The organism is Kitasatospora sp. NPDC050463, assembly GCF_040655255.1.
Classification (GTDB): Bacteria; Actinomycetota; Actinomycetes; order Streptomycetales; family Streptomycetaceae; genus Kitasatospora.
The window spans coordinates 57672-113583 of sequence record NZ_JBFAJO010000023.1 but is presented as its reverse complement, the minus strand read 5'-3'; the positions used below and the strand labels follow the sequence as shown (position 1 = coordinate 113583).

55 protein-coding genes (2 of these 55 only partly in view) are annotated in these 55912 nt (G+C 72.1%); 20 read left to right on the top strand and 35 right to left on the bottom strand.

Annotated features, from left to right (window positions below; genetic code table 11):
* The 4 genes from AB0J08_RS17260 to AB0J08_RS17245 all read right to left on the bottom strand — a co-directional run.
* Positions 1–232: the 5' end (the start) of a phosphonatase-like hydrolase gene (locus AB0J08_RS17260; RefSeq protein ID WP_360633910.1), read on the bottom strand. 449 nt of this gene lie to the left of the window's left edge; the window shows 232 of its 681 coding nt (coding positions 1–232); the start codon lies at positions 230–232; its stop codon lies beyond the left edge, outside the window.
* 11 nt (positions 233–243) lie between these two features.
* Positions 244–1365: a TIGR03364 family FAD-dependent oxidoreductase gene (locus tag AB0J08_RS17255; RefSeq protein ID WP_360633907.1), complete on the bottom strand. Its 1122-nt coding sequence runs from the start codon at positions 1363–1365 to the stop codon at positions 244–246.
* A gap of 343 nt (positions 1366–1708) precedes the next feature.
* Positions 1709–2380: a phosphatase PAP2 family protein gene (locus AB0J08_RS17250; protein ID WP_360633904.1), complete on the bottom strand. Its 672-nt coding sequence runs from the start codon at positions 2378–2380 to the stop codon at positions 1709–1711.
* The gene (locus AB0J08_RS17245; protein ID WP_360633964.1) at positions 2377–3009 is read right to left on the bottom strand and encodes a DedA family protein; all 633 of its coding nucleotides are present in this window, start codon (positions 3007–3009) and stop codon (positions 2377–2379) included. Before AB0J08_RS17245 ends, AB0J08_RS17250 begins: the two co-directional genes overlap by 4 nt.
* A gap of 659 nt (positions 3010–3668) precedes the next feature.
* Here AB0J08_RS17245 and AB0J08_RS17240 point away from each other — a divergent pair.
* Positions 3669–5168: a GAF domain-containing protein gene (locus AB0J08_RS17240; protein WP_360633901.1), complete on the top strand. Its 1500-nt coding sequence runs from the start codon at positions 3669–3671 to the stop codon at positions 5166–5168.
* Here the strand turns inward: AB0J08_RS17240 and AB0J08_RS17235 are convergent.
* Positions 5120–5620 (bottom strand): SsgA family sporulation/cell division regulator, encoded by a 501-nt coding sequence (locus AB0J08_RS17235; protein ID WP_360633898.1) that lies wholly within the window; start codon positions 5618–5620, stop codon positions 5120–5122. The genes AB0J08_RS17240 and AB0J08_RS17235 overlap by 49 nt on opposite strands.
* 391 nt (positions 5621–6011) lie before the next feature.
* Here AB0J08_RS17235 and AB0J08_RS17230 point away from each other — a divergent pair, with 391 nt between their 5' ends.
* The 3 genes from AB0J08_RS17230 (at position 6012) to AB0J08_RS17220 (ending at position 9289) form a co-directional block, all read left to right on the top strand.
* On the top strand, positions 6012–7337 hold the full coding sequence (locus AB0J08_RS17230) for a hypothetical protein (protein WP_360633895.1): 1326 nt from the start codon (positions 6012–6014) through the stop codon (positions 7335–7337).
* A 150-nt stretch (positions 7338–7487) separates the two neighbouring features.
* Entirely contained in the window at positions 7488–8720 is a 1233-nt protein-coding gene (locus tag AB0J08_RS17225; protein ID WP_360633961.1) for a TerD family protein, read from the top strand.
* An 80-nt stretch (positions 8721–8800) separates the two neighbouring features.
* Positions 8801–9289, top strand: a complete 489-nt coding sequence (locus AB0J08_RS17220; RefSeq protein WP_360633892.1) for a GNAT family N-acetyltransferase — start codon at positions 8801–8803, stop codon at positions 9287–9289.
* Positions 9290–9312: 23 nt separating this feature from the next.
* Here the strand turns inward: AB0J08_RS17220 and AB0J08_RS17215 are convergent, their stop codons facing one another.
* From AB0J08_RS17215 to pruA, 3 genes are all read right to left on the bottom strand, one after another.
* Entirely contained in the window at positions 9313–10005 is a 693-nt protein-coding gene (locus tag AB0J08_RS17215) for an RraA family protein (protein ID WP_360633958.1), read from the bottom strand.
* Between the two features lie 253 nt (positions 10006–10258).
* Positions 10259–11188 carry a proline dehydrogenase family protein gene (locus tag AB0J08_RS17210; RefSeq protein WP_360633888.1) on the bottom strand — a complete coding sequence of 310 codons (930 nt, stop codon included), beginning with the start codon at positions 11186–11188 and terminating at the stop codon, positions 10259–10261.
* Positions 11189–11308: 120 nt separating this feature from the next.
* Positions 11309–12937: an L-glutamate gamma-semialdehyde dehydrogenase gene (gene pruA / locus AB0J08_RS17205; protein WP_360633885.1), complete on the bottom strand. Its 1629-nt coding sequence runs from the start codon at positions 12935–12937 to the stop codon at positions 11309–11311.
* Between the two features lie 296 nt (positions 12938–13233).
* Here pruA and AB0J08_RS17200 point away from each other — a divergent pair, with 296 nt between their 5' ends.
* A complete protein-coding gene (locus AB0J08_RS17200) occupies positions 13234–14835 on the top strand; it encodes a helix-turn-helix domain-containing protein (RefSeq protein ID WP_360633882.1) in 1602 nt (533 codons plus the stop codon).
* A 72-nt stretch (positions 14836–14907) separates the two neighbouring features.
* Here the strand turns inward: AB0J08_RS17200 and AB0J08_RS17195 are convergent, their stop codons facing one another.
* Both AB0J08_RS17195 and AB0J08_RS17190 read right to left on the bottom strand, forming a co-directional pair.
* Positions 14908–16389, bottom strand: a complete 1482-nt coding sequence (locus AB0J08_RS17195; RefSeq protein WP_360633879.1) for an alkaline phosphatase PhoX — start codon at positions 16387–16389, stop codon at positions 14908–14910.
* A 262-nt stretch (positions 16390–16651) separates the two neighbouring features.
* Positions 16652–17920: a hypothetical protein gene (locus AB0J08_RS17190; protein WP_360633876.1), complete on the bottom strand. Its 1269-nt coding sequence runs from the start codon at positions 17918–17920 to the stop codon at positions 16652–16654.
* Between the two features lie 90 nt (positions 17921–18010).
* On the opposite strand from AB0J08_RS17190, the gene AB0J08_RS17185 reads away from it, so the two are divergent.
* Positions 18011–18454: a VOC family protein gene (locus AB0J08_RS17185; protein ID WP_360633873.1), complete on the top strand. Its 444-nt coding sequence runs from the start codon at positions 18011–18013 to the stop codon at positions 18452–18454.
* 43 nt (positions 18455–18497) lie between these two features.
* On the opposite strand, the gene AB0J08_RS17180 is transcribed toward AB0J08_RS17185, so the two are convergent.
* Positions 18498–20153, bottom strand: a complete 1656-nt coding sequence (locus tag AB0J08_RS17180) for a hypothetical protein (protein ID WP_360633870.1) — start codon at positions 20151–20153, stop codon at positions 18498–18500.
* Positions 20154–20518: 365 nt separating this feature from the next.
* Between AB0J08_RS17180 and AB0J08_RS17175 the strand changes: the two genes are divergently transcribed.
* Complete coding sequence (locus tag AB0J08_RS17175) at positions 20519–21850, top strand: MFS transporter (RefSeq protein WP_360633867.1); 1332 nt, start codon at positions 20519–20521, stop codon at positions 21848–21850.
* Positions 21851–22062: 212 nt separating this feature from the next.
* Here AB0J08_RS17175 and AB0J08_RS17170 read toward each other — a convergent pair whose 3' ends face one another.
* From AB0J08_RS17170 to AB0J08_RS17135, 8 genes are read right to left on the bottom strand one after another with little or no spacing between them, the layout of a single operon-like run.
* The gene (locus AB0J08_RS17170; RefSeq protein WP_360633864.1) at positions 22063–22449 is read right to left on the bottom strand and encodes a metal-sulfur cluster assembly factor; all 387 of its coding nucleotides are present in this window, start codon (positions 22447–22449) and stop codon (positions 22063–22065) included.
* Positions 22450–22470: 21 nt separating this feature from the next.
* Complete coding sequence (gene sufU / locus AB0J08_RS17165) at positions 22471–22932, bottom strand: Fe-S cluster assembly sulfur transfer protein SufU (protein ID WP_360633861.1); 462 nt, start codon at positions 22930–22932, stop codon at positions 22471–22473.
* A gap of 15 nt (positions 22933–22947) precedes the next feature.
* Positions 22948–24195, bottom strand: a complete 1248-nt coding sequence (locus AB0J08_RS17160) for a cysteine desulfurase (RefSeq protein ID WP_360633955.1) — start codon at positions 24193–24195, stop codon at positions 22948–22950.
* Between the two features lie 35 nt (positions 24196–24230).
* Positions 24231–24995: a Fe-S cluster assembly ATPase SufC gene (sufC, locus tag AB0J08_RS17155; RefSeq protein WP_360633858.1), complete on the bottom strand. Its 765-nt coding sequence runs from the start codon at positions 24993–24995 to the stop codon at positions 24231–24233.
* 6 nt (positions 24996–25001) lie between these two features.
* Positions 25002–25319 carry a bifunctional 3-phenylpropionate/cinnamic acid dioxygenase ferredoxin subunit gene (locus tag AB0J08_RS17150; protein ID WP_352288157.1) on the bottom strand — a complete coding sequence of 106 codons (318 nt, stop codon included), beginning with the start codon at positions 25317–25319 and terminating at the stop codon, positions 25002–25004.
* A gap of 5 nt (positions 25320–25324) precedes the next feature.
* Positions 25325–26557, bottom strand: a complete 1233-nt coding sequence (sufD, locus tag AB0J08_RS17145; protein WP_360633855.1) for a Fe-S cluster assembly protein SufD — start codon at positions 26555–26557, stop codon at positions 25325–25327.
* A 56-nt stretch (positions 26558–26613) separates the two neighbouring features.
* On the bottom strand, positions 26614–28029 hold the full coding sequence (gene sufB / locus AB0J08_RS17140) for a Fe-S cluster assembly protein SufB (protein WP_360633853.1): 1416 nt from the start codon (positions 28027–28029) through the stop codon (positions 26614–26616).
* A 9-nt stretch (positions 28030–28038) separates the two neighbouring features.
* Positions 28039–28881, bottom strand: a complete 843-nt coding sequence (locus tag AB0J08_RS17135; protein WP_360633850.1) for an ArsR family transcriptional regulator — start codon at positions 28879–28881, stop codon at positions 28039–28041.
* Between the two features lie 276 nt (positions 28882–29157).
* Here AB0J08_RS17135 and AB0J08_RS17130 point away from each other — a divergent pair, with 276 nt between their 5' ends.
* Positions 29158–30084 (top strand): ABC transporter ATP-binding protein, encoded by a 927-nt coding sequence (locus tag AB0J08_RS17130; protein ID WP_360633847.1) that lies wholly within the window; start codon positions 29158–29160, stop codon positions 30082–30084.
* Positions 30081–30851, top strand: coding sequence for an ABC transporter permease (locus AB0J08_RS17125; RefSeq protein WP_360633844.1), 771 nt, complete (start codon positions 30081–30083; stop codon positions 30849–30851). Before AB0J08_RS17130 ends, AB0J08_RS17125 begins: the two co-directional genes overlap by 4 nt.
* Before the next feature lie 330 nt (positions 30852–31181).
* Here AB0J08_RS17125 and AB0J08_RS17120 read toward each other — a convergent pair whose 3' ends face one another.
* Genes AB0J08_RS17120 through AB0J08_RS17110 form a run of 3 tightly spaced genes read right to left on the bottom strand, consistent with a single transcriptional unit; the run spans position 31182 to position 32028 of the window.
* Entirely contained in the window at positions 31182–31421 is a 240-nt protein-coding gene (locus tag AB0J08_RS17120) for a hypothetical protein (RefSeq protein ID WP_360633841.1), read from the bottom strand.
* Complete coding sequence (locus AB0J08_RS17115; RefSeq protein WP_360633838.1) at positions 31409–31660, bottom strand: hypothetical protein; 252 nt, start codon at positions 31658–31660, stop codon at positions 31409–31411. Before AB0J08_RS17115 ends, AB0J08_RS17120 begins: the two co-directional genes overlap by 13 nt.
* A complete protein-coding gene (locus AB0J08_RS17110) occupies positions 31657–32028 on the bottom strand; it encodes an ATP-binding protein (protein ID WP_360633835.1) in 372 nt (123 codons plus the stop codon). Before AB0J08_RS17110 ends, AB0J08_RS17115 begins: the two co-directional genes overlap by 4 nt.
* Positions 32029–32341: 313 nt before the next feature.
* On the opposite strand from AB0J08_RS17110, the gene AB0J08_RS17105 reads away from it, so the two are divergent.
* The 4 genes from AB0J08_RS17105 to AB0J08_RS17090 all read left to right on the top strand — a co-directional run bounded on the left by AB0J08_RS17105 (position 32342) and on the right by AB0J08_RS17090 (position 34886).
* Positions 32342–33205 (top strand): helix-turn-helix transcriptional regulator, encoded by an 864-nt coding sequence (locus tag AB0J08_RS17105; RefSeq protein ID WP_360633832.1) that lies wholly within the window; start codon positions 32342–32344, stop codon positions 33203–33205.
* Positions 33198–33407, top strand: coding sequence for a DUF397 domain-containing protein (locus AB0J08_RS17100; protein WP_360633829.1), 210 nt, complete (start codon positions 33198–33200; stop codon positions 33405–33407). Before AB0J08_RS17105 ends, AB0J08_RS17100 begins: the two co-directional genes overlap by 8 nt.
* 54 nt (positions 33408–33461) lie before the next feature.
* Positions 33462–34040, top strand: a complete 579-nt coding sequence (locus tag AB0J08_RS17095) for a 1,4-alpha-glucan branching protein (RefSeq protein WP_360633826.1) — start codon at positions 33462–33464, stop codon at positions 34038–34040.
* 300 nt (positions 34041–34340) lie between these two features.
* The gene (locus tag AB0J08_RS17090) at positions 34341–34886 is read left to right on the top strand and encodes a GNAT family N-acetyltransferase (RefSeq protein ID WP_360633952.1); all 546 of its coding nucleotides are present in this window, start codon (positions 34341–34343) and stop codon (positions 34884–34886) included.
* Between the two features lie 74 nt (positions 34887–34960).
* On the opposite strand, the gene AB0J08_RS17085 is transcribed toward AB0J08_RS17090, so the two are convergent.
* From AB0J08_RS17085 to AB0J08_RS17075, 3 genes are all read right to left on the bottom strand, one after another.
* Complete coding sequence (locus AB0J08_RS17085) at positions 34961–35407, bottom strand: DUF4231 domain-containing protein (RefSeq protein WP_360633823.1); 447 nt, start codon at positions 35405–35407, stop codon at positions 34961–34963.
* A 237-nt stretch (positions 35408–35644) separates the two neighbouring features.
* Complete coding sequence (locus AB0J08_RS17080; RefSeq protein WP_360633820.1) at positions 35645–36370, bottom strand: LAETG motif-containing sortase-dependent surface protein; 726 nt, start codon at positions 36368–36370, stop codon at positions 35645–35647.
* Between the two features lie 299 nt (positions 36371–36669).
* Entirely contained in the window at positions 36670–38004 is a 1335-nt protein-coding gene (locus tag AB0J08_RS17075; protein ID WP_360633817.1) for a choice-of-anchor A family protein, read from the bottom strand.
* Between the two features lie 345 nt (positions 38005–38349).
* Between AB0J08_RS17075 and AB0J08_RS17070 the strand changes: the two genes are divergently transcribed.
* Positions 38350–39300: a COX15/CtaA family protein gene (locus AB0J08_RS17070; RefSeq protein ID WP_360633949.1), complete on the top strand. Its 951-nt coding sequence runs from the start codon at positions 38350–38352 to the stop codon at positions 39298–39300.
* Positions 39301–39370: 70 nt separating this feature from the next.
* On the opposite strand, the gene AB0J08_RS17065 is transcribed toward AB0J08_RS17070, so the two are convergent.
* Positions 39371–39709 (bottom strand): hypothetical protein, encoded by a 339-nt coding sequence (locus AB0J08_RS17065; protein ID WP_360633814.1) that lies wholly within the window; start codon positions 39707–39709, stop codon positions 39371–39373.
* Between the two features lie 72 nt (positions 39710–39781).
* Between AB0J08_RS17065 and AB0J08_RS17060 the strand changes: the two genes are divergently transcribed.
* Positions 39782–40423, top strand: coding sequence for a DUF2461 domain-containing protein (locus AB0J08_RS17060; RefSeq protein ID WP_360633811.1), 642 nt, complete (start codon positions 39782–39784; stop codon positions 40421–40423).
* A 53-nt stretch (positions 40424–40476) separates the two neighbouring features.
* Here the strand turns inward: AB0J08_RS17060 and AB0J08_RS17055 are convergent, their stop codons facing one another.
* Positions 40477–41418, bottom strand: coding sequence for a heme o synthase (locus tag AB0J08_RS17055; protein WP_360633808.1), 942 nt, complete (start codon positions 41416–41418; stop codon positions 40477–40479).
* Between the two features lie 466 nt (positions 41419–41884).
* Between AB0J08_RS17055 and tkt the strand changes: the two genes are divergently transcribed.
* The 5 genes from tkt to pgl all read left to right on the top strand — a co-directional run bounded on the left by tkt (position 41885) and on the right by pgl (position 48730).
* Entirely contained in the window at positions 41885–43984 is a 2100-nt protein-coding gene (gene tkt / locus AB0J08_RS17050) for a transketolase (RefSeq protein ID WP_360633805.1), read from the top strand.
* A 94-nt stretch (positions 43985–44078) separates the two neighbouring features.
* Positions 44079–45218, top strand: a complete 1140-nt coding sequence (gene tal / locus AB0J08_RS17045; protein ID WP_360633802.1) for a transaldolase — start codon at positions 44079–44081, stop codon at positions 45216–45218.
* 61 nt (positions 45219–45279) lie between these two features.
* A complete protein-coding gene (gene zwf, locus AB0J08_RS17040; protein WP_360633946.1) occupies positions 45280–46836 on the top strand; it encodes a glucose-6-phosphate dehydrogenase in 1557 nt (518 codons plus the stop codon).
* Positions 46833–47945, top strand: a complete 1113-nt coding sequence (gene opcA / locus AB0J08_RS17035; protein ID WP_360633799.1) for a glucose-6-phosphate dehydrogenase assembly protein OpcA — start codon at positions 46833–46835, stop codon at positions 47943–47945. The genes zwf and opcA overlap by 4 nt, the downstream gene beginning before the upstream one ends.
* Positions 47942–48730: a 6-phosphogluconolactonase gene (gene pgl / locus AB0J08_RS17030; RefSeq protein WP_360633796.1), complete on the top strand. Its 789-nt coding sequence runs from the start codon at positions 47942–47944 to the stop codon at positions 48728–48730. The genes opcA and pgl overlap by 4 nt, the downstream gene beginning before the upstream one ends.
* Positions 48731–48790: 60 nt before the next feature.
* On the opposite strand, the gene AB0J08_RS17025 is transcribed toward pgl, so the two are convergent.
* The 8 genes from AB0J08_RS17025 to rapZ all read right to left on the bottom strand — a co-directional run.
* Entirely contained in the window at positions 48791–49126 is a 336-nt protein-coding gene (locus AB0J08_RS17025) for an RNA polymerase-binding protein RbpA (RefSeq protein ID WP_035841977.1), read from the bottom strand.
* A 157-nt stretch (positions 49127–49283) separates the two neighbouring features.
* Complete coding sequence (gene secG / locus AB0J08_RS17020; protein WP_360633793.1) at positions 49284–49520, bottom strand: preprotein translocase subunit SecG; 237 nt, start codon at positions 49518–49520, stop codon at positions 49284–49286.
* Positions 49521–49608: 88 nt separating this feature from the next.
* The gene (tpiA, locus tag AB0J08_RS17015; RefSeq protein WP_360633790.1) at positions 49609–50394 is read right to left on the bottom strand and encodes a triose-phosphate isomerase; all 786 of its coding nucleotides are present in this window, start codon (positions 50392–50394) and stop codon (positions 49609–49611) included.
* A gap of 4 nt (positions 50395–50398) precedes the next feature.
* Entirely contained in the window at positions 50399–51604 is a 1206-nt protein-coding gene (locus AB0J08_RS17010; RefSeq protein WP_360633787.1) for a phosphoglycerate kinase, read from the bottom strand.
* A 154-nt stretch (positions 51605–51758) separates the two neighbouring features.
* On the bottom strand, positions 51759–52763 hold the full coding sequence (gene gap / locus AB0J08_RS17005) for a type I glyceraldehyde-3-phosphate dehydrogenase (RefSeq protein WP_360633784.1): 1005 nt from the start codon (positions 52761–52763) through the stop codon (positions 51759–51761).
* Between the two features lie 298 nt (positions 52764–53061).
* The gene (whiA, locus tag AB0J08_RS17000) at positions 53062–54042 is read right to left on the bottom strand and encodes a DNA-binding protein WhiA (RefSeq protein ID WP_329490008.1); all 981 of its coding nucleotides are present in this window, start codon (positions 54040–54042) and stop codon (positions 53062–53064) included.
* Positions 54033–55004: a uridine diphosphate-N-acetylglucosamine-binding protein YvcK gene (gene yvcK / locus AB0J08_RS16995; RefSeq protein WP_360633943.1), complete on the bottom strand. Its 972-nt coding sequence runs from the start codon at positions 55002–55004 to the stop codon at positions 54033–54035. The genes whiA and yvcK overlap by 10 nt, the downstream gene beginning before the upstream one ends.
* A 223-nt stretch (positions 55005–55227) precedes the next feature.
* Positions 55228–55912, bottom strand: the 3' portion of a protein-coding gene (rapZ, locus tag AB0J08_RS16990) for an RNase adapter RapZ (RefSeq protein ID WP_360633781.1). The gene runs 221 nt beyond the window's last position; only the last 685 of its 906 coding nucleotides appear in the window; its start codon lies beyond the right edge, outside the window — the gene reads right to left on this strand; the stop codon is at positions 55228–55230.

The window sequence follows — 55912 nt, the reverse complement described above, 5'->3', positions numbered from 1 at the left end:
CGGCGTTGGCGGTCTGCGCCTTCTCCTCCGCGCCGAACAGGTGGCGGAAGACGGAGATCTTGGACTCACCCATGGTGGCCCGGACGTGCTCCAGCATGCGCGCGTGCTCGGTGCTGCCGGCCTCGACGCCGAGCGAGCCGGCGGCGGCCTGGAAGGCCCGTTCGACCAGGCCGTCGTCGGCCACCGTGGTGCCGGCCATGTCGAGCACGACGAGACGGATATCAATCGACATGTCAACTACCCCTAGAGATTGGTGAGTTCGGCGGTGGTTTCGGCGATGGCCGGAGAGCAGGTCATCCCGCGGCCGCCGGGGCCGGTGACCAGCCAGACGGCGTCCCGGACCCGCTCCCGGTGGACGACCCGGGTGGTGTCCACGCACTGCGCGTACACCCCGGCCCAGCGGCGGCGCACCCGGGGCAGCGGTCGGCCGAGCAGTTCCCCGGCCACCCCGACCAGGTGGTCGTACGGGTCCTCGACGACGTCGAAGCCGAACGGCTGGTCGTACTCGTGGGTGTCGCCGATGGTGAGGCCGCCGTCCTTGCGCTGGACCATCAGCAGCTGCATCTTGTGCTCGGCGGCCACCGGCGGCTGCGGCTGCGCGGCCTTCAGCCGGTCCAGCGCGCCGCCGGCGAAGGCGGGGTAGTAGCGGAAGCTGTCGCCGTCGGCGACCGAGGTGGTGAGCTCCTCGCCGAGCGGGTCGGTCTGCATCATCTGCAGCCGCACCCTGCGGACCGGCAGCTCGGGCGCCAGCTCGCGCACCAGGCCGCCCAGCCAGGCGCCGGTGCAGAGGATGACCAGGTCACCGGTGTGGACGTCGCCGTGGTCGTCACGGACGGCGTTCTCGCCGATCACCTCGCGGACCTCGCGCCCGGGGAGGAAGGTGTACCGGCCGCCGGCGAGCAGCGCGGCGCGCAGCGCGGGCTGGGCGGTGCGCGGCTCGACGGCGGCGTCCCGCTCGCACCACAGCGCGCCGAGCAGCTTGCCGCGCAGTGCCGGGTTGGCGGCCCGCGTCTCGGCCGCGTCGAGCAGCCGGTAGCCTCGCGCGGCCGCGTCGGGCAGGGTCAGCGCCTGCTCGGCGACGGCGAGCTCGGCCTCGGTGCGGATCGCGGTGAGCGAGCCGTTGGCCCGGAAGCCGAGGTCGGGGACCTTCGCGCCGATCCGCTCCCACAGTTCGCGGGCCCGGAGCGCGGTGTCCAGCTCCTCGCCCGCGGCCCGGCCACTGACCCAGACGAGACCGAAGTTGCGCACGGAGGCGCCGCGCGCCTCCGCCTCGCGCTCCAGGTGGACGACCTCGTGACCGCGTTCCACGGCCTGCCAGGCGTGCATGGTGCCGAGCACGCCTGCTCCTACGACGATGACTCTCATGCGGCCAGGCTGGTGCGGCGAGGTGGCCGAGGGGAGTCCGAACAGCGGCGCACAGGTGAACCGACCGAAAAGTTGTACAGCCAACCTGGTCCGCCCGGCCCACCCGAGCCGGCCGGGGCGCCGAAGACCGGTGGCGGCACGAAGACGGTGGTGACACGGAGACGGCGGCGCCGCTGCCCGGGCCTGATCGGCGAGGTGACGGCCGTGCCGGGTCGCGCGCTCACGACCGAGCCGGGCGGGGGCCCGTCCGAAGGGCCCCACGCCCGGCTCACATGCTCTCCCTACCACTGCCACTGCCACCCCGGCCGGCCGAGCCGCGCAAGGTCCGGGCAGATCACGGAACTCAGCGCCGCTGCGCCTCCAGCGACGGCCGGCCACCGGCCGCCGGCGCGACGGCTCCCGCGCCCAGCAGCGGCCGCAGCGCACCGTCGCGCGCCCGGTCCACGAGCGGTGCGGCCCGTCCGGCGGCCAGCGCGAGCGGGACCGCCACCAGGACACCGACCAGCGCGCCGACCAGCACGTCGTGCGGGTAGTGCACGCCGACCCAGACCCGGGAGGCGCCCATCAGCACGGCGGCCACCACGGCGACCGCGCCCAGTCGCCGGTCGGCGAACCAGAGCGCCGTCGCGGCGGCGAAGGCGATCACCGTGTGGTTGCTCGGAAAGGACCAGTCGCCGGCGCCCGGGCAGGCCTCCAGCGTGCCGCGCATCCCCAGCTGGACGCACGGCCGGACCTCCTCCACCACGCTCTTGAACCCGGAGTTGACGGCGTAGGCGACGATCACGACCAGCGGCGAGGCCAGCACTCGGGCCATCGCGGTCGAGCCCGCACCGCGCGCCCGCCACCAGGCCCAGAGCATGAGGACGGCGAACAGGCCGAGCCCCAGCGCGGACCAGACCTTGATCACCTGGTCGAGCCAGTGCGGCGCGGCGTCCGCCCACCCGACCACCCGGGCGTAGAGGCCGCCGTCGATACCGCTGCCGTCGTAGACGGCCAGCGCGCGGGAGGGCGTCACCGGGCGTCACCACCGTGACGCCGGGCCCTCCGGGCTCGGAACAATTCAAGAACAATCGGAATCACGGAGACAAGTACTACCAGACCGATGATGGGAAGCAGGTACCGGTCGATATCAGGTACCGACGAGCCGAGCGCGTATCCGGCCATCACCACCCCCACGGTCCAGACCACGCCGCCCACCACCTGCCAGAGGGTGAAGGTGCGGACCGGCACCTCCAGCACGCCGCAGAGTGGGTTGAGCACCGTCCGGACCACCGGGATGAACCGCCCGAGCACGATCGCCTTGCCGTACCCGTACCTGGCGAGCAGTTCCTCGGCCCGCTGGACACCGTGCCGCAGGCTCTTGCTCTCGGACCGCTGCAACAGCGCGCGACCGCCGCGCCGGCCGATCAGGAAACCTACCTGGGCACCGATCAGCGCACCGGCCAGGGCGGCCGGCAGCACCTGGTAGAGCTCCAGCTGCGGCCCCTCGGTCGCGCCGGGGACGCAGAGCAGGCCGGCGGTGAACAGCAGCGAGTCGCCGGGCAGGAAGAACCCGACGAGCAGCCCGGTCTCGGCGAAGAGCACCACGGCGACGCCGAGCGCTCCGAAGGCCGCGAGCAGCGACGAGGCGTCCAGCAGGTTCACGGCGACCGCGTGAACGGCGGGGGCGGCGTGAACGGTGGCGACCGCGTGAACGGCGGGGGCGGCGGACGACTGGAGCAAGGCTGGCGGACCTCCCGTACGTCGGGGGGCGACTTCTGCACAGCACGCCCTCGACCGCCTGCGGTGACGTAGACGGTCTACACGACTGTAGACGGGCGTGGGCACGGACCCGAGGAGCACTCGGACCGGGCGCCCCGCGATCCCCGCCCCGGGCCCAGCGGCGCCCGGCCGAAACCGCGCACCGGTGACCAGCATGCGGACATGCGCCCCCCGTGCGCCTCCATGCGCCGAGTGCGCACCCAGGGCGCCCGGCGGTCCAGCCCTTCGCGCGCCCTCGCGCACCCCCTCCACGCCGTCCACGCCCTCCACGCCGTCCACCGCCGCGCCCACACCCTGCCGCGCCCCGCCGGACCGCCTGCCGCGACCACCGCCCGCCCTGGGCGTCGCCCGGGCCGACGGCCCGGGCGACGCCCGGCCGATTCCCGGCGTCAGGACACCCATAGCTTGTTGGCATGTCCACTCTGATACTGCTCATCGGCCCCAGTTGGCAGACCCCATCCCCAGGACCGGGCAGCCCCCGTACTCTTTCGTCAGCGCGTCGGCCCCGACGCGCCCTCGATCGGCGGCGAGGAGCAAACCGAGTGCGGCAGACCGGACGGCAGACCCGACGGCCCGAGCGCCGAACTCCGACCGCGGCGGAGCTGGCCAGGATCCACGACCGCGCCCTGACCGAACCGGTCACCCGCGGCCCGACCAGGGAGGCCGACCCGACCGACCCCGAGCAGCCGGCGTCCGGGCCCCGCCCCGAGATCGGCGACTCCTGGGCCCGCCTGCGCCGCCTCGGCCTGGACCCGGACACCGGCGCCGCCACCGTCCACCTCGGCCCCGCCGAGATCGAGCACCGCCGCCGCGCCAGCGGCCTGGACGTCCTGCTGCCGGTGCTGCGCGACACCCTGCTGGAGCCGGCCGACCACGTCCCGCTGATCCTCGCCATCGCCGACGCCGATGGCCACATCCTCTGGCAGGAGGGCGAGCGCGCCCTGCGCCGCAGCGCCGACCGGATCGGCTTCCTCACCGGCGCCCGCTGGGTCGAGGAGAGCGTCGGCACCAACGGCATCGCCGCCGCCCTGCGCGCCCAGCGACCGATGCAGGTCCACTCCGCCGAGCACTACCTGCGCAGCCACCACTCCTGGACCTGCGTCGCCGCGCCCGTGCACGACCCGGGCACCGGCCGGCTGGTCGGCGCCATCAACCTCAGCGGCCCGGCCGGCAACGTCCGGCCGTACCTGCTGCAACTGACCGCCACCGCCGCCCGGCTCGCCGAGGCCGAGCTGCGGGCCCGCCGCCTGGAGTCGCTGCACCACCTGCGCACCCTGGCCGCCCCGCTGCTGGCCCGGGTGAACGGCCCGGCCCTGGTGGTCGACGCCGCCGGCTGGATCGCCTGCGCGGCCGGCCTGCCGCCGCCCGCCCGGCTGCGGCTGCCCGCCGAGGGCTGGAGCTCGGCCGCCGTGCACTGGCTGCCCAGCCTCGGCGAGTGCGTCATCGAGCCGCTCGCCGACGGTTGGCTGGTCCGGCCGGTCCGACCGCCGGACGGCGAGCGGGCCGGGGAGGGCGCCACCGCGGTGACCGCCGAGCAGGCCGAGGGGGCCCGGCTCCGGCTCGACCTGCGCCGTCCGGAGCGCCCCGAGCTGTCGGTGCGCGGCGCCGCCGGCAGTTGGTCGCACGCGCTCAGCCCGCGCCACGCCGAACTGCTGCTGCTGCTCGCCACCGAGCGATCCGGGCACAGCGCGGCGCAGCTCGCCGACGCGCTCTTCGGCGACCCGGCGCGGACGGTGACCGTGCGGGCCGAACTGTCCCGGCTGCGCCGCTACCTGGGGGGTCTGCTGGCCCACCGGCCGTACCGGTTCGCCGAGTCGGTGCTGGTCACCGTCGACGGTCCGGACGACCCGTACGACCTGCTGCCGGTCTCCTCCGCGCCGGCCGTGCGCCGGCTGCGGGCGGGCCTGGCCAGCGGCGCCGTCCGGCTGCCGGGCGACTCCCCGCTGCCGGGGCCGCGCACCCCGGGCGACGACGTCACCGCGGCACCCTCGCGTCAGCCGCCGGTCAGCAAGGCGGACAGGTGGGCGTCGGTCGGGCCGTAGGCGTGCTCGGCCTCCTCGGAGACCAGCGCGTACGTCCGGTCCAGCCACGCCTGCACCCTGGGCTTGGAGACCTCCAGCAGTGCACTGCCGTGGGGGGATTCGAGCGCCAGGTGCAACGTCGAGCCGTGGCACGGACAGTAGGCCGGCCACAGCTTGACGTCGCCCTGGCCGCTCAGCGAGCGCAGGCCGTCGCGCAGCAGATCACGCGAGAACACCCAATCGGCCTCGTCCGGCCGGCCCAGATGGAACGTCAGCAGCACCTCGTACGGACGCTCGGCGTCGAACCGGAACCGCGTCCGCACCTCACCGACCACTTCCTCGCCCAGTGAGATCCGCAGCGTCAGCACCTCCTCCACCGCCGCCGGAGCGGCGGTGGAGCCTGCCTCTTCGCCGCCCGTGGGGGTGGCGGCGAGAGGGGCACTGGAGGGTGCTGACAGCGGGTCGGACGGCATGACGGGCTCTCCGGGACGGCGTGGGATGCCCCCACCCTGCGGCACCACCGGCCGGACCGGCAAGGGTTGCAAGGAGGTTGCAATAATCCCCGTGCCCACCGGTGGGTCCTTACCCGTCTTATCAGACGGACCGTCAACTTCCGTTCAGGGAAAGGCCGTCCACGGAGTTGATCGATCCCGCCCGAGGGCTGGCCAGGGCCTGGGCGCCCACTGGTACGCTCGTCCCCCTGCCGGCGCGGGCCCGCGCGCGTCCACCGGCGGACCCGCACGAGCGGCCCCGGACGAACCCGGGCGATTCGGCGGCAGTCCGCCCGTGACGGCGGTTCGGGCCCGTCAGCGGCGCATGGGAGAATGCGCGAATTCGGCGGCGACTTCGGGGAGGGAAGGTCGGGTGGCTCTGCGCGAGAGGATCGGGCAGGACGCGCAGCACGAGCGGCACGGCCGGCACGGCCGTCCCAAGCCGTTCGGCGGCCGGCTCCGGCTGCCGACCCTGCGGTTCTCCGGCGCCGCGATGGCGATGTCCACCGTGGTCGGCATCAGCATCGCCACCACCTGGCTGCTCCACGAGCAGCAGGGCGTCGGACGCCGGGCCGGGGTGGCCCGGGTCGGGTCGAGCCCGCCGCCCACCCCGGGCACCGAACGGGCCGACGCCGCCTCCGCCCCCGACGCCCCGCACGCCCCGACGGCGCCACTGCCCTCCGGGCGCCCCTCGGGCGCGGCCTCCCCCGGCCCCCACGCCTCGTACCCGCCGGCCTCCGCCCTCCCGGCACCCCGCTCACCCTCCACGGGCACGACCGTGCCGCTCGCCGAGGGCCGGACCGGCAGCCGGGGGCCGTCCGACGGCCCGTCGACGCACGCCGTCGGCCCCGCCCAGCAGCAGGACGGGCCGGCGACCACCGCCGCGCGGCCTTCCGCGGACCGACCGCCCTACCCGCAGCCCGAGGCCCTGGAGTCCGCGGCCCAGCCGCTCCCGACCCAGTCGACCTCGCCGCAACGGCCGTTCGCCCCCGCACCGACCCCGGTCGCGCCGGGGGTCAGGCCGCCCGGGGAGTTCGGGGAGCTCGCCGACGGCTGGACCGGCGTGGCGCCCGAGGCCCCGACGGTCCCGAAGGAGCAGGGCGGCGAGGCCGACCCGGAGCCGCACGGGACGGTCGACCTCGCGCTCACCGGGGCGGCCCTGGTCCAGCAGCTCGGCCACGACGGCACCCGCCACGTGCTCGCCCTGACCGTCGCCGAGCCGCTCACCGCGCTCCAGGCCGAACTCCGCCTCACCCCCGACGAACCGGCCCCCGGCGAACCGGCCCCCGGCATCGCGGGCGCATCCGGGACCGCCGGGACCGCCTGGACCGCCTGGACCGACCTCGCCGGCGCCGTGGTCACCACCCACCACGAACGCGGCACCCTGGTCTACCGCTTCACCACCCCGGCCGGTGTCGACGTGGCGCCCGGCCGCTACACCTTCGGCGTCCGCAGCGCCCTCCCGGCCACCGCGCCCACCACCGGCGCACCCACGCCGGGCCGGCCCACGCCCGCACTCGCTGCACCGACGTCCGCCGCACCGACGTCCGCTGGGTCCGCTGGGCCCAGCCCCGGGGAGGCGGCTCCCGGCGGACCCCGCAAGGCCGCCCCGGTCGAGAGCTGGAGCGCCTCCGCGTTCGGCATCCAACGCCCACGGGCCGTCGCCGCGCTGGGCACCTTCGCGGCTCCGCCGAGCTGACCGGCCGTCCGACAACCCGACAGGTCACCGCCTTGATCGGGCTCGTCTCGACAACCCCGTTCGTTACTGTGGGTACCACTCGGCACGGCGCCCCGACTCGGGTCCGCACGCCGTGCCACCGCATCCGAGGAGGAGTTCGTGTCCACGGTCCTGACCCAAGGCGGCAACGCCCCGCTGACCGCCGCGCGGGTGACCGTCGAGGTCACCGCACCCAAGGCGCTGGACGTCTCCGGCCTGCTCCTGACCGATGCCGGAAAGGTCCGCTCGGACGCCGACTTCGTGTTCTTCAACGCCCCGCACGGCCCCGGCGTCACCCACCGCCCGGCCTCCGGCGGCACCCCGGACGCGATCACCATCGACACCTCCGCCGTCCCGGCCGGCATCACCAAGATCGTCGTCACGGCGAGCCCCGACGAGGCCGGCGCCACCTTCGCGGGCATCGAGCCGACCGCGACCGTCCGGGACGCCGACTCCGGCCAGGTCCTGGTCACCTTCACCCCGCCCCAACTGGGCCGCGAGACCGCGCTGATCGTGGTCGAGGTCTACCAGCGGGGCGGTGCGTGGAAGGTCCGGGCGGTCGGCCAGGGCTACGCCGACGGCCTGGCCGGCATCGCCACCGACTTCGGCGTCAGTGTGGAGGACGAGCCCGCCCCGGCGGCCGCCACCGCGGCCCCGGTCACCGCTCCGGCCGCACCGCCGGTCACCGCACCGCCGGTCGCCGCACCGGTCGCCCCGCCGCTGCCGCAGAGCACTCCCCCGATGCCGCCGGCCCCGCCCGCAGCGCCCGCCGCCGCGCCGAGCCTGACCAAGGTCACCCTGGACAAGGGCCGGGTGAGCCTCACCAAGGGCGGCTCGGTCTCGCTGGAGAAGAACGGCAAGCCCTTCCTCTCCTCCGTCCGGATGGGCCTCGGCTGGGAGCCCGCCGGCCGCGGCCGCAACATCGACCTGGACGCCTCCTGCATCGCCTTCGACGCCAAGCGCGAGAAGCTGGACACCGCCTGGTTCATGAAGCTGGGGATCTTCAACGGCGCCGTCGTCCACTCCGGCGACAACCTCACCGGCGAGGGCGGCGGTGACGACGAGTCGATCACCGTCCACCTCGACGGCCTGCCGCCCGAGGTCTGCGGCCTGGTCTTCGTGGTCAACTCCTTCTCCGGCCAGAAGTTCACCGAGGTCAAGAACGCCTACTGCCGCCTGCTGGACGCGGGCTCCAACCAGGAGCTGGTCCGGTTCGACCTCACCCAGTCCGAGTCGCACACCGGTGTGGTGATGTGCAAGCTGGTCCGCCAGTACTCCGGCGAGTGGGTGATGACGGCGATCGGCGAGTACGTGGACGCCAAGACCGCCCGCGCCATGGTCAAGCCCGCCGCCTCGATGCTCTGACCCCCTCGGGTGCCCGGGCCCACCGCCCGGGCACCCGAAAACCGCTGGCCGGCGCGGCCGCTCGCTGCCATCCTGTCCGGATGCTGATCAGAGAAGCCACCCCCGAGGACTGGCCGTCCGTCTGGCCGTTCTTCCACGCCATCGCCGCCGCGGGCGAGACGTTCACCTACCCGCTCGACCTGACCTTCGAGCAGGGCCGTGAGTGGTGGCTCCTCTCCGCCCCGAACCGCACCGTGGTGGCGGTCGACGAGGGCGGCACGGTCCTCGGCAGCGCCAAGATGAACCGCAATCACCTGGGCAACGGCTCGCACATCGCGAGCGCCAGCTACATGGTCGACCCGGCGCACTCCGGCCGGGGCGTCGGGCGCGCGCTCACCGAGTACACCCTGGACTGGGCACGCGCGGCGGGCTACCGCGCCATGCAGTTCAACGCCGTGGTGGCCTCCAACGAGCGCGCGGTGAAGCTGTACCGGTCGCTCGGCTTCGAGATCCTGGGCACCCTCCCCGAGGGCTTCCGCCACCCCGTCCACGGCTACGTCGGCCTGCACATCATGCACCGCGCGCTCTGATCCCGGGCGCGTCCACCACTCCTCTACTCCTCGATCGCACCGCCGACCCGCCGCAGGTGCCGCCGGAAGCTGTACGACGGGTCGTCGGCCCGGCGTGCCAGGTAGTCGTCGAACGCGGTCTGCCGGCGCAGCGTGTCGCCCGAGCGGATCCGCTCCGCCTGCGCGCGTTCGGTCCGCGCGATCCCGACGGCCGTCTCCAGCACCTCGTCCACCCGCGCGGCCGGCACGAACAGCAGGCCGTCGGCGTCCCCGAACACCACGTCCTCGGCGCTCACCAGGTGCGCCCCGAATCGGGCGGTGACCAGCGCCTCCGGCTCCCGCGCGTCGAGCCGCACCGGACCGAGCGGCAACGCGCCGTAGCTGAACAGCGGCAGCCCGATCTCCACCAGCTCCGACGTGTCCCGGTGCAGGCCCCACACCGCCAACCCGGCCACCCCGGCGGACCGTGCCTCCAGCACCGCGAGGTCCCCGACGCAGGCCTCGTCGACCCGCCCGCCGTTGTCGACGACCAGCACGTCCCCGGGCTCGGCCGCACCGTAGGCCTCCAGGAAGACGTCCACGCTCCCGTAGTGCCGCACCGGCAGCACCCGCCCCGCGACCCGGTGCCCCGCCACCACCGGCCCGACCCCGGCCGGCGCCGCCCGCAGCTCCACCCCCAGCCGCACGCACGCATCCGCCACCAACGGCGTCGACAACTCCGCGAAGGCCTTCAGCACCACAGCCACCTGCCCAACTCGACCTGATCCGACCACAGTTCACCAGCACCGCGATCCTAGGCCGACCGACACGCTCACACCGTCGAGTGAAACAGGACCGTGCACTGCCCACCTCGCCGCTCGCGCTGCCCGTGCCCTTCGATTTCGAGCTCGACACCAAGCCCTTCCGGTAGACCCGCCCACGACGAACGGCCCGCACCCCCCTTCCACAAGGGGTGCGGGCCGTTCGCGACACAGGGTGGACCAGCGGGCCTCAGCCCCGCGTCGCCATGGCGCGCAGGAAGAAGGTCAGGTTGGCCGGGCGCTCGGCCAGACGGCGCATGAAGTAGCCGTACCACTCCTCGCCGTAGGGCAGGTACACCCGCATGGTGTTGCCCTCGCCGGCCAGGCGCAGCTGCTCCTCGGGGCGGATGCCGAACAGCATCTGGTACTCGAAGGAGTCGCGCTTGCGGCCGTTCCACTGGGCGAGCTGGCCGGCGATCTTGATCATGTTGGGGTCGTGCGAGGCGATCATCGGGTAGCCCTCGCCGGCCATCAGGATCTTCAGCGCGCGGACATAGGCGAGGTCCACCTCGTGCTTGCCCTGGTAGGCGACCGACTCGGGCTCCTTGTAGGCGCCCTTGCAGAGGCGCACGCGGGAGCCGGGGCCGGCGAACTCGCGGCAGTCGGCCTCGGTGCGGCGCAGGTAGGCCTGGAGCACGACACCCAGCCACGGGAAGTCGGCCCGCAGCTCCCGCGCGATGGCGAGGGTGGAGTCGGTGGTGGTGTGGTCCTCCATGTCGAGGGTCACCGTGGTGCCCGCGTCGGCGGCGGCCTCGCAGATCCGGCGGGCGTTCTCCAGCGCGATCTTCTCGCCGTCCACCGGCAGGAACTGGCCGACGGCCGACAGCTTCACCGAGACCTCGGCGCCGGCCGCCAGGCCGGTGTCCTTGAGCGCGGCGAGCAGGTGCTCGTACGCCTCGGCGGTCCCGGCGGCCTGGGCGGCGTCCTTGGTGTCCTCACCGAGGTGGTCCAGGGTGACCTTGCGGCCGGTGGCGACCAGGTCGTCGCAGGCGGTGACGGCGTCGTCGAGGGCCTCGCCGGCGACGAACCGCTCGACTATCGCGTGGGTCGGCGGGAACTTCTCGACGACGGTGCGGACCTGCGGGGAGCGGGAGGCCGCGAGAAGGGCGGAACGGAGCATCGTGACTCCTGGAGCTGGTGCTTCTAAGGGTGGCAGAAGGTGGGACCGGGGCGGCGGTGCGGGTCGCCGCCGCCCCGGCGGGGACGCCCGGCTGCGGGGCCGGGCGTCCGGGGCGGGTACTCAGCCCATGTGCGGGTAGCGGTAGTCCGTCGGCGGGACGAAGGTCTCCTTGACCGAACGGGTCGAGCTCCAGCGCGCCAGGTTCTGCTTGGCGCCGGCCTTGTCGTTGGTCCCGGACGCCCGGCCGCCGCCGAAGGGCTGCTGGCCGACGACCGCGCCGGTCGGCTTGTCGTTGATGTAGAAGTTGCCGGCCGCGAACCGCAGCTTGTGCATCGCGTCCTGGGCGGCCGCACGGTCCTGGGAGATGATCGAACCGGTCAGGCCGTAGGGCGACACCGACTCCATCTGGGCCAGCATCTCCTCGTACTTCTCGTCCTCGTAGACGTACACGGCGAGGATCGGGCCGAAGTACTCGTCCTTGAAGTACTCGCTCGCCGGGTCCTGGCAGACCAGCACGGTCGGGCGGACGAAGTAGCCGACCGAGTCGTCGTACGTGCCGCCGGCCAGCACCTCGACCGACGGGTCCGCCTGGGCCCGGTCGATCGCGGCCTTGTTCTTGGCGAAGGAGCGCTCGTCGATGACGGCCGACATGAAGTTCGACAGGTCGCTGACGTCGCCCATGGTGAGGCCGTCGACCTCGTCGCGGAAGGCGTCCTTGAGGCCGGCCCAGATCGAGGCCGGGACGTACGCCCGGGAGAGCGCCGAACACTTCTGGCCCTGGAACTCGAAGGCGCCGCGGGTCATCGCGGTCTTCAGCACGGCCGGGTCGGCGGACGGGTGGGCGACCAGGAAGTCCTTGCCGCCGGTCTCGCCGACGATCCGCGGGTAGGTGCGGTAGCCGGAGATGTTGTTGCCGACCTCGCGCCACAGGTGCTGGAAGGTCGCGGTGGAGCCGGTGAAGTGGATGCCCGCCAGCGCCGGGTGCTTCAGCGCGACGGCGGAGACGTCCAGGCCGTCGCCGGTCACCATGTTGATGACGCCCTTGGGCAGCCCGGCCTCCTCCAGCAGCTGCATCAGCAGGTGCGCGGAGAACTGCTGGGTGGGGGACGGCTTCCACAGCACCACGTTGCCCATCAGCGCCGGCGCGGTCGGCAGGTTGCCGGCGATGGCGGTGAAGTTGAACGGGGTGATCGCGTAGACGAAGCCCTCCAGCGGGCGGTGGTCGCTGCGGTTCCAGACACCGTCCGAGGAGATCGGCTGCTCGGCCAGGATCTGGCGGGCGAAGTGCACGTTGAAGCGCAGGAAGTCGACCAGCTCGCACGGGGTGTCGATCTCGGCCTGCTGGGCGGTCTTGGACTGGCCGAGCATGGTGGCGGCGGCCAGCGTCTCGCGCCAGGGGCCGGCCAGCAGGTCGGCGGCCCGGAGGAAGATCGCGGCGCGCGAGTCGAAGGAGAGCGCCTGCCAGGCCGGGGCAGCGGCCAGGGCAGCGTCGATGGCGTCCTGCGCGTCGGCCTGGGTGGCGTTGCGCAGCGTTCCGAGCCTCGCCGCGTGGTTGTGCGGCTGGACGACGTGGATCTCGGTGCCGCCGCCGAGGCGGCGCTCACCGTTGATCGTCATGGTCAGCTGGACCGGCTCCTGGCCGCCCAGCTCCTTCAGCTTGGCCTCCAGGCGAGCCCGTTCCGGGCTGCCGGGGGCGTAGCTGTGGACCGGCTCGTTCACCGGCGCGGGGACCTGGGTCACAGCATCCATGAGCGCACGCTCTCCTTCGGTTCATGCGGGGATGCCGACGCGGGTCGCACGTCGGCCACAGGACGAACGCTATTCCTGCACCGGGCCCCACTTGATTGGCCGGGCGGCTAAAGTCCCCCGTACGGCGTTGTCCGTGCCGACGAAGGTGTCACGGGGCGGTCACGGTGGCCGCCGCGCGAGCGGCGGTGCCGCGGATCGCTCCGCCGGCCCCGGTCCGGGCGCTCACGGCCCCGAGCCCTGTCCGCCCGGCTAAAATCGGCGGTACGCCGTTGTCCGTTCGCATGAAGGAGCCTCCGGTGTCACAGCCCGCCGGCCTCCCGCTCCGTCAACTGCTGATGTCCCTCGGCGAACCGCTGGTCGAGCTCCAGGCCGCCCCCCAGGGCCTGGACGTGCCCGTGCGCGATGTCGTGATCCTCGACCCGGAGGACCCTCCCACCGCCGCTCCCGGCGAACTCGTGCTCGCCATCGGCGCCCGGGGCCGGGCCGCACTGCCCGCGCTGCGCGCGGCCGGCCGGGCCGGCGCCGCCGCCGTCGCGGTCAAGCTGGACGGCCCCGGCCAGGCCGACGCGCTGCGGGAGGCGGCCACCGAGGCGGGCGTCGCCCTGCTCTCGGTCCGCCGGGAGACCCGTTGGGAGCACCTGGACTCGCTCGCCCGCGCGATCATCGCCGGGCCGGACACCCCGGACGTCGCGGGCGCCCCCGAGCACAACGCGGGCGACCTCTTCTCGCTCGCCCAGACCGTCGCCGTGCTCACCCACGGCATCGTCTCGATCGAGGACACCTCCAGCCGGGTGCTGGCCTACTCCCGGTCCTCCGACTCCGACGAGGTGGACGACCTGCGCCGGCTGTCCATCCTCGGCTGGCAGGGCCCCGAGCCCTACCTCTCGAAGCTCCGCGAGTGGGGCATCTTCCAGCACCTGCGCAGCTCGGACACACCGATCGCGGTCGATCCGCACCCGGAGCTCGGCCTGCGCCGGCGCCTGGCGATCGGCATCCGGACGGGGGCGCAGCCGCTCGGGACGATCTGGGTGCAGGAGGGCGCCCAGCCGCTGGCACCGCTCGCCGAGCAGGCGCTGGTCGGCGCGGCCCGGGTGGCGGCGGCGCAGCTGGTCCGGCGGCGGCGGGAGCTGTCGGCGGACGTCCGACTGACCCGCACCCTGCTGACCGGCCTGCTGGAGGGGTCGACCGGCCCGCAGTCGCTCGCCACCCACCTGGGGCTGGACCTGCGCCGCCCGGCCACCGTGCTGGCCTACGGCGCACCCACCACCGAGGCGCTCACCCGTGCCGAGGTGACCGGCCTGATCTCGGTGCACACCGCCGCCCGTCACCGCAGCGCGCTGCTCGCCCCGATCGAGTCCCGGGTCTACGTCCTGCTGCCCGAACTGCCGGCCGGCCTGCCGATGACGACGGTCCGCGACTGGGCGCGGGAGGTGGTGGAGGCGGCCCGGGACCACCTCGGCGTCCCGCTGCGGGCGGCGATCGGCTCGACCGTGGACGGCCTGGCCCAGGTGCCCGACTCCCGGGCGCAGGCGGACCGGATCCTGGACGCCATGGGCCGCGGCGGGGTGGACCTGGAGGTCGCGGCACTGATCGACGTCCAGGCGGAGGTCCTGGTCAGCGAGATGCTGGCGCTGCTGCAGGAGCGTTCGGGCCTGCGCGACCCGCGGCTGACCGCGCTGGCCGCGTACGACCGCCGGCACGGCACCCGGCTCGCGGAGTCGGTGCTGGCCTGGCTGGACGCGCTCGGCGAGGTCCGGGTCGCGGCGGACGCCCTGCACATCCACCCCAACACCCTGCGCTACCGGGTGCGCCGGGCCGAACAGCTCACCGGCGTCGACCTCGCGCAGCCGCAGCAACGGCTGCTGGCCATGCTCCAGCTGCGGCTGCCGCGGGAGTGAGCCGCGGGCCGGCGACGGAACGCCGGGAGGGGCCCGCCGGAGCGAGCCCCTCCCCCCGTCCGTGGTGGCGGATCAGGCGCCGTAGCCCTGACCGCGCTTGTGCTCGTTCAGGCGGTGCCAGGGGCCGGTGATGGCCAGCTGGATGCCCGGGGTCTGGATGTTGGCGAACAGCGTCTTGCCGTCGTCCGAGAAGGTCACACCGGTGAACTCGCTGAACTCCGGCTTCTCGGCGGTGCCGATGTTCAGCTCGTTGCGGGCGATCGGGTAGGTCAGCCCGTCCTCGGTGGCACCGAACAGGTGCGAGACGCCCTCGCCGTCCTCGGCGATCACGATGCCGCCGTAGGGCGAGACGGTGATGTTGTCCGGGCCGTCGAAGTTGTCGTGGTCGCCCCAGACGTCGCTGTTGACGCCGAGCAGCACCTTCAGGGTGATGGTGCGGCGGGCCGGGTTGAAGAACCAGACCTGGCCGTCGTGCTGGAGCGGGCTCTCCGAGCGGGCGAAGCTGGAGACGAAGTAGAAGCCGCCGTCACCCCACCACATGCCCTCCAGCTTGCGGGCGCGGGTGACCTCGCCGTCCTTGAACTGCTTGCGGATCGAGACGGTCGTGGCGTCGCGGTCCTCGACCTTGACCCAGTCCACGCCGTAGGTGGTGCCGACCTTGGTGGCGCGCGACAGGTCGTCGACGAGCTTGCCCTGCGCGTCGAAGACCTTGAAGGCCTCCAGCGTGCCGGCGTCGGCGGCCAGCTTGCGCAGCTGGTAGCGGCCGTGCTTGAAGCCGGCCGGCGGGGTCCAGCGGAACAGCAGTCCGTTCGGGTTCGAGGCGTCCTCGGTCAGGTAGACGTGGCCGCGCTTCGGGTCCACCACGACGGCCTCGTGCGCGAACCGGCCGAAGGCCTTCACCGGCTGCGGGTCGCGGTTGTAGTCGTCGTCGAACGGGTCGACCTCGAAGATGTAGCCGTGGTCCTTGGTGAAGCCGTTCTTGCCGGCCTTGTCCTCGGTCTCCTCACCGGACAGCCAGGTGCCCCAGGGGCTCACGCCACCGGCGCAGTTGGTGGAGGTACCGGCGATGCCGACCCACTGCTCGACCGTGCCGTTGCGCTTGGCGTGCACGATCGTGCAGCCGCCGGCCGCGCCCGGGTCGTAGACGTGGCCCTCGGTCAGCGGCACCGGGTACGGCCACTTGGAGCGGGCGCCGCTCAGCTCGTGGTTGACGACCAGCAGGTTGCCGCCGCGCTCGTCCTCGAAGGCGGAGGTGCCGTCGTGGTTGCTGGGGGTGAACTCGCCGGTGCGCAGCTTGGTGACGCCGGCCCGGTTCACCACCTTGTAGCTGAAGCCCTTGGGCAGGGCGAGCAGCTTCTCGGGGTCGTCGGCCAGCGGGCCGTAGCCGACGGCGGCGCGCTCGGCGTCGGCGGTGGCCGCGTCCTGCACCTCGCCACCGACCGGGGCGGCGATCGCGCCCGGCGCGCTGGCCAGGGCCTCGGCGCTACCGGCGATCAGGACGCCGGCCCCGACGAGGGTGGAACGGTTGACGAAGTCCCGGCGGGACAGCGACATGTGGGTCACTCCTGAAAGGTGAGCCGCCGACCGGGGTGGAGCCCGGTGCGTGGCGTGCGAGGTGTCGAGGCAGGTCGTCGACGCCAGCAGACTCCGCCGGTGCGATGAACGCCCGGTGAAGCGGACACCTCGTCAGGGTGTTCATTTGCCGACCGTATTCGAATCCATGACCCACCCTTTGCCGTGTGCACCACAGGTCAGGGCACTGCGACACCGCGGGAGGCCCCGCAGGACGACCCCGCGCGGCACCCGGCGCCGCCGCTCACCGCCCCACGCGCGCCGCCCGCCACTGCTCCCAGGCCGCGAGCCAGAGCTGCTCGCCGAGCTGCTGTTCCTCCCAGCCGCCCGCCCCGCCCGCCCGGTCCGGCCAGAGCTGTTCCCAGGCGCGCTGGGCCGGCAGACTCGCCACCTCGCTGGCGAACACCGTGTAGCGGATGACCTCCTCGATCGCGGCCACCCCCTCCGCCGTACCGACCACCCACTGGGTCTGCCGGGAGAGCCGGTTGAGGTGGTTGACCATCGCCGTGACCGCCGCGACCGCCTCCTCACGGCTCTCCGAGCCGAGCCGCATCTGCTGGCGCACCGCGGCCTCCCAGCGCAGCGCGCCGGTCTCGCCGCGCAACCCGCGCGGCAGCCGGGGCGTGCGCCCGGCCCGGACCTGCGCCTCGATCGCCGCGGACTCGGCGATGCAGTGCTCGATCAGCGCCCGGTGCGCCTCCAGCCCGACGGCCGGAGCGAGTTCGCGCTCCTCGACCGGGACGTACCGGGCCCGCCGGGCGGCGAGACCGCGCAGCAGTGCGGTCCGGCCGCGCAGATGCCGCTCGACGTCCTGGAGCGGAGCCAGTTCGAGGCTGCCCGGCGCCACTCCGCGCCCGCAGATGGTGACGGTCAGCCCTCCCACCCGGAGCCGGCCCGCCCAGACCGGCCCGGCGCCGGGGGCGGAGCCGAAACCGGGCAGCGGGGCGTCCGGCCGGTCCCAGAAGTCGCGCAGGTCCTCGTGGACCTCCACCGCGCACGGCTCGCCGTCGACGGTGATCCACTCGCGTAGCGCCCGGACCCGGCCGGGGCAGTCGCCCTCGTCGACACCGAGCTGCTCGTAGACCCGGTCACGCTCGTCCTCGACCACGTCCTCCAGCTCGGGCAGCGCCCCGGGCCGGTCGGCACCGGGCCGGTAGGTGCGCACGGTGACGTACGGGCCGTCGGCGGAGGTCCAGTCGCCGGAGCAGACCTCGACCCAGGACAGCCAGCCGTCGCAGGTCTCGAACGCGGCCAGCGCGTCGCCGTCCCGGTCCGCGCCCCGCACGACGCCGTACACCGGGAAGTCGGCCGCGGCCAGCGTGCGGCGGGAGAACTCCTCCTGGTCGGCGAAGCGGTCCTCCCGTTCGCACGGGTCGACCCGCCGCGCACCGTCCCCCCGGAGACCGTCCTGCCTGCCACCGCTCTCCCGCGTCATCCCGCGCCGCACCCCCATGTCCTCGCCGCCCTCGCACCGCTTGCGGGACACGATACGTGGCCCGATCTGCCGGGTCATCAGCTCCTTTGCCCCGCCGGATGGACCGGCACACCCGTGCCACCGTGTCAGGACACCCGTTTGTCAGTGCCGCTTCCTACGCTGTCGGGCATGACAGCAACCCCGGACTTCCCCGCCCGCATCAGCATCGTCACCCTCGGGGTGACCGATCTCGACCGCAGCGCCCGCTTCTACGAGGGCCTCGGGTGGCGCCGTTCCTCGGTCTCCAGCCCGGAGATCGTCTGGTTCCGCACCGCCGACTCGGTGCTCGGCCTGTTCCCGAGCGACGAGCTGGCCGCCGACGCGGGGGTCCCCGCACTCGGCGAGCCGTCGTTCCGGGGGGTCACCCTCGCGGTGAACCTGGAGTCGCCCGGGCGGGTCGACGCCGCCCTGAGGACGGCCGTCGACGCCGGCGCCACGGTGGTCAAGCCCCCGGCCGCGACCAGCTGGGGCGGCTACTCCGGCTACTTCGAGGACCCGGACGGCCACCTCTGGGAGCTGGCCCACAACCCGTTCTTCCCCTTCGCCGAGGACGGCTCGCTGGACCTCCCGTGACCGGCCGGGGGCCCCGCCGCGCCCCGCCCCGCCCCGGCCTCCGTCAGGTCTTCGAGCGCGCCTTGAAGGCCGCCTTGCGTGCCTCCTTGGCCACCGCCCGGTCCAGGTGCAGCTCGCCGACCGCCTCCAGCACGTCCGCCGTGTACGGGTGGTCGACCCGCCAGAGCTCGCCGAAGTAGCTCGCCGGGTTGCCGGTCACCGGCAGGTCGGCGATCAGCTCGCGCAGCAGCTCGGCGTCGCCGCCGGTGTCGAGCAGCTGGGCGGCGAAGGTGTCGACCACCGTCCACAGTGCCATCCCCCGCTCCGGGGCGGGCACGTCGGTGGCGCCGAGTTCGACCAGCCAGCCCCGCGCGGCCCCGCCCAGCTCCGGGTCGTCCAGCACCTCCCGGACGGCGGGCTCGGCGGGAGGTCCGATCATGCCCAGTGCCAACCGGCCGAGCATCCGGCGCATCGGGGCGTACGCGTCGTTGCCGCGCGCCGCCGCCAGCAGCTCGCGCGCCGCCTCCACCGGCTCCCGGCCGGTCACCCAGACCTGCAGCTCCTCGTCGGGCAGCACGTTGGAGGCCTCGCAGATCCCGCGCAGCAGCTCGGCGGCATCGCCCTGGGCCAGCTCGCCGACCAGCGGCGCGTCGTAGCCGTCCTCCAGCAGCCACTGCCGGATCCCGTACTGGCCGAGCGGGGTGAGCCGGACCAGGCCGAAGCGGGCCGACTCCTCCTCGTCCAGCGGCTCCTCGCCGACCGTGACTCCGGCGGGCTCCTGCCCCTCCTCCTCGTCGAACAGCTCCGGGTCGATCGGGCGGTAGTCCAGCAGGCCGAGCTCGGCGAGATCGCCCAGCATCGGGTCCAGCGTGACCATCACATCGGTGATGTCGCCGAGCAGCTCCTCGCTCGGCTCCTCGCCCTCCGGCACGACCAGCAGGGCGGCCAGCACGCCCAGCGGCACGGTCTCGGTGCCGGGATCGGCGAAGGCGGTGGTCTCGTAGAGCACCTGGAGCGCCTCGTCGAGCAGTTCGGCGGCCTCCTCCCGGGCCTCCTCGACCCGCGCCAGCCGCTCCTCGTCCTCCTCGCCCGGCTCCGCACCGGCCCCCGCGCGTTCGGCCGCCTCCTCGGCGGCCTCCTCCTCCGGCAGCGAGTCCGCCTCCACGGCCAGCTCGCGGACGATCCCGGCGGCGGTCAGCCAGAGCTCCAGGACGGTTTCCGCGTCCCCCTGCTCGGCCGGCTCCAGATCCGGCCCGGGAACGGCCACGTGCTCGCCGGCGGCGGTGGTGCCGATCTCGACGAGGTCGAGGTCACAGGCCAGCGACCAGGCCCGCATCGCCTCGACCACGGACTCCTCCGGCGCCTCCCCCTGCTCGGGCGCGAGGCCGAGCAGCCGGGCGGCGGGCTCCCGGTCCGGGCCGGTCAGGTCGCCGAACTCGTCCACCGCCCGGTGCGGGGCCGCCCAGCGGGCCAGCTTCAGCGCGTACCCGAACATCGGCACGGCCTTCGCCTGCTCGGCCAGCTCGGACTCGGACGGCAGCCGCACCGGCGGTACCAGCACCGCCGCGTCGTCCAGGTCTTCGTCGTCCAGCCCGTGTGCGGCGAACGCCCCATAGAGGTCCTGCAGCTCCAGGTCGGCGGGCAGCACCGCGCCGACCGCCCCCTCGTCCGGCGCACCCGCCGACGAAGCCCCAGCGTTCTTACGACGTCGTCCGGCCATTGTTGCGCGCTCTCCCTACCGCCAGCGGTCGGCCGATCCGTTCCGGCCGCAGTGGACCAGCTCCCTGTGCCGATCCCCTACCTCAGCGTATAGGCCGGGCACCCCCGATGCCCGGCCTCCAGGGGCGCGCGCCGCAACCGTGCGCCCACCCCTTATCCTTCGACTCGGTACCGTGCACACCCCGCGCGGGCCACCGGGCAACGAAGCCCCTTCACCCTCCTCGCCCGGCACCGGGTGGGAGGGTCCCACGATCACCCGCTCCACCAGGGAGCCCCGCACCGAGGCCACCACCACAGCGCCCGCGGACGGGCGCGCCGGCACACCCCGCCGACCTTGGTGGTGCCCGGCCACAGGAGACCCCTGCCATGGCGGACCTCTCCCCTGCCGGCTCCGGCCTGCGCACCGCGCAGTTCGACGGACGCCGACTGTCGGAGGCCCTGCTTCCCCTGGAGCTCGCGCCCCGCGCCCAGCTCCAGCTCGCCGCGATAAGCCGCTGGAACGCGCTTCGCGGCGTCCGTGTCGGCCTCGTCGCCGGCGCCCTCCTCTTCATGCTGATCGGTGCCAACCTGGCCACGCCGATCTACCCGCTGCTCCAGCAGCGGCTCTCGCTGACCGCGCTCGACACCACGATCCTGTTCACGGTGTACGTGTTCGCGCTGGTCCCGGTGCTCGCCGTGGTCGGTCACTGGTCGGACCACCTCGGCCGCCGCGCGCTGATCCTGCCCGCCGTGGCCCTGGCCGCCGCCGGGGACGCCGTCTTCGCCACCTCGGGCAGCTTCTGGCAGCTCGCCCTCGGCCGCGCCGTCCAGGGCGTCGCGGTGGGCCTGTCCACCGGCGCCGCCGGAGCCGCCCTCGGTGACCTGCTGCCCGGCCACCCCACCCTGGCCGCCAAGCTCACCCTGGCCTGTTCGGCGGGCGGCGTGGCGCTCGGCCCGGTGGTCGGCGCCCTGCTGGCCGGCGGCTCCGACCCGCTGCTGACGCCGTTCCTGCTGCACGCGGTCGCCCTGCTCGCGCTCTGTGTGCCGCTCGCCCTGGTCCACCCCCGGATGCCCGGCCGCAGCCGCCCGCCGGCCTCCGCGCCGCGCATCACCACCCCGGCGCACCTGCGCCCGCAGCGCCTCGCCCTGCCGACCACCGGCCGCCGCGAGTTCCTGCTGGCCTCGGCCGCCGGCTTCATCTCCTACGCGGTCTTCGGCGTCTACCTCAGCCTGGCCCCGGCGTTCTCCGCCAAGCTGCTGCACACCGACTCCCGGCTGACCGGCGCCGTGGTCGCCGCGCTGCTGCTCGGCTCCTCCGCCCTCGCCCAGCTGCTCGTCCCGCCGACCGCCGACCGCCTGGTCATCGCCCTCGGCATGACCGGCCTCGCGGCGGGCCTCGGTCTGGTCGTCACCGCCCAGTACACCGGTACGCCGGCCCTGCTGTTCATCGGCAGCGTCCTCGGCGGCTCCTGTCAGGGCGTCGCCTTCCGCTCGCTGTTCACCAGCGCGGTGGCCGCGATGAACCCGGAACGCCGGGGCTCCGAGCTCAGCTCCCTCTGGGTCATCGTGTACCTCGGCAGTTCACTGCCGATCGTCGCCGTCGGCGCCCTCGTCCAGCACTACGGCCTGCTCCCGGCCACCAGCGGCTTCGTCGGCCTGGCCGCCCTGCTCTGCATCGGCCTGGCGCTGGCCGTCGCCCGCAAGCCCCGGCGCGCCTGACGCCGAACGGCACGAACGCCGCCGCCCGGTACGGATCTCCGTACCGGGCGGCGGCGTCGTGTCAGGGCTGCGCCGCCCAGGGGTGCCAGGTCGCCGTGGACCTCTCGACCGCGGCAGCGGCGTGGCCGCCCGCGGGCGGACATGCCACTGCCGCGCGAACACTCCCCCGACGGGGAGACTCGCGCGGCAGTGGGTGGACGAAGGCCCGTCGGTCAGACGTTGAAGCCGAGCGCGCGGAGCTGCTCGCGGCCGTCGTCGGTGATCTTGTCCGGGCCCCACGGCGGCATCCAGACCCAGTTGATGCGCAGGTCCTGGACGAGACCGTCGGTGGCGGTCTTGGCCTGGTCCTCGATGACGTCCGTCAGCGGGCAGGCCGCCGACGTGAGCGTCATGTCGATGGTGGCCACGTCGGACTCGTCGATGTGGATGCCGTAGATCAGGCCGAGGTTGACGACGTCGATCCCCAGCTCGGGGTCGACGACGTCCATCAGGGCCTCGGTCAGGTCCTCGACGGAGACGGTCCCGGCGGTGGTGCCGACGATGACGGTCGGACCCTCCTCGGCGGAAGGGGCGGGCGTCGCGGTGTCACTGTCACTCATGGTCTGTCCTCCTCTTCTGCTTCAGTCGTTCAGGTCGTTGACGGCGGGCTGGTCGGCCAGGGCCTTGGCGGTGGCGTCCTTCCAGGCCATCCAGCTGAGCAGCGCGCACTTGACCCGGGCCGGGTACTTGGAGACGCCGGCGAACGCGACCGCGTCCTCCAGCACCTCCTCGTCGCCCTCGCCCTGGCCCTTGCTCTGCATCAGCTCCAGGAAGGCCTCCTGGACGGCCTGCGCCTCGCCGACGGTCTTGCCGACCACCAGGTCGTTCAGCACCGAGGCGCTGGCCTGGCTGATGGAACAGCCCTGCGACTCGTACGAGACGTCCACGACCGTGGCACCGTCGAGCCTCACCCGCAGGGTGATCTCGTCCCCGCAGGTCGGGTTGACGTGGTGCACCTCGGCGTCGCCGTCCCGCAGCCCCTTGCCGTGCGGGTTGCGGTAGTGGTCCAGGATGATGTCCTGGTACATCGAGTCGAGCTTCATGCGTGGGCCGTCCCGTCAGCCGAAGAAGTTCCGGACGTGGTGCAGGCCGTCGATCAGCGCGTCGACCTCGCCCGGCGTCGAGTACAGGTAGAACGACGCCCGCGTGGTCGCCGGAATTCCGTACCGCAGGCAGACCGGCCGCGCGCAGTGGTGGCCGACGCGCACGGCGATGCCCTGCTCGTCCAGCACCTGGCCCACGTCGTGCGGGTGGATGTCGCCCAGCGTGAACGAGATCGCGGCGCCCCGGTCCACGGCCGTGCGCGGACCGATGATCCGCAGGTCGGGGACTTCCAGCAGCCGCTCGACCGCGTACGCGGTGATGGCGTGCTCGTGTGCGGCGATCCGCTCCATGCCGATGTTCGACAGGTAGTCGATGGCCGCACCGAGCCCGACCGCCTGGGCGATCGGCGGGGTGCCGGCCTCGAACTTGTGCGGCGCCGGGGCGTAGGTGGACGAGCCCATCGTGACGGTCTCGATCATCTCGCCGCCGCCGAGGAACGGCGGGAGGTCCTCCAGCAGCTCCTGGCGGCCCCAGAGCACGCCGATGCCGGTCGGAGCCAGCATCTTGTGGCCGGTGAAGGCGACGAAGTCGGCCTCCAGGGCCTGCACGTCCAGCACCATGTGCGGCGCGGCCTGCGAGGCGTCGATGACGACCAGCGCGCCGACGTCCTGCGCCTTGCGCACGATGGCCTCGACCGGGTTCACGGTGCCGAGCAGGTTGGAGACCAGGGTGAACGAGACCACCTTGGTCTTCTCGGTGATCAGCTCGTCGATGTTGGACAGGTCGAGCCGGCCCTCGTCGGTCAGCCCGAACCACTTCAGCTTCGCGCCGGTGCGCTGCGAGAGCAGCTGCCACGGGACGATGTTGGAGTGGTGCTCCATCTCGGTGATGACGATCTCGGCGTCGGCGTCCACCCGGTAGGGCTCGTCCGCCCAGGTCAGCATGTTCGCGACCAGGTTGAGCGACTCCGAGGCGTTCTTGGTGAAGACCACCTCGTCGCGGCTCGGCGCGTTGACGAACGCCGCGACCTTGTCGCGGGCGCCCTCGTACAGCGCCGTGGCCTCCTCGGCCAGCACGTGCACCCCGCGGTGCACGTTGGCGTTGTGCCGCTCGTAGTAGGCGTTCAGCGCCTCCAGCACCTGGCGCGGCTTCTGCGAGGTGGCCGCGTTGTCCAGGTAGACCAGGGGCTTGTCGTCGTGCAGCAGGCGCTGCAGGACGGGGAAGTCCTTGCGGATCGCGTCGGTGTCGAGCAGACCCGGCAGGCCTGTGGTCGAGCCACTCGTCTCGGGGGTATGGATCACTCGGAAGCGCCGCCCTTCACGTAGGACTCGTAGCCCTCTTCCTCCAGCTTGTCGGCCAGCTCGGCGCCGCCGGACTCGACGATGCGGCCGGCCGCGAAGACGTGGACGTAGTCGGGCTTGATGTACCGCAGGATGCGGGTGTAGTGGGTGACCAGCAGGGTGCCGACCTCGCCGGTCGAGCGGACCCGGTTGATGCCCTCGGAGACGACCCGCAGCGCGTCGACGTCCAGACCGGAGTCGGTCTCGTCGAGGATCGCGATCTTCGGCTTGAGGAGCTCCAGCTGCAGGATCTCGTGGCGCTTCTTCTCACCGCCGGAGAAGCCCTCGTTGACGTTGCGCTCGGCGAAGGCCGGGTCCATCTGCAGGGCGGCCATCGCGGCCTTGACCTCCTTGACCCAGAGCCGCAGCTTCGGGGCCTCGCCGCGGACGGCGGTGGCGGCGGTGCGCAGGAAGTTGGACACCGAAACGCCCGGGACCTCGACCGGGTACTGCATGGCCAGGAAGACGCCGGCCCGGGCGCGCTCGTCGACGGACATGTCCAGGACGTTCTCGCCGTCCAGCAGCACCGAGCCGCCGGTGACGGTGTACTTGGGGTGTCCGGCCAGCGAGTACGCCAGGGTGGACTTGCCGGAGCCGTTCGGACCCATGATCGCGTGGGTCTCGCCCTGCTTCACGGTCAGGTCGACGCCCTTCAGGATCTCCCGGGGGCCGTTCTCCGCCTCGACGGTGACGTGCAGGTCGCGGATTTCAAGGGTTGCCATATGTACTCAGGACTCCTGGTTGACGGAGACGAGCACATCGTCCCCTTCGATCTTTACGGGGTAGACAGCGACCGGCTTGGTGGCGGGCAGTCCGGAGGGCTTGCCGGTGCGCAGGTCGAAGCTGGAGCCGTGCAGCCAGCACTCGATCATGCAGTCCTCGACCTCGCCCTCGGACAGCGAGACGTTCGCGTGCGAGCAGGTGTCGTTGATCGCGAACACCCCCTCGTCGGTGCGGACGACGGAGACGGGCACGCCGTTGAGGTCGACGCGCCGGGGCACGTCCTCCTGGAGCTCGCTCAGCGCGCAGGCACGGAGAAAACTCATCGGCCTCAGACCGCCGCTTCCAGCTCGGCCTCGATCTTCTCCATGAGCTGCTCCTGGATCTCGGCGACGCCGATCTGCTGGACCAGTTCGGCGAAGAATCCGCGCACCACCAGGCGGCGGGCCTCGTCGGCCGGGATGCCGCGGGACTGCAGGTAGAAAAGCTGCTCGTCGTCGAAGCGGCCGGTCGCGGAGGCGTGGCCGGCGCCGACGATCTCGCCGGTCTCGATCTCCAGGTTGGGGATCGAGTCGACCCGGGCACCGTCGGTGAGCACCAGGTTGCGGTTGAGCTCGTAGGTGTCGGTGCCCTCGGCGGCGGCGCGGATCAGCACGTCGCCGACCCAGACGGCGTGCGCGTCCTGGCCCTGCAGGGCGCCCTTGTAGACCACGTTGGAGCGGCAGTGCGGGGTGTCGTGGTCGATGACCAGACGGTGCTCCAGGTGCTGGCCGGCGTCGGCGAAGTAGAGGCCGATCAGCTCGGCCTCGCCGCCGGGCGCGGCGTAGGAGACGCGCGGGTGGATGCGGACCACGTCGCCGCCGAAGGTGACCACCACGGACTTCAGCGAGGCGTCCCGGCCGACCAGGGCGGTCTGCTGGGTGGTGTGCACCGCGTCGCGGTCCCAGTCCTGGATGGAGACGAAGGTCAGCTTGGCGCCGTCGCCGAGCAGCAGCTCGACGTTGGCCGCGCGGGTGCCCGTCCCGGTGTGGTTGATCACCACGACGGCCTCGGCGAACGGCTTGACGTCGATCACCACGTGGGCGAAGCGGGTGCCGCCCTCGCCGTGCACGTCGATCTTCACCGGCTCGGTGAGCACCGTCTCCTTGGGGACGGTGACCACGAGCGCCTGCTCGAAGGAGCTGAACGCCTGGGCGGCGACCCGGTCGACCGGCTTGCCGGCCTTGCCCAGGCGGGCGTCGTCGCGGCCGACGGTCTCGGCGGTGACGCCGTCCGGCAGGCTCAGCTCGACCTTGTCCGCGCCCTTCTCCGCCTCGGCGGCGCTGCCGTCGTGCAGGCCGTTCAGGCGGTGCAGCGGGGTGAACCGCCAGTCCTCCTCGCGGCCGGTCGGCACCGGGAAGTCGCCGACCTCGAAGGAGGGCTTGACGGCGACGCGGGCGTCGATCGGCTGCTGGACGGTGGCGCGGCCGGTGCCGGGGCCGGCGAGCTGCGCGCCCGCGCCCGCGGTGCCGACCTCGATCGAACCGGCGGTCGTGGAGCCGGTGGGGGTGTTGACGTCAGCCATGGCTGTCGTGGTGCTCTCTTCCTAGGGATGCGGAGTGGACTGCGTGCGGCCGTGCGTCAGCCGACGGAGCCCTCCATCTGCAGCTCGATCAGCCGGTTCAGCTCCAGCGCGTACTCCATCGGCAGCTCGCGCGCGATCGGCTCGACGAAGCCGCGGACGATCATGGCCATCGCCTCGAACTCGGTCATGCCCCGGCTCATCAGGTAGAAGAGCTGGTCCTCGCTGACCTTGGAGACGGTCGCCTCGTGGCCCATCGAGACGTCGTCCTCGCGGACGTCCACGTAGGGGTAGGTGTCCGAGCGCGAGATGGTGTCGACCAGCAGGGCGTCGCAGAGCACGTTGGACTTGGCGCCCTTGGAGCCCTCGCCGATCTCGATCAGACCGCGGTAGGAGGTGCGGCCACCGCCCCGCGCCACCGACTTGGAGACGATGTTGGAGGAGGTGTTCGGCGCCATGTGGACCATCTTGGCGCCGGCGTCCTGGTGCTGGCCCTCGCCGGCGAAGGCGATCGACAGGGTCTCGCCCTTGGCGTGCTCGCCCATCAGGTAGACGGCCGGGTACTTCATGGTGACCTTGGAACCGATGTTGCCGTCGATCCACTCCATGGTCGCGCCCTCGTACGCCACGGCGCGCTTGGTGACCAGGTTGTAGACGTTGTTCGACCAGTTCTGGATGGTCGTGTAGCGGCAGCGGCCGCCCTTCTTGACGATGATCTCCACGACCGCGGAGTGCAGCGAGTCCGAGGAGTAGATCGGCGCGGTGCAGCCCTCGACGTAGTGGACGTAGGCGTCCTCGTCGACGATGATCAGCGTCCGCTCGAACTGGCCCATGTTCTCGGTGTTGATCCGGAAGTAGGCCTGCAGCGGGATGTCGACGTGGACACCCTTCGGCACGTAGATGAAGGACCCGCCGGACCACACGGCCGTGTTCAGCGCGGCGAACTTGTTGTCGCCGGCCGGGATGACGGTGCCGAAGTACTCCTTGAAGATCTCCGGGTGCTCCCTGAGCGCGGTGTCGGTGTCCAGGAAGATGACACCCTGCTCCTCCAGGTCCTCGCGGATCTGGTGGTACACCACCTCGGACTCGTACTGCGCGGCCACACCGGCGACCAGCCGCTGCTTCTCCGCCTCCGGGATGCCGAGCCTGTCGTACGTCGCCTTGATGTCGGCGGGCAGGTCCTCCCAGGACTCCGCCTGCTTCTCGGTCGAGCGGACGAAGTACTTGATGTTGTCGAAGTCGATGCCGGTGAGGTCCGAGCCCCAGGTGGGCATGGGCTTCTTGCCGAACAGCTTGAGGCCCTTGAGCCGCAGGTTCAGCATCCACTCGGACTCGTTCTTCTTCGCCGAGATGTCGCGGACGACGTCCTCGCTGAGCCCGCGCTTGGCGACGGCACCGGCGGCATCCGGGTCCGCCCAGCCGTACTCGTAGGTGCCCAGGCCTTCGAGCTCCGGGTGCGAAACGGTGTCAGTCATGCGAGCTTCCTAACGCGCGGACGCTGAATCTTCGATGGACGTACCGGCAGTCGGCACTGCATCGGAACCCGGACCCGTGCTGCGCAGGGAGGGCGACGATGCGGCACCGGGTGCCGGCACATAGGTGGTGCAGACCCCGTCGCCGTGGGCGATGGTGGCCAGCCGTTGCACATGGGTGCCCAGCAGTTGGGAGAAGACCTCGGTCTCCGCCTCGCAGAGCTGCGGGAACTGCTCGGCGATGTGCGCGACCGGGCAGTGGTGCTGGCAGAGCTGGGCGCCCGCCGGGGTTTTCGCCGCGGCTGACGGAACCCGCCGCACGGTGGCAGCGTACCCGTCGGCGCTCAGCGCCCGGGCCAGCGCCTCGGTGCGCTCACCGGCCTCGGCCTGACGCAGGGCGTCGAGGTACTTCTCACCCTGCCTGCCGAACCGGGCCCGGGCGAAGGCGGCGACCGCCTCCTCGCCCGCGGCGCCGCCGCCCACCGCGTCCGAGATCCAGCGCAGCGCGTCGGCCGCGAGCTGGTCGTACGCCTGGTAGAAGGCGTCCCGGCCGGATTCGGTGAGGGCGAAGACCTTGGCCGGGCGCCCCCGGCCGCGGCTTCCGTACACCCGCTGCTCGCGGGCGTCGACCAGGCCTGCGGCGGCGAGGCCGTCCAGGTGACGACGGACGGCGGCGGTCGTCAGACCGAGCCGGTTCGCCAGGTCGGTGGCCGAGGAGGGGCCGTGGTCGAGGATCGAGCGTGCGACCCGGTCCCGGGTCGCACGGTGACCGTCGAGCAGCACCTCGGTGGCCGTCGCGGGCACGGCGCAGCCGGGGGCCGACTCGGCCTCCTGCTCCGGGAAGTGCTCGCGCATGTTTTTCACAACACGATTGTTGCGTAATTACTTCCGAAGGGACAAGCCGTGATGCAGGCCTCACTCGTGTCATCTGTCACGCAGGTAAGGCTTACCTGACCTGCGAGAACGATCACCGGGGCACCGTTTCACCGGTCGTCCGGGCCGCTGGGAGCCGCCTTCCGGGAGCCCGCAGATCCGGAATCCCATCCTCCGACATGCCCTTCCCGCCTCGCCCACCGGCCCGGCCCGGCCTCCCGTCCGACCGCCCCGTCCGCTCCTCTTAGACTCGCCGGTATGCACTCCGAACCCGCGGTCCGGGTCACCGGGCTGGTCAAGCGCTACGGCGACAAGACGGCGGTGGACGGTCTCGACCTCACCCTCGCGCGCGGCGGCGTCACCGCCGTGCTCGGCCCCAACGGCGCCGGCAAGACCACCACCATCGAGGTCTGCGAGGGCTACCGCCGCCCCGACGCCGGCACCGTCCGCGTCCTCGGCCTCGACCCGGTCACCCAGGGCGCCGAGCTGCGTCCCCGGATCGGCGTGATGCTGCAGTCCGGCGGCGTGTACGCGGGAGCGCGCGCCGTCGAGATGCTCCGGCACACCGCCAGGCTGCACGCCCACCCGCTCGACGTGGACGCCCTGGTCGAGCGCCTCGGCCTGGGCTCTTGCGGCCGCACCACCTACCGCCGGCTCTCCGGCGGCCAGCAGCAGCGGCTCGCCCTGGCGATGGCCGTGGTCGGCCGCCCCGAACTGGTCTTCCTGGACGAGCCCACCGCCGGCCTCGACCCGCAGGCCCGCCGAGCCACCTGGGAGCTGGTCCGCGACCTGCGCCGGGACGGCGTCACCGTGGTCGTCACCACCCACCACATGGACGAGGCCGAGCAGCTCGCCGACCAGGTCGCGATCGTCGACCACGGCAAGGTCATCGCCGAGGGCACCCCGGACGAGCTCTGCCGCGGCGGCGCCGAGTCCTCGCTGCGCTTCGACGGCCCGCCCGGGCTGGACCTCGGCCCCCTGCTCAAGGAACTGCCCGAGGGCGCGAGCGCCACCGAGCCCGCCCCCGGCAGCTACCGCATCGAGGCGCCGGTCGACCCACAGCTGCTGGCCACCGTCACCGGCTGGTGCGCGGCCTCCGGCATCCTCCCCGAGCGGCTCGCCGTGCAGCGCCGCAGCCTCGAAGACGTCTTCCTCGACCTGACCGGACGGGACCTCCGCTCATGACCTCCGTGGACTACTCCCCGAAGCCGGGCGCGGCCCCGGTCGGCCGGATACTGCTCGCCCAGACCGCCTTCGAGACGAAGATGCTGCTGCGCAACGGCGAGCAGCTGCTGCTCACCGTGATCATCCCGACGGTGCTGCTGGTGCTGTTCTCCGCCGTCGACATCGTCGCCGTCGAGGGCCCCGGCAAGCGCGTCGACTTCCTGGCCCCCGGCCTGCTGGCGCTCGCCGTGATGTCCACCGCCTTCACCGGGCAGGCCATCGCCACCGGCTTCGAGCGCCGCTACGGCGTGCTCAAGCGGCTGGGCGCCAGTCCGCTGCCGCGCTGGGCGCTGCTCACGGCCAAGACCGGCTGCGTACTGGTGACGGAGGCGTTGCAGGTCGCCCTGCTGAGCGTGATCGCGCTCGCGCTGGGCTGGTCCCCGCAGGGCGACCCGCTCTCCGTCATCGCCCTGCTGGTGCTCGGCACCGCCGCCTTCTCCGGCCTCGGCCTGCTGATGGCGGGCACGCTGAAGGCGGAGGCCACCCTGGCCGCCGCCAACCTGGTCTTCATCCTGCTGCTACTGGCCGGCGGGGTGATCGTCCCGCTTTCGAAGTTCCCGTCCGCCGTCCAGTCGGTACTGGAGCTGCTCCCCATCGCCGCCCTCTCCGACGGCCTGCGCTCGGTGCTCCAGACCGGCGCCGGCGTGCCCTGGGCGGACCTCGGCATCCTGGCCGGCTGGGCGGTGCTGGGGCTGGCGGCGGCGGCCCGCTTCTTCCGCTGGGAGTAGCCCGGCGCCCGAGCCTGCCGCGAGGCCCCCGTCCTGATGGGCGGGGGCCTTCGCGTTGGCTGCTCAGGGTGGGTAGGCGGCGGTGCCGGTCGTGGGGGCGGATCTCGGGGCCGTAGTGGCCCGCCTGGCGGGCGATCCAGGCGTATTCGGTGGTGCCGTCGGGGAGTTCGCGCAGTTCCCAGCGGCCGTGGCGGGTGATCGGCGGCGGCGGGGGGTGCCGGTCGTCGTTGACCTTGAGGGCGGTGAGGACGCCGAGGGCCACGGTGACGAGGGCGAGCGCGAGGAGGGTGAGCAGGGCGGCCCCGACGAGGAAACTGGCGGTGCCGGTTCTCATCGGCGGATCCCGATCACGCGGTGCCCGAGGTGGGCGGCGAGGCCGTGGAGCAACTCCTCGGCCTGGTCGCGGGTGAGGGGGAAGGCGAGCTGCTCGCCCGGGCCGGCGTGCACGTCGAGGTCGACGGCGAGGCGCAACTGCACGGTGGCGTCGGGGACGTGCTCGACGGCGAGGTACGGGACGGTGGTGCGCTCCACGTGGGTGGAAGCCGTCACCATCGGGATCACGACTCCCACGGCTCGTTCCTCTCCTGGTCGCGCAGCAGATCCAGGAGGTTCACGAGGGTGGCGAGGGGAGCGTGGCCGAAGTTGATCAGGATGCGGCCGTCGACGGTGCCGTGGTGGGTGGTGGCGGAGCCCCACTGGATGCCGAACCTGCGGCCGCGCTCGTGGAGTTCGCGGAGGAGTTCGGTGACCCGGGCTTCGGTGTAGTCGCGCATCCGGAGGTCGTCCGGAGCGATGGGGGTGTCGTTCACGCGGCGGCGTCCAGCTCGAACCAGACCAGCTTGCCCTTGCCACGCTTGCGCGGGTCCGCACCGAAGCGGTGGGTGAGCGAGCGGACGAGGTGCAGCCCCCGGCCCGAGAGCTCGTAGGGGTCGGCGGACGTGCGGGGTTCGGGGAGCGTGGGGCTGTCGTCCGCGACCGAGATGCGGAGGGTGCCGTTCAGAAGCAGGACGATCACCAGGGGCGCGGGGCTGCCACCGTGGCGCCAGGCGTTGACGAACAGCTCACAGAGGGCGAGTTCGGCATCGTGGATGAGGTCGTCCGGCCAGCTGGCGGAGGCGAGGACGGCGCGCAGCTCCTCGCGGGCGGCGGACCAGTCGGGCGGGTTGAAGGCACACATGGGAAACCTCCGGATGAGGCGGTGTGGTGGATTCATAGACCGGCGGAATCGTCGCCGTGAGCCAGACCAGGACGAGGCTGGTTGATGCCACGCGTGGCTGCTCTGCGGTGCGAGGGCAGCAGGCGCCTACTGCCGTGAAAACAGGCGTTACTGACGATCCGTCGGATCGACTTGAGGATGACGATAGCGCAGGAAGGTTCTAAAATTTGAACTATCGCGGGAAATTCCCTCTACGGTGGCATCAGTAGTCAGGTAGACCGGCTCACGACCGCCCGGGCAGACTTGGCCCGACCCCAGGCCCGGAAGGGAAACCATGCCGCCACGCCCCCACCCGACACTGCGCCAGCGCAGGCTTGGCACCGAGCTGCGACGAATGAGGGAGCAGGCCGGCCTCAGTGGCTCTCAACTCGCCCGCGCCCTCGGCATGAGCCCTGCCCAGGTGACACAGATGGAGACGGGGAAGATCGGCATCAGCGCGGACCGCCTACGGACGATCGCCGCAGCATGCAAGTGCGCCAACCAGCCACTCGTCGACGCACTCACCGGCCTCGTCGCGACGCGCGGCAAGGGCTGGTGGGAGGAGTATCGAGGGGTCCTACCGACCGACTTTCTCGAGGTCGCAGAGATGGAGGCCCACGCCCACAAGCTCTACACGTGGGCCACGACCTACATCCCCGGACTCCAACAGACCAGTGCCTATGCGTCCGCCGTGTTCGCACGGATCACGCCGCCGCTACCCCGTCACGACATCGACGTCAGAACGGCGTTCCGCGTACAACGCCAACACGTTGTCCGCTCCGGCAAGACCCCGTACGTCTCCTTCATTCACGAGGCCGCTCTGCGGATGCAGTTCGGCGGGCCCAAGGTCCTCGCAGACCAACTCGGCAGTCTCATCGAGGACTCCGCACAGCAGGCGCTCTCCGTGAGGGTGGTGCCGTTCGACATGGACACCTTCCCCGGCGCCGGCGAGAACATCATGTTCGCCGAAGGCCCGGTGCCAGAACTTGCGACCCTTCAGATGGACACCGCGCAGGGCGTTCTCTTCTTCGACTCCCCAGCAGACCTGGCCAGCCACCGGACAACATTCGCGCGACTGGACGCTCTCGCACTGTCGGAGGATGACTCGCGAAAGTTCATTCGATCCCTTGAGGACGAGATGAAGGGCAAGTATGAGTAAGTCTGATTGGCAGAAGTCGAGCTACAGCGGTGCATCCAACGAATGCGTCGAGGTGCGAACTGCCAACGGCCTGGTCGAACTCCGCGAGTCCGACAACGGCGACATCATCCTCCGCATCACCCCCAGCAAGTTCGCCGCCTTCCTCCAGGACGCCAAAGCCAGCGACTTCGACCACCACGCCGGGCCGCCGCCCGTCCGATAGGTTCGACCACATCCCGTGGCACGACAGGGCCCGGACCTACGCGTGAGGGAGCTCATGGCCGCCATCCACCGCACCACAATGACGCCCACCAAGCTGGAACTGCTCACCGGCTGGCTGCCGAAGCAGAGCTGGTACGCGGGCGGGCCCGACGAGCCGGAACTGGCGATCGCCGGCGGATTCCGTCTGGACGACCCGGAGGGCGCGGTCGGGATCGAGTTCATGGTCGTGGTGGACACCTCGGCGCCGGCGCCGGTGGCCTACCTGGTGCCGCTGGGCTACCGCGGTGCCGCACTGGAGGGCGCAGCCGACGAGGCCTTGATCGGCACGTCCGAGCACGGGGTGCTGGGTACCCGGTGGATCTACGACGGCGTCCATGACCCGGTGGTGATGGCGCGGTTGCGCGCACTCCTGCGCGGTGAGGCGGTGCCGCAGCACCGGACCATCAGCGACACCCCCGACCCGACCGTCGTCGTGCGCGGTACCGGACCTGCCGACGGGCTCGCCGTCCAGGTCAACCGCGCCCTGCGGCCGACGGAGGCCGCACAGAGGTCGCCCGCGGTCCTCGTCGCCGGGTGGTCCTGGCCGGACGGAACGGCCGTGCGGGGCGTACTGGCGACCCTCGCGCCGAGCTGAGCCTTCGCCGCTCCAGCGTGATCGTGGCCTTCCGCCGTATCGGCGGCTCGATCGACCAGGCCGCCTTCCCCGCCCTGCACCGGTCTACCGGGGAACGCCCGGTAGACCGGTGCAGCGCGGGAGCTCCCACGGTCGCGCCGGGCCAGGGCGTGGCCGGCGGATCCTCCCGGGCGAACGCAACTGGCATCTCGTCGGAACGCGTCTCGATGTGCGGCGGCGTCAGAGGTCGTCGCCTGCCATGGCCGTACGAGGGCGAACCGTGCGGCCGAGAGGATCAGGAGCCGTTCCGTGTCGGATGAGATCACTGAGCACCCCGTCCCCTGGCCGCCTGCCCCGATCAGCACCGAGCGGCTCGTGCTCCGCGAATCCGAGGCTCGGGACCGTACGGCCTTCATCGAGCTGTTCGCCTCGCCGGAGGTGAACACCTACCTGGGCGGCCCTCGGGCGCGTGAGGAGCTCGATCGCGCGGTGCCTGAGGTGCCGGGGCGGCGCCTTGGCCTCTTCGTGGTCGAGCTCGACGGAGCGATGATCGGCACCGTCGAACTCAACCACCGCGACGCGGAGCGTCGGAGTCAGGTCCGTCCGAACGCCGGGGAGGCCGAGCTCGGCTACCTGTTCCTGCCGGAGGCATGGGGACGCGGGTACGCCGTCGAGGCGTGCGCGGCGGTGCTCGGCTGGTTCGCCGACGCGCTTCCCGGCGAGCCGGTGGTGCTCTGCACCCAGACCGCCAACGACCGCTCGATGCGGCTCGCGGCGAAGCTGGGGTTCACCGAGGTGCAGCTGTTCGAGGCGTGGGGCGCCGAACAGTGGATGGGCGTGTGGTCCTCGGGAGCGCCGTCCGATTGAGCTCCCGGTCACACACTGCGGCGGCCCCCGCTCGACGGTGCGAGCGGGGGCCGCCGGGGCTACCGAGCGCGGGCTCAGCCGCTCCCGGGCGAGGAGGCCTGCGTGCCACGGTCCTGGAGCCAGCGCTCGCTCTGCCGCGCCCACACGCCCTGGTACTCGTCGAAGAGCGGCCGGAGCCGGTCCTGGGTGAGGTCGTCGGCGGGCGTCGAGGCGATGAGGTACTCCAACTCGGCGGCGAGACGCTGGAACCGGTACTGCGACTCCTCCATCAACACCCAGCGCGATCGCCAGTTGAAGAACGACTCGACGGCTCCCAGCAGAGTCACCACGGCCACGAGGGCGAAGCCCAGGCCGGCCCAGAAGTCCAGGTTCTGGAGGCCGAGGATGATCGTCGAGGCGGCGGACAGCAGGAGCGTCAGCACCTTCAGGGCCGAGGAGGCCAGGCGGAAGGTCTTCTTCTTCCTCCGGACGTGGAGACTGCCCTCCCGGATCCGCTCCAGGAGATGACCGGCGGTCTCCACCGGTGTCGGCCCCACGCGCCCAGACCCGCCAGGTTCCATGTCTCCCCCATCGTTGCCATGCGCGACACCCCCGCCGATCGCGACCGAAGGGTCTCACACCGCGGGACGGTACGGTCAACGGCCGGATCCGCTGCCGCTGCTCCGTGTCGAACCTGGTGATCGGTCCGGCCGCGACACCGCGGCGACCCCCCGCTCGACGTGCGAGCGGGGGGCCGCCGGGGCTACCGAGCGCGGGCGTCAGCTCTCGCTGCCGCCGCGGCGCTTGCGGGCGAGCAGGACGATCGCACCGCCGAGCAGCAGGACGCCGCCGCCGGCCGCCGCGATGGCGGGGGTGGCGTCGCTGCTACCGGTCTGGGCGAGCACCGGGCCCGGGGTGGCGGTGCTCGGGGTCGGGGTGGGCGTCCGGGTGGGGGTCGCCGTCGGGGTCGGGGACGCCGTGGGGGTGGCGGTGCGCGACGGGGTCGGCGTGGGGGTGCCCGTCTTGGTGGGGGTGGGCGTCGGGGTCGGGGTCACCGTGGGCGTGGGGGTCGGCGTGGGGGTGGGGGTGGGCGTCGGGGTCGGGGTGGGCGTCGGAGTCGGGGTCGGGGTGTGGCAGACCTCGATCGTCTTGGTCTCCGTCTTGTTCCAGTCCGCGTTCTTCGGGTCCTCGGTGGTGGTGACCACGAAGGTCGCGCTGACCGGCTTGGCGTGGTCCTTCACCGGGTACGTCCCGTGGAACTCCTTGCCGAACGGCTTCTGGTCGAGCACCTTCTCGCCGTCGACGGTCAGGCTGACGACGTTCTTGACACCGCTCGCGTCGCTGTAGTTGGTCAGATCGATGACGATCTTGTCGCAGGTCACCTGCCACGTCGGCACGTGCGCCGAGGCGCTGGTCGCCAGGGCCATGGGCAGCAGGACGGCGGCTGCCGCCGTCCCCGCCAGTGCCGCGTTCCTGATACCGATCTGCCGCCGCTGTCGCGCCATTTCGCTGTCCCCTCCGAACGGTCTTGCGCAGCAGGCTTGTTGAGTGGTTTCGCGGTTGCCCGCCACGACTGTCCGGGGGACTCTACCGGCACACCCGCACCTCCCCACAGCCCGCCGGGCGGCCGGTTTTCGACTGTCCGCCCGGCCTCGGTCGTGCGGGATCCAGCCCATCACATCCATCACCTGGAACAACACCGGTTCGGCAGACTTGAACGTATTCCGTCACAGTGGCCAAAAAGCGTTGCCCTCGGCGGTCGAATCCGACCACCGAGGGCAACACAACGGTCAACAGCCGACCGTCAGGCCTGCTTGGCCGCCCGACGCCGCGCGGCCACCACGATCGCGCCACCGGCGGCGATCACGATCGCACCGCCGATCGCCAGCGGGACGACCGGACCGGAGCCGGTGTGGGCGAGGCCGCCGCCGGTGCTGGCCTCGGCCGACGGACTGGCCGAGGCACTCGGCACCGCCGCCGACGACGGGGAGGCGGCGGCCGAGGGGCCGCCCGACGCACTCGGACTCGGCTTGCCGCCGGTCGGGGTGGACGGGCCGCCGGAGGCGCTCGGGGTCACCGAGGCGCCCGGCGTCACCGGCACGCTCGGGGTGACCGGCACGCTCGGGGTGGTGGTCGCCGACGGCGAACCGCTCGGCACCACCGGGGGTACGGTCGGCGGCTCGGTGGGCAGGCAGCCGGTGAACGGGTAGTGGTGCGTCTCCGCGCCGCCCTTGCCGGTCAGCGACTTGGCGATCACCGAACCGTTGACCGGACCGCCGCTGCCGAGGTCGAAGGCGGCGTTCGGCGCCAGCACGGTACCGGCCCAGGCGGCCTGGCCGTTCTTGACCACCTTGGTCGCGGTCGGGAAGTTCCAGAGCAGCTTGGCCCGGACGGCCCCGCCCGCCGCGCTCTGCAGCTTGTCGTCCAGGACGTACGCCTTCCTGCCCTCGTCCCACAGGTGGAAGCCCGTGGTCCTGGCGGCGGCCATGTCGTAGCCGTCACCGGTCACGGTGACGACGGTGACCGACCCGACCGGCACCTTCACGAAGACGTCGGTGGCGCCCTGGAGGGTCGCGGCACTGACGGTGAAGCTGTTGAGCACGGCGTCGGCGCTGCTCAGGTAGAGGTCCGCGCCCTTCGCCTCGACCGTGGCACCGGCGGTCCGGGGCGTGGCGGCGAGCGCGGTGGCGGCGGCGCGCAGCTTGATGAACTCGGCCTTGAAGTCGATCGGGGACGCGCCCTGGCTGATCTTGCCCTGGTGCGCGTCGACGACGGCGCCGGCGGCCTTCGAGCCGTAGACGCCGTTGCCCTTCATCACCTGGGTGCTGGGCCCGCTGATCTTGCCGGCCACGACCAGCGCGTTGCCGCCGGGCAGCGCCGCCACCTGGTCGGCGGTCAGCTCCTGGCCGACCGAGAAGCCGCCGGTGAAGTCCGCGTTGCCGCCGACCGCCACCGCGCCCTCGGCGTCCGGGGTGTGGGTGTCGTCGCCCTCGATGAACTCCCCGTAGAGGTTCGCGACTCCGAGGCTCTGGCACTGCCGGCCGGGCTCCGTCGCGTGTGCGGCGGCCGGGGCGACGAGAGCGGCCAGGGCGAGGGATCCGCCGAGCGCGAGCGCGGCGGCGGGTATGGGTGTGCGCATGTGCAGGATCTCCGCTTGCGTGCGGGGGTGGGAGAGGTCCGGAAGATGGTATGGACCAACCGCACTCTTTCGGCCGAACAAGTGATTGGTCAAGACCAATGTCCACAATGCCCGAACAGTCCCGTTCGAACGGCCCGGCCCCGCGAAGCCGCCCGGCGGACTCTCCGGACGGCAGGCCGCAGCGGCGGGCCGGCGGGTGCTCCCCCGGCACGACACCGCCCCGCGCCGCCCCACGACACCGCCCCGCGCCGCCCCGCCCCAAGATCGGCTGTAAGGCCGCCTACGATTGACCCCGTGCCTACCCCCTTCTCCCTGCTCGCCGACCGCTGGCAGCCGTCCGCCGCCATGGTCCGGCGCGCCGCGTTCGCCGCGCTGGTGATGAGCGTGGTGATCGTCGTCACCGGCGGAGCCGTCCGGCTCACCGCCTCCGGCCTCGGCTGCACCACCTGGCCCCGCTGCACCGGCGAAAGCATCACGCCGACGCCCGAAATGGGCCTCCACGGCGTCATCGAGTTCACCAACCGGATGCTCACCTACGTGCTGAGCGCGGCCGTCGGCTGGGCGATCCTGGCCGCCCGCTGCCACCGCCGGCCCTCGGCCGAGGGGGCCGCGAAGCCCTGGCGGCGCAGCCTGACCACGCTGGGCTGGGCGCAGTTCTGGCTGGTGATGAGCAACGCCGTGATCGGCGGGATCACCGTGCTGACCGGCCTCAACCCCTACACCGTCGCCGTCCACCTGATCTCCGCGATGGCCCTGGTCTGGGTCGCGCTGCTGATGTGGGAGCGGTCCCGGGAGGGCGACGGCCCGCCGAGGCCGGCGGTGGCCCGCCCGATCGTCCGGCTCTCCTACGTCCTGGTCACCGTGATCGGCCTGCTGGTCGCGGCCGGGACGCTGGTGACCGGCGCCGGGCACCACCCCGGGACGCCCAAGGACAACAAGCTGGTGCCGCGGATCCCCATCGACTACGACCGCCTCGCCCAGGTGCACGCCGACCTGGCGTTCGTCTCGGTCGGCCTGGCGATCGCGGTGGTCTTCGTCCTCGCCGCCGTGAAGGCCCCGCCGGCCGCCCGCGCCCGCGCCCGTGAGCTGCTCGTGGTGCTCCTGGTCCAGGGCGTGCTCGGCTTCGTCCAGTACTTCACCGACGTTCCGGAGCTCCTGGTCGGTGTGCACATGCTGGGCGCCACGCTCACCTGGATCGCCGTCCTGCGCATCCCGCTCGCGCTGCGGGTCCGTGCGGACGAGGACGCGCCCGTCGCGCCGCTGCCCGCCCAGGCACCGCAGACCGCCGCCGTCTGAACCCGGACGCGCGCACGCGAAGGGGGCCCCGGGATCACCCGGGGCCCCCTTCGCGTGTCCGGGGCCGGCGTCAGCCGCCGACCTGGATGCCGGCCATCCGCTTCCACTCGTACGGGCCGGTCCTCACCCGCAGGCCCAGCTCGCCCTCGAAGTCGTCGTGCAGGGTGACCCCGGCCAGCTCGGCGGCCCGGCGGCCGACGGCGTAGCTCGGGGCGACCTGATCGCCCCAGGCGCCGTCCGCGCCGACCACGACGATCCGGGTGGCGACGGCGCCGACGTACTCGACGACACCGTCGGCGCTGCCGCCGTGCTGCCGGGCGAAGGCGGTCAGGTGCTTGGCGATGCGCTTGGCGCGGCGTTCGACGCGGGCGTCCGGCGCGGCGGGGGTGGCGGTCTCTGCGCTGCTCATGCCCGCATGCTACCCATCGGTAGCGGAGCTGGCGACGGGACCGGACTGTGCACCGGGCCACATACTGGAACGGTGACCTTCCAAGGCTGGCCGGCCGAGGCCCTCGAGTTCTACGAGCACCTGGAGACCGACAACTCCAGGACCTTCTGGCAGACCCACAAGGACCGGTACGAGCACGCCGTCCGGGAGCCGATGGAACAGCTGCTCGCCGAGCTGGAGCCCGAGTTCGGGCCGGGCAAGATCTTCCGCCCCAACCGGGACGTCCGGTTCAGCGCCGACAAGTCCCCGTACAAGACGCACATCGGCGCCCATCTGGCGGCCGGCGGCTACATCCAGCTCTCCGCCGACGGCCTGGCCTGCGGCAACGGGATGTACCGGCTCGCCCCGGACCAGCTGGCACGCTACCGGGCGGCCGTCGCCGACGACGTCGGCGGCACCGAGCTGGAGCGGGTGATCGCCCGGGTCCGCCGGGCCGGCCCGCAGGTGGTCGGCCGGGACAGCCTGAAGTCCGCCCCGCGCGGGTACCCCGGGGGCCACCCCCGGATCGAGCTGCTCCGCCACAAGGGGCTGATCGCCTGGCAGGAGTGGCCGCCGGCGGCGTGGCTCGGCACCCGGGCGGCCCACGACCGGATCACCGGCTTCCTGCGGGCCTCCCAGCCCCTCCGGGACTGGCTGGACGACCGGGTGGGGCCGTCCGAACTGGCACCGCGCTGAAAACGCGGGAGGGCCCCGGTCCGAAGACCGGGGCCCCTCCCGCGTTCCAGCGGCTACTTCACGAACGGGTCCACCGCGATGACCACGAACAGCAGCGTCAGGTAGGTGATCGACCAGTGGAAGAGGCGCATCTCCTTGAGCTTCGCGCCGACCGTCCCGGCCTTGGCCCGGGCGTACAGCCCGTGCGCCTCCTTCAGCCAGGCCGCGCCCAGCAGCACCGCCGAGACGGGGTACAGCCAGCTGGTCTCGGCCAGCGGCCAGAGCGCCAGTGAAACGGCGACCATGACCCAGGAGTAGATGACGATCTGCTTGGCGACCGCCAGGTTGCCCTTGACCACCGGGAGCATCGGCACGCCGGCACGCTCGTAGTCCTCGCGCACCTTCATCGACAGCGGCCAGTAGTGCGGCGGCGTCCAGAAGAAGATGACCAGGAAGAGCACCAGCGCCGACCAGGAGACCGAGTTGGTGACCGCCGCCCAGCCGACGAAGACCGGCATGCAGCCGGCGATCCCGCCCCAGACGATGTTCTGCGCGGTGCGCCGCTTCAGCCCCAGCGTGTAGACGAACACGTAGAAGAGCAGAGCCGACAGCGCGAGCAGTGAGGAGAGCGCGTTGACCAGGTAGCCCAGCCAGAGGGTGGAGGCCACCGCCAGTGCGATGCCGAAGACCAGCGCCTCGCGCGGCGACACCATCCCGGTGACGAGCGGCCGCCGCTCGGTGCGTGACATCACCGCGTCGATGTCGCGGTCGATGTACATGTTGAGGGCGTTGGCGCCGCCGGCCGACAGGTAGCCGCCGACGACCACCTCCAGTACCAGCAGCGGATCCGGAACACCGCGCTGCGCCAGGAACATCACCGGCACGGTGGTGATCAGCAGCAGCTCGATGATCCGGGGCTTGGTCAGGGCGACGAATGCGCCGACACGGGCCCCGAACGGCCGGTGCGCAGGCGTCGCCCCGGTGACCCCGGCGGGACGGGATTCGACGGCGGTCACTAACACCCCAACTGAAGATGAATCCTCGCAGGCGTCCACCGGAACGAAGTTCCCGAATCGTCCGCTCTGCGCGTACCACGCCACCTTAGACGCTCCATATCTCCCCACCGGCTCCGGGGTCCCCCGGCGGGGCGGAACGCACACCCCTGGGTGAACCCCTGGCCGAACACACGAAGCCGACCTGCTGCGATGCCCGTCCCCCGTCCTGACCATCGGGCGGGCAGACCCCACGAAACCAGGAGAGCCTGGGACAAAAGCACCTCTCGAACTCTCGTGGGAATCGCCATACCGAAATCCCGGTTGTCTCAGCACGGAGGGTGAGCCACGACACGGACGGTAGGCTCGCACCGAGAAGCGGGATCTACCCTCCGTGACCGGCACCACCCAATGTCCGGCCCCAGCGACGTGGCCGACCCGGTCCCCTTCACGGGGTCACTCTTCACAATGGAAGGAGCCCTGAGACAGGGTGAGCACGACGCCGACGAATACATTCGAGTGGTCCGAGCTGGACGAGCGGACGGTGGACACCGCCCGCGTCCTGGCCATGGACGCGGTCCAGAAGGTCGGCAACGGACACCCCGGGACGGCCATGTCGCTGGCCCCGGCGGCGTACCTGATCTTCCAGCGCTTCCTGCGCCACGACCCGACCGACCCGGCCTGGGTCGGCCGCGACCGGTTCGTTCTCTCTCCCGGGCACACGAGCCTGACGCTCTACACCCAGCTCTACTTCTCGGGCTACGGCCTGGAGCTGGACGACCTCAAGGCCTTCCGGGTCGCCGGCAGCCGCACCCCGGGTCACCCCGAGCACGGCCACACCGCTGGGGTCGAGACCACCACCGGCCCGCTCGGCCAGGGCATCGGCAACGCCGTGGGCATGGCGATGGCCGCCCGTTTCGAGCGCGGCCTGTTCGACCCGGACGCCCCCGCCGGCGAGTCGCCGTTCGACCACACCATCTGGGCCATCGTCTCCGACGGCGACCTGGAGGAGGGCATCTCCGCCGAGGCGTCCTCGCTGGCCGGCCACCAGAAGCTGGGCAACCTGGTCGCGCTCTACGACGACAACCACATCTCGATCGAGGGCGACACCGAGACGGCCTTCTCCGAGGACGTGCTCAAGCGCTACGAGGCGTACGGCTGGCACGTCCAGCGAGTCACCCCGAAGTCCAACGGCGACATCGACGTGGCCGCGCTGGCCGAGGCGCTGGCCGCGGCCAAGGCCGAGACCTCCCGCCCGTCGATGATCGCGATGCGCACGATCATCGCCTGGCCGGCCCCGGACGCGCAGAACACCGCCAAGGCGCACGGCTCCGCGCTCGGCGCCGCCGAGATCGCCGCCACCAAGAAGGTCCTGGGCTTCGACCCGGAGAAGACCTTCGAGGTCAGCGAGAAGGTCATCGAGCACGCCCGCCTGGTCATCAGGCGCGGCAAGGCCGCCCGCGACGAGTGGCAGCGGTCCTTCGACGCCTGGCGCGCCGCGAACCCGCAGCGCGCCGGCGAGTTCGACCGCATCCAGGCCGGCGAGCTCCCCGAGGCCTGGAAGAAGGCCGTCCCGGTCTTCGCGGCCGGCAAGGACGTCGCCACCCGCAAGGCCTCCGGTGAGACCCTCAAGGCGCTCGGCGCGGTGATCCCGGAGCTGTGGGGCGGCTCGGCCGACCTCGCGGAGTCCAACCTCACCACCATCGACGAGGACAGCTCCTTCCTCCCCGAGGGCAACCCGCTGAAGTCGGCCGGCCCCTACGGCCGGACGATCCACTTCGGCATCCGCGAGCACGCCATGGGCTCGACCATGAACGGCATCGCCCTGCACGGCGGGACGCGGGTCTTCGGCGGCACCTTCCTGGTCTTCGCCGACTACATGCGCCCGGCCGTCCGCCTGGCCGCGCTGATGAAGCTGCCGGTCACCTACGTCTGGACGCACGACTCGATCGGCCTCGGCGAGGACGGCCCGACCCACCAGCCGGTCGAGCACCTGGCCTCGCTGCGCGCCATCCCGGGTCTGACCATGGTCCGCCCGGCCGACGCCAACGAGACGGCCGTCGCCTGGCGCACCGTCATCGAGCGGCACAGCAGCCACCCGGGCCCGGTCGGTCTGGCGCTCACCCGCCAGAACGTCCCGACCTTCGACCGCGAGGTCTTCGGCTCCGCCGAGGGCACCGCGAAGGGCGGCTACGTCCTGGCCGAGGCCTCCAACGGCGACCCGCAGCTGATCCTGCTCGCCACCGGCTCCGAGGTCCAGCTGGCCGTCCAGGCCCGCGAGATCCTGGAGGCCGAGGGCACCGCGACCCGCGTGGTCTCGCTGCCGTCCTTCGAGTGGTTCCAGGAGCAGGACCAGGCCTACCGCGACAGCGTGCTGCCGCCGTCGGTCAAGGCCCGCGTCTCGGTCGAGGCCGGCATCGCCCAGGGCTGGCGCGAGCTGGTCGGCGACCACGGCCGGATCGTCTCGCTGGAGCACTTCGGCGCCTCCGCCGACTACAAGGTGCTCTTCGAGGAGTTCGGTCTGACCACCGAGCGGGTCGTCGCCGAGGCCCACAACGCGCTGCGCTCGCTCGAAGCCGTCAACCGCTAGCACCACCGGGCCGCGTGCCCGCCCGCACAGCGGGTACGCGGCCCGTCTGACGACCCCACAGACATTGAAGACAGAAGAAGAAGGACTGAGCACCATGACTGACGCACTGAAGCGCCTCAGCGACGAAGGCGTAGCGATCTGGCTGGACGACCTCAGCCGCAAGCGGCTGAACACCGGCAACCTCGCCGAGCTGGTGCAGAACAAGCACGTGGTGGGCGTGACCACCAACCCGACCATCTTCCAGAAGGCCATCGGCGGCGGGGACTCCTCCTACGACGGCCAGCTGCGTGACCTCGCCGTCCGCAAGGTCACCACCGACGAAGCCATCCGCATGATCACCACCTCGGACGTGCGCGACGCCGCCGACGTGCTGCGCCCGGTCTACGACGCCTCCAACGGCCGCGACGGCCGGGTCTCCATCGAGGTCGACCCGCGCCTGGCCCACGAGACGGCCGCCACCATCGCCGAGGCCAAGCAGCTCTGGTGGCTCGTCGACCGCCCGAACGTCCTCATCAAGATCCCCGCCACCAAGGCCGGCCTGCCCGCGATCGCCGAGGTCGTCGGCAAGGGCATCAGCGTCAACGTCACGCTGATCTTCTCGCTGGAGCGCTACCGCGCGGTGATCGACGCCTACCTGACCGGTCTGGAGACCGCCAAGGCCAAGGGCCTGGACCTCTCGCAGATCGAGTCGGTCGCCTCCTTCTTCGTCTCCCGCGTGGACACCGAGATCGACAAGCGTCTCGACAAGATCGGCGGCGACGCCAAGCAGCTGCGCTCCAAGGCCGCCCTGGCCAACGCCCGCCTGGCCTACCAGGCGTACGAGGAGATCTTCGGCAGCGTCGACGGCAAGACCGCCGGCAGCGCCCGCTGGAAGGCCCTGGAGGCCGCCGGCGCCAAGCCGCAGCGCCCGCTCTGGGCCTCCACCGGTGTCAAGGACCCGGCCCTGCCGGACACCCTGTACGTCACCGAGCTGATCGCCCCCGGCACCGTCAACACCATGCCCGAGGCCACCCTGGAGGCCACCGGCGACCACGGCGTGATCACCGGCGGCACCATCGTCCCCAACTACGCCGACGCCAAGGCCGTGATGGACGCCATCGCCGCCGCCGGCGTGGACTACGACGACGTCGTCCAGGTGCTGGAGGACGAGGGCGTCGAGAAGTTCGAGCAGTCCTGGATCGAGCTGCTCGACACCGTCACCGCCTCGCTCGCCTCCTTCGCCGACGAGAAGTGACCCCTGCTCACAGCCAGCGCACGAAAGCGGAGCACATCAAGTGAGCACTGACTTCCCTGAGTTGACGTCGGACTCGGACGCGAGCGACTCTCCCCCCGCTCCCGTCAACCCGCTTCGTGACCCCACCGACCGGCGGCTCCCGCGTATCGCGGGGCCGTCCGGCCTGGTCATCTTCGGGGTCACCGGTGACCTGTCCCGCAAGAAGCTGATGCCGGCCATCTACGACCTGGCCAACCGCGGCCTGCTGCCGCCGGGCTTCTCGCTCGTCGGCTTCGCCCGCCGCGAGTGGAAGGACGAGGACTTCGCCCAGGAGGTCCACGACGCGGTCAAGGAACACGCCCGGACGCCCTTCCGTGAGGAGGTGTGGCAGCAGCTCGCCAAGGGCATGCGCTTCGTCCACGGCACCTTCGACGACGACGACGCCTTCGACAAGCTCCGCGAGACCATCGTGGAACTCGACAAGGCCCAGGGCACCGGCGGCAACTTCGCCTTCTACCTCTCGGTACCGCCGAAGTTCTTCCCGACCGTCGTCCAGCAGCTGAAGAAGCACGGCCTGGCCGACCCGCCGCAGGGCTCCTGGCGGCGCGCCGTCATCGAGAAGCCCTTCGGTCACGACCTGGAGAGCGCCCAGGAGCTGAACCGGATCGTCCACGAGGTCTTCCCGCGGGACGAGGTCTTCCGGATCGACCACTACCTGGGCAAGGAGACCGTCCAGAACATCCTGGCGCTGCGGTTCGCCAACCAGATGTTCGAGCCGATCTGGAACCGGTCGTACGTCGACCACGTGCAGATCACCATGGCCGAGGACATCGGCATCGGCGGCCGGGCCGGCTACTACGACGGCATCGGCTCAGCCCGGGACGTCATCCAGAACCACCTGCTCCAGCTCATGGCACTCACCGCCATCGAGGAGCCGGCGTCGTTCCACCCCAAGGCGCTGGTGGCCGAGAAGCTCAAGGTGCTCAGCGCCGTCAAGCTCCCGGCCGACCTCGGCAAGCACACCGTGCGCGGCCAGTACGCGTCCGGCTGGCAGGGCGGCGAGGAGGTCGGCGGCTACCTCGACGAGGACGGCATCAACCCGGACTCCAAGACCGACACCTACGCGGCCATCAAGCTGGAGATCAACAACCGCCGCTGGGCGGGCGTGCCGTTCTACCTGCGCACCGGCAAGCGGCTCGGCCGCCGGGTCACCGAGATCGCGGTGGTCTTCCAGCGCGCCCCGTACCTGCCGTTCGACTCCTACGCGACCGAGGAGCTGGGGCAGAACGCCCTGGTCATCCGGGTCCAGCCGGACGAGGGCGTGACGGTGCGGTTCGGCTCCAAGGTGCCGGGCACCTCCTTCGAGGTCCGGGACGTCACGATGGACTTCGCCTACGGCGAATCCTTCACCGAGTCCAGCCCGGAGGCCTACGAGCGGCTCATCCTCGACGTGCTGCTCGGCGACGCCAACCTGTTCCCGCGCCACCAGGAGGTCGAACTCTCCTGGCAGATTCTCGACCCGATCGAGAAGTACTGGGACACCCACGGCAAGCCCGCCCAGTACCCGGCAGGGACCTGGGGCCCGGTCGAGGCCGACGAGATGCTCGCACGAGACGGCAGGAGCTGGCGCCGGCCATGAAGATCGACCTCACGGACACCACGTCCAGCAAGATCAACGCGACGCTGATGGAGGCGCGCCGGGCCAGCGGCTCCACCGCCGCCGGCATGGTGCTCACCCTGGTGATCGTGACCGACGAGGGCAGCGCCTACGACGCCCTCAAGGCCGCCAACGACGCCTCCCGCGAGCACCCCTCGCGCACCCTGGCGGTCATCAAGCGCGCCGGGCGCTCGCCCCGGGCCCGGGCCGAGACCCGCCTGGACGCCGAGGTCCTGGTCGGCACCGACGCCGGCTCCGGCGAGACGGTCGTCCTGCGCATGCACGGCGAGCTCGCCGCGCACGCCCAGTCGGTCGTCCTGCCGCTGCTGCTGCCGGACGCTCCGGTGGTGGTCTGGTGGCCCGAGAACGCGCCGCTGCACCCGGCGCAGGACCCACTGGGCTCGATCGCCCAGCGCCGGATCACCGACGCGGTCACCGCCGAGTCCCCGGTGGGCCAGCTCGCCCAGCGGGCCCAGAGCTACACCCCGGGCGACACCGACCTGGCCTGGACCAGGATCACCGGATGGCGCTCGATGCTGGCCGCCGCGCTGGACCAGCGGCCCTCCCAGGTCACCGCCGCGGTGGTGGAGGGCGAGTCGTACAACCCCAGCGTCGAGCTGCTCGGCCTCTGGCTGCACAACCGGCTGCACGTGCCGGTCGAGCGGGTCGTCACCGGCGGCCCAGGCATCACCGCGGTGCACCTGCGCACCAAGGACGGGGACATCACCCTGGACCGCCCGGACGGCCTGATGGGCACGCTCTCCATGCCCGGCTCGCCGGACCGCCAGGTGGCGCTGAAGCGCCGCGAGACGTCCGAGCTGATCGCGGAGGAGCTGCGCCGGCTCGACCCGGACGACATCTACGCGACGGCCGTCCGCACGCCCGTCGAGCGGCTGCACGAGCCGGCCAACGCCGAGACGGTGGCGGCCGAGAAGGCCGCCAAGGCGGTGGTCTCCGAGGCCGCGGTGGCCAACCCGACCCGGGTGACCGCCAAGGTCCTGGAGACGCCGGAGGAGGCCGGCGAGGCCGGGGAGGCCGCCCCGGCGAAGAAGGCTCCGGCCAAGCGCGCCGCCAAGAAGGCGGGCTCGTGACGGCCTCGACCCCGCAGCTGGTCGTCCACCGGGACAAGGAGCTGATGGCCCAGGCGGCCGCGGCCCGGCTGATCACCCGGATCGTGGACGCCCAGGCCGCCCGCGGCACCGCCTCGGTGGTGCTCACCGGCGGACGCAACGGCAACGCCCTGCTGGCCGCCATCGCCGCCTCCCCGGCCAGGGACGCGGTCGACTGGGCCCGGCTCGACCTCTGGTGGGGCGACGAGCGCTTCGTGCCCGCCGCGAGCACCGAGCGCAACGCCGTCCAGGCCCGGGCGGAGCTGCTCGACGCCGTCCCGCTCGACCCGGCCCGGGTGCACGAGATGCCCGCCTCGGACGGCGTGGACGGCTCGGACGTCGAGGCCGCGGCCGCCCGCTACGCCGAGGAGTTGGCCAAGGCCGCCGGACCGGGGGACCGCCTCGGCGTGCCCGCCTTCGACGTGCTGCTGCTCGGCGTCGGCCCGGACACCCACGTCGCCTCGCTCTTCCCCGAGCACCCGGGCGTGCGGGAGACGGCGCTGACGGTGGTCGGCGTGCGCGGTGCGCCCAAGCCCCCGCCGAACCGGATCTCGCTCACCCTCCCGGCCATCCGGGCGGCCCGCGAGGTCTGGCTGCTGGCGGCCGGCGAGGACAAGGCGGGCGCCGTCGCACTGGCGCTGTCCGGCCCGGGCGAGCTCCAGGCACCCGCCTCGGGCGCCCACGGGCGGAGCCGGACGCTGTGGCTGCTGGACCGCGCCGCAGCGGCTCAGCTCCCGCCGCAGCTGTACCCGCCGGCCTCGGCCTGACCGCATGACGAAGGGCGCCACCGTTCTCCACGGTGGCGCCCTTCGGCGTTGGTCAGGTGCTCAGATCTCACCGCGCAGCTTGGCCAGCGCCTCGGCGAGGATCGCCTCGCCGTCGGCGTCGGTGCGCCGCTCACGGACGTAGGCGAGGTGGGTCTTGTAGGGCTCGTTGCGCGAGGGGGCCGGCGGGTTGTGCTCGTCCTGGCCGGCCGGAAACCCACACCGCGGGCAGTCCCAGGTGTCCGGGATGACCGCCTCCGCGGCGAAGCTGGGACGGGTCTCGTGCTTGTTGGCACACCAGAAGGAGATCCGGTTACGGGGGGCGGATTCGCCGCGCTCCGCCTCGCCCATCGGGCCGGCTCCGACCCTGCTGCCACGGATGGCGTTGCCACTTGCCACGGTCTGACTCCCTGCGTGCTGGTACGCCGACCCGCCGCGGTGCGCGTCGGTGGCGAAAGTCGTCCTAGTGTAAGCAGGAGTTAAGGATGCACCGCCACCGACTCCGCCCCGGACCGTTCCAGCATAGGCCGCGGGGCGACAGGGCGTCAGAGATACGTCAGCTCTTGTACTTGAGCACCAGGCCGAGCACGATGATGCACGCGAACCAGCCGACGGCGACGATGACCGTGATGCGGTCCAGGTTGCGCTCGGCCACGGCCGAGCCGCCGCCGGTGGACATCGCGCCGCCGCCGAACATGTCGGACAGACCGCCGCCCTTCCCCTTGTGCAGCAGCACCAGGAGGATCATCAGCAGGCTGAAGATGATCAGGGCAATCGAGAACCCGAGAACCACGGCGGGACCAACTCTCTCGTATCTTCGGCGAAGGGGCCGGGCCGCCACGATGCGGTCCGGCCCCAAAGCCTACGTTGCTGCGGCGGCGTTAGCCTACTGCCTGGTCACGGTACCGCACGATCTTGACGAACTCGTCGGCGTCCAGGGAGGCACCGCCGATCAGGCCGCCGTCGACGTCGGGCTTGGCCATCAGGCCGGCCGCGCTGGAGGACTTGACCGAACCGCCGTACAGCACGCGGACCTTCTCGGCCAGCGGGGCGTCGTACAGCTCGGCGATCCGCTTGCGGATGGCCGCGCAGACCTCCTGGGCGTCCTCGGGGGTCGCCACCTCGCCGGTGCCGATCGCCCAGACCGGCTCGTACGCGACCACGACGGACTCGGCCTGGTCGGCCGGGACGTCCTGCAGGGCCCCGTCGAGCTGGGCCAGGGTGTACTCGACGTGGGTGCCGGCCTTGCGGATCTCCAGCGGCTCGCCGATGCAGAGGATCGGGGTGATCCCGCTGCGGTAGGCGGCCTTGACCTTGGCGTTGACGATCTCCTCGTTCTCGCCGTGGTACTGGCGGCGCTCCGAGTGACCGATCACCGCGTAGGTGCACTTCAGCTTGGACAGCATCGGGCCGGAGATCTCGCCGGTGTAGGCACCGGAGTCGTGCCGCGAGATGTCCTGCGAGCCGTACTTGATCTTCAGCTTGTCGCCGTCGACCAGGGTCTGCACCGAACGCAGGTCGGTGAACGGCACCAGAACGGCGACCTCGACCGACTCGTAGTCCTTGTCGGCCAGCGCGAAGGCCAGCTTCTGGGTGTGCTGGATGGCCTCAAGGTGGTTGAGGTTCATCTTCCAGTTGCCCGCCATCAGCGGGAGACGCTCAGTCATTGCCTCAGCCTTCCAGGGCGGCGAGACCGGGGAGCGTCTTGCCCTCCAGGTACTCAAGGCTGGCGCCACCGCCGGTCGAGATGTGCCCGAACTTCGTCTCGTCGAAGCCCAGGATGCGGACGGCCGCGGCGGAGTCGCCGCCACCGACCACGGTGAACGCGTCGCTGTCGAGCAGGGCCTGCGCGACGGCCTTGGTGCCCTCGGCGAAGGTCGGGTGCTCGAAGACACCGACCGGGCCGTTCCAGAACACCGTCCTGGCGTCGGCCAGCTTCGCCGCGAACAGCTCCCGCGTCTTCGGGCCGATGTCCAGGCCCTCCTTGTCCGCGGGGATCTTGTCGGCGTCGACGACCGCGAAGTCCTCGACCGGCTTGTGGGTCTTGGTGTCGGGGAACGACGCGGAGACCGCGATGTCCACCGGCAGCACGAACTCCACGCCGTTCGCCTTCGCCCGCTCCAGGTACTCCAGGACGACCGGGATCTGGTCCTTCTGCAGCAGCGAGATGCCGACCTCGTGGCCCAGGGCCGCGAGGAAGGTGTACGCCATGCCGCCGCCGATGAGGATGCGGTCGGCCTTGCCGAGCAGGTTGTCGATCACGCCGACCTTGTCGGACACCTTGGAGCCGCCGAGCACGACCACGTACGGACGCTCGACCTCCTCGGTGAGGCGCTTGAGCACGTCCACCTCGGCGGCGATCAGGTCACCGACGGCGTGTGGCAGGCGGGCCGGCAGGTCGTACACCGAGGCGTGCTTGCGGTGCACCGCACCGAAGCCGTCGCCCACGTACAGCTCCGCCAACTCGGCCAGCTCGTCGGCGAAGGCGCCGCGCTCGGCGTCGTCCTTGCTGGTCTCACCGGCGTTGAAGCGCAGGTTCTCGAGCAGCGTGACCTCGCCGTCGGCCAGGGCGGCGACGGTGGCCTTCGCGCTCTCGCCCACGGTGTCGGTCGCGAACGAGACCGGCGTGCCGAGGATCTCGCCGAGGCGGACGGCCACCGGCGCGAGGGAGAACTGCGGGTCGGGCTCGCCCTTCGGGCGGCCGAGGTGGGAGGCGACGACGACCTTCGCACCGCGCTCGACGAGCTTGGCGATGGTCGGGGCGACGGCGCGGATCCGGCCGTCGTCGGTGATCGTGCCGTCGGACAGCGGGACGTTCAGGTCGGCGCGGACGAACACGCGCTTGCCGGCGACGTCGAGGTCTTCGATGGTCTTCACGGTCTTCGGTCTCCTGGGGAGATGGTTGCGCTGTTGGCAGCGGCACAACGGCGGGCCGCCTGGGAGTTGAGGTTGAGGGTGCGCAGACGGAGGGCCCGGACGGCGTGCACAGTGTCCGGGCCCTCCCCCCTACTTCACGTCAGCTCCCGCTGCGTCAGAGCTGGCCGCCGACGAGGGTGGTCAGGTTGACGAGGCGGTTCGAGTAGCCCCACTCGTTGTCGTACCAGCCGAAGACCTTGACCTGGTTGCCCTGGACCATGGTCATCAGCGAGTCGAAGATCGTGGAGAACGGCGAGTTCACGATGTCGGAGGAGACGATCGGGTCCTCGGTGTACTGCAGGATGCCCTTGAGGGAGCCCTCGGACGCCTTCTGGAAGGCCGCGTTGACCTCCTCGACGGTGACCTCACGCTCAAGGGTGACGACCAGGTCGGTGATCGAACCGGTCGGGACCGGGACGCGCAGCGAGGTGCCGTCCAGCTTGCCCTTCAGCTCCGGCAGGACCAGCGCGGTGGCCTTGGCGGCACCGGTGGAGGTCGGGATGATGTTGAGGGCCGCGGCGCGGGCGCGACGCAGGTCCTTGTGCGGGAAGTCCAGGGTGACCTGGTCGTTGGTGTACGCGTGCACCGTGGTCATCAGACCCTTGACGATGCCGAAGTTCTCGTTCAGCACCTTGGCCAGCGGCGCCACGCAGTTCGTGGTGCAGGAGGCGTTGGAGATGACGGTGTGCTTCGCGGCGTCGTACTTCTCGTCGTTGACGCCCATGACGATGGTGACGTCCTCGTCGGTGGCGGGCGCCGAGATGATGACCTTCTTGGCACCGGCGGTGACGTGCTTCTTGGCCGCCTCGGCCTTGGTGAAGATGCCGGTGGACTCGATCACGATGTCCACGCCCAGCTCGCCCCAGGGGAGGCTGGCCGGGTCACGCTCGGCGATGACCTTGAAGGTCTTGCCGTCGACGGTGATGCTGTTCTCGGTGTGCGAGACCTCGCCCGGGAAGGTGCCCAGGATGGAGTCGTACTTGAGCAGGTGCGCCAGGGTCTTGGTGTCGGTCAGGTCGTTGACACCGACGATCTCGATGTCCGCGCCCTGAGCCTTGACCGCACGGAAGAAGTTGCGGCCGATGCGGCCGAATCCGTTGATGCCTACCCGGATCGTCACGAACCGATCTCCTCGTTAGGTACGCCGGAGCTATGCCGACGGGGTGGAATTTGGGAGGTCCCCGACCGCCTATGACCCTACCTCTCCGAGGCCTGAGAGGGCACATCAGCCCGGGTCGGACGCCTTGGCGTGGCGTGTCAAGAGGTCACCAGCAGGGCTTGTGTCCTTGCCCTCGGGGCCAGTTGCCCACGGCTCCCGGAAGCGGAGCCGGAACCACCCCGCACCGGCGTCCGGAAACGGAACAGCCGGTGCCCGGAATCCGGACACCGGCTGCCTCACCCGTCACTGGGTGTGATCGCTAGTTGAGCGCCATCTCGTCGGTCAGGTTGGCCTCGGTGCTGGGCAGACCCAGCTCGGAAGCGCGCTTGTCGGCCATCGCCAGCAGCCGGCGGATCCGGCCTGCCACCGCGTCCTTGGTCAGCGGCGGGTCGGCCAGGGCGCCCAGCTCCTCCAGCGAGGCCTGCTTGTGCTGCATCCGCAACTGACCGGCGGCAGCCAGGTGGTCGGGCACCTCCTCGCCGAGGATCTCCAGTGCGCGCTGCACCCGTGCGCCGGCCGCGACGGCGGCCCGGGCCGAGCGCCGCAGGTTGGCGTCGTCGAAGTTGGCCAGCCGGTTGGCGGTCGCCCGCACCTCGCGCCGCATCCGGCGCTCCTCCCAGGCCAGCACCGACTCGTGGGCGCCCAGGCGGGTCAGCAGCGCGCCGATGGCGTCGCCGTCGCGGATCACCACCCGGTCCACCCCGCGCACCTCGCGGGCCTTGGCCGGGATGCCGAGCCGGCGGGCCGCGCCGACCAGGGCGAGGGCCGCCTCTGAGCCGGGGCAGGTGATCTCCAGCGAGGAGGAGCGGCCGGGCTCGGTGAGCGAACCGTGGGCCAGGAAGGCGCCCCGCCAGGCCGCCTCGGCGTCGCAGGTCGCCCCGGAGACGACGGCCGGGGGCAGGCCGCGGATCGGCCGGCCCCGGCCGTCCACCAGACCGGTCTGCCGCGCCAGCAGCTCGCCGTCCTTGACCACCCGCACCACGTAGCGGCTGCCGCGCCGCAGACCGCCGGGCGCCATCACCACCAGGTCAGAGGAGTGTCCGAAAATCTCCAGGAGGTCCTTGCGCAGGCGTCGTGCCGCCGCCCCGGTGTCCAGCTCCGCCTCGATCACGATGCGGCCGCTCACGATGTGCAGCCCGCCCGCGAATCGCAGGATCGCCGAGACCTCCGCCTTGCGGCAGCAGGCCCGGGTGACCGGGAGCCGGCTGATTTCGTCCTTCACCGCTGGAGTCATCGCCATGGCCCGATCCTTCCATGTGTCCGGAAAATCCGGTCGTACGCGGCTGCCAAGAGCTCCGGGTCGTGTCGCGGCGTGCCGTCGGTACGGGCGACCCGGCCGAGCACCAGGGCAGCGCCCATCCGCTCCGCGGCCTTCTCCAGGCCGGCCAGGTCCGCCTGGCCGAAGGCGCCGCCGGTGACGGCGCGCTCGTCCACCAGGATCGCATCCACCGCGAGCGCGGGGGCGTGATCGGCGATGACCTCCAGGTGGCGTTGCGGGGTGAAACCTTCCGTCTCGCCGGGCTGGGGGGCCAGGTTCAGGGTGAGCAGGCGGCGGGCGCGGGTCTCGGTGAGCGCCTCGGCGAGCTCGGGCACCAGCAGGTGCGGCAGCACGCTGGTGAACCAGGAGCCGGGCCCGAGCACCACCCAGTCCGCCTCCCGGACGGCCGTGACGGCCTCCGGAACGGCCGGCGGCCCGTCCGGCAGCAGCCGGATGGACTGCACGGTGCCGGGCGTCACCGCGACGCTGGCCTGGCCCCGGACGGCGGACAGCTCCGCCGGGCTGGCCGGGTCGTGGCCGCGCACGACCGCCTCGATGTCCAGCGGCACCGCCGACATCGGCAGCACCCGGCCCTGGACGTTCAGCAGCCGGCCCACCCAGTCCAGGGCGGCGACCGGGTCCCCCAGCTTCTCCCAGAGCGCGACGATCAGCAGGTTGCCGACGGCGTGGCCGCCCAGCTCGCCGGTGCCGGTGAAGCGCTGCTGGATCACCTCGGACCAGGTCCGGCCCCAGTCGTCGTCACCGCAGAGCGCGGCCAGCGCCTTGCGGAGGTCGCCCGGGGGCAGCACCCCGAGCTCCTCGCGCAGCCGGCCGCTGGAGCCGCCGTCGTCGGCGACGGTGACCACGGCGGTGAGGTCGGTGGTGAGCCGGCGCAGCGCGGAGAGCGAGGCCGAGAGGCCCTGGCCGCCGCCCAGGGCGGCGATCCTGGGCGCGTGGTTGCTGCGGGGTGCCTGGTTGGTACGGGCCGGGCTGGTGCGGACCTGGCCGGTCCGCGGCCGGCTGGGCGTCGCGCCGCGCGACGGGGCCCCCAGCCGGTCGGCGGTCTTGTTCTGAAGCTGCCGCCCGGGCACGTATCCCGTCACACCCACCTCGCGTTCCTCTTGCCCGCCGCCGGCCTCCACCGGCGGCCCGGCAGGGGTGAGGCGGCTACTCCCGTCCCATGTCACGGTGGACGAGCACCGTTTCGACTCCGTCCGCGATGAGACGCTTCGTCAGCCGCTCGGACATCGCGACGCTGCGGTGCTTGCCACCGGTGCAGCCTACGGCAAGGGTCATATAACGCTTCCCCTCGCGGCGGTACCCCTCGGTGATGATGCGCAGCAGCTCGGCGTAGCCGTTGAGGAACTCGTTGGCGCCGGGCTGCTGGAACACGTAGTCGGCGACGTCGGAGTCGGTGCCGGTCCGGGCGCGCAGCTCGGGCACCCAGTGCGGATTCGGCAGGAAGCGACAGTCCACCACGAGGTCGGCGTCCACCGGCAGGCCGTACTTGAAGCCGAAGGACATCACGGTGGCGCGCAGCTCGGGCTCGTCGTGGTCGGCGAACTGGGCGTCGAGCTTGGCCCGCAGCTGGTGGACGTTGAGGTTGGAGGTGTCGATCACCAGGTCGGCCTCGCCGCGCAGCTCGCGCAGGAGGTCGCGCTCCTGGGCGATGCCGTCCACGATCCGGCCGTCGGCCTGGAGCGGGTGCGGGCGGCGCACGCTCTCGAAGCGGCGCACCAGGGCGTCGTCGGAGGACTCCAGGAAGACCACGCTCAGCCGGACGCCGCGCTTCTCCAGCTCGTCGAGCGAGGTGAGCAGATCGTCGAAGAACTGGCGGCCGCGGACGTCCACC

Bases quoted from the DNA above. Each gene is read 5' to 3' on its own strand.
- AB0J08_RS17255 (WP_360633907.1), bottom strand. From the start codon at position 1,365: ATGAGAGTCATCGTCGTAGGAGCAGGCGTGCTCGGCACCATGCACGCC.
- AB0J08_RS17235 (WP_360633898.1), bottom strand. From the start codon at position 5,620: ATGCCGTCCGACCCGCTGTCAGCACCCTCCAGTGCCCCTCTCGCCGCC.
- AB0J08_RS17220 (WP_360633892.1), top strand. From the start codon at position 8,801: ATGCTGATCAGAGAAGCCACCCCCGAGGACTGGCCGTCCGTCTGGCCG.
- AB0J08_RS17210 (WP_360633888.1), bottom strand. From the start codon at position 11,188: ATGCTCCGTTCCGCCCTTCTCGCGGCCTCCCGCTCCCCGCAGGTCCGC.
- pruA (WP_360633885.1), bottom strand. From the start codon at position 12,937: ATGGATGCTGTGACCCAGGTCCCCGCGCCGGTGAACGAGCCGGTCCAC.
- AB0J08_RS17195 (WP_360633879.1), bottom strand. From the start codon at position 16,389: ATGTCGCTGTCCCGCCGGGACTTCGTCAACCGTTCCACCCTCGTCGGG.
- AB0J08_RS17190 (WP_360633876.1), bottom strand. From the start codon at position 17,920: ATGACCCGGCAGATCGGGCCACGTATCGTGTCCCGCAAGCGGTGCGAG.
- AB0J08_RS17185 (WP_360633873.1), top strand. From the start codon at position 18,011: ATGACAGCAACCCCGGACTTCCCCGCCCGCATCAGCATCGTCACCCTC.
- AB0J08_RS17180 (WP_360633870.1), bottom strand. From the start codon at position 20,153: ATGGCCGGACGACGTCGTAAGAACGCTGGGGCTTCGTCGGCGGGTGCG.
- AB0J08_RS17175 (WP_360633867.1), top strand. From the start codon at position 20,519: ATGGCGGACCTCTCCCCTGCCGGCTCCGGCCTGCGCACCGCGCAGTTC.
- AB0J08_RS17170 (WP_360633864.1), bottom strand. From the start codon at position 22,449: ATGAGTGACAGTGACACCGCGACGCCCGCCCCTTCCGCCGAGGAGGGT.
- sufU (WP_360633861.1), bottom strand. From the start codon at position 22,932: ATGAAGCTCGACTCGATGTACCAGGACATCATCCTGGACCACTACCGC.
- sufC (WP_360633858.1), bottom strand. From the start codon at position 24,995: ATGGCAACCCTTGAAATCCGCGACCTGCACGTCACCGTCGAGGCGGAG.
- AB0J08_RS17150 (WP_352288157.1), bottom strand. From the start codon at position 25,319: ATGAGTTTTCTCCGTGCCTGCGCGCTGAGCGAGCTCCAGGAGGACGTG.
- sufD (WP_360633855.1), bottom strand. From the start codon at position 26,557: ATGGCTGACGTCAACACCCCCACCGGCTCCACGACCGCCGGTTCGATC.
- sufB (WP_360633853.1), bottom strand. From the start codon at position 28,029: ATGACTGACACCGTTTCGCACCCGGAGCTCGAAGGCCTGGGCACCTAC.
- AB0J08_RS17135 (WP_360633850.1), bottom strand. From the start codon at position 28,881: ATGCGCGAGCACTTCCCGGAGCAGGAGGCCGAGTCGGCCCCCGGCTGC.
- AB0J08_RS17130 (WP_360633847.1), top strand. From the start codon at position 29,158: ATGCACTCCGAACCCGCGGTCCGGGTCACCGGGCTGGTCAAGCGCTAC.
- AB0J08_RS17125 (WP_360633844.1), top strand. From the start codon at position 30,081: ATGACCTCCGTGGACTACTCCCCGAAGCCGGGCGCGGCCCCGGTCGGC.
- AB0J08_RS17110 (WP_360633835.1), bottom strand. From the start codon at position 32,028: ATGTGTGCCTTCAACCCGCCCGACTGGTCCGCCGCCCGCGAGGAGCTG.
- AB0J08_RS17105 (WP_360633832.1), top strand. From the start codon at position 32,342: ATGCCGCCACGCCCCCACCCGACACTGCGCCAGCGCAGGCTTGGCACC.
- AB0J08_RS17100 (WP_360633829.1), top strand. From the start codon at position 33,198: ATGAGTAAGTCTGATTGGCAGAAGTCGAGCTACAGCGGTGCATCCAAC.
- AB0J08_RS17095 (WP_360633826.1), top strand. From the start codon at position 33,462: ATGGCCGCCATCCACCGCACCACAATGACGCCCACCAAGCTGGAACTG.
- AB0J08_RS17080 (WP_360633820.1), bottom strand. From the start codon at position 36,370: ATGGCGCGACAGCGGCGGCAGATCGGTATCAGGAACGCGGCACTGGCG.
- AB0J08_RS17075 (WP_360633817.1), bottom strand. From the start codon at position 38,004: ATGCGCACACCCATACCCGCCGCCGCGCTCGCGCTCGGCGGATCCCTC.
- AB0J08_RS17070 (WP_360633949.1), top strand. From the start codon at position 38,350: ATGGTCCGGCGCGCCGCGTTCGCCGCGCTGGTGATGAGCGTGGTGATC.
- AB0J08_RS17065 (WP_360633814.1), bottom strand. From the start codon at position 39,709: ATGAGCAGCGCAGAGACCGCCACCCCCGCCGCGCCGGACGCCCGCGTC.
- tal (WP_360633802.1), top strand. From the start codon at position 44,079: ATGACTGACGCACTGAAGCGCCTCAGCGACGAAGGCGTAGCGATCTGG.
- opcA (WP_360633799.1), top strand. From the start codon at position 46,833: ATGAAGATCGACCTCACGGACACCACGTCCAGCAAGATCAACGCGACG.
- tpiA (WP_360633790.1), bottom strand. From the start codon at position 50,394: ATGACTGAGCGTCTCCCGCTGATGGCGGGCAACTGGAAGATGAACCTC.
- whiA (WP_329490008.1), bottom strand. From the start codon at position 54,042: ATGGCGATGACTCCAGCGGTGAAGGACGAAATCAGCCGGCTCCCGGTC.